Genomic DNA, 43,126 nt, shown 5'->3' with positions numbered 1-43,126 from the left:
CCACTGGACGGCTGTCAGCTCATAACGCTTCGGCTTGGCCATGGGTCAGGCACCAGATCAGCAAATCCAGGGCCCCAGGAATCACAAATCACCCTCAAAGTGAATCCTGAATGTCGATTGGACCTAGGGCCGCCAAGGGTTTTCCCGCCGCCTACGGTTGCGCCGCAAATGCGCAGCCGTGGACAGAAACCTGAACATGCACAGCGGGAACAATGCATTCGGCGCGAGGACGACCTGAGTTATCAGACGTTTAGGCGGTTCGTAGAGATCGGGTGAGTGTTCGCGTATGGCGCACTACGAATGCGATATACATGACCTGCTGACGTGCCGATTGAATCTACACTTGTCTAATGCCTGTAACAGGGCTGCCCTCTCAGCCCGCCTGGAGCTTTGAACCACAGCAAGGAGCCTTGAAGATAATGTATAGCCTTACAACATTCTACATACGAGCTACCCACCCATTTTCATGTGTAACGCGTGACCGCCTTGGTCTTGGCGGAACCTTGGATTGGCTTAATATACATTGAGCTCAGAACCGACGCTGCATCGCTCCACGGCAGCTATGGTGAACTCTGACCCTCCTGACGTAGTGGGACATGGTCATTATGACGCGTTCGTCTAACTACAGCGACCCCATAGACCCGCGCCATGCATCAAACGCTGGCGAAGAGGCTGCTGGCGAGCGCCGAAATATAACTTCTCTATTCTACGATATTGTGAATTCAACAGCCCTCTTGAATTTAGTTGATCCGGAGGATTTTCATCAGGCTCTACTTGTCGTTCACAAACAAATTCAGTCTTCTATCGAAGAGCAGGGCGGCTACTTAGGTCAGGTCCAAGGTGATGGCGGACTCGCGTTCTTCGGATACCCAGCCCCTACCGAGGATGCTGCATACTGCGCGGTGACAGCTGCCCTTATCGCTCTCCGACGTTGCCAAGATTCAAAAACGGTAATCCGGGGACAATACATTGGCGTCCGGTTTGGGATAGCTACTGGCGTCGTTCTGCTAAATCCAGCAAATACGGAGAACTCAACTGATAGACAATTCGTTGGTTTGGCTCTGAATTTAGCCTCTCGAATACAATCGGAGGTCGAAGCCAACAGCATTGCAGTTGCAGAGTCTACCTATCAGCTAACAAAATCTGCTTTCGAATACGAGTTGATTGGTATGAAAATCCTAAAAGGGTTTGCTAGTCCTCAACGACTCTGGCGCCCTTTAAGGCATCGCGAGGTTATTGATCGGTTTTCGACTTATCGCAGTCAGGCCACACCATTTGTGTCGCGAACCGATGAGATGCAGGAATGTAGGCGCCTTTGGCGCCAAGCAACCCACGGAGTCGGGCAAGCTATCATCATCGTTGGCGAGCCAGGTGTGGGTAAGTCGCGGCTTCTGGCGGAGTTAAGTAGGGATCTTGAGCCCCATTTATCAATAGTTCGCCTTTATCAGTGCCAACCGAGAGGCAACTCCCGCCCACTACATCCTTTCATTGATCGATTGCAACGCGAAGTGCGAAACCGCACCAATCGAAGCTCGTCCGTTGCAGGGCGAGATCTTGAAGGTTATTTCGATACGATCTCACCCGGTCACAAGCGCGAAAGTGTAGAAACAATTGAGTTTCTGCTCAACCACCCACTTGGCGAGCGGCCTAGTTCTGAAAAATGCTTGGATCCGCAGCCTGACCCGGATTTTGCGGCAAGAGCGGTCGACGCGATCTTAGACTTGTTGTCTGCTGCCTGTAAGGTCCGCCCACAAGTAATCGCCATTGAGGACTTTCAATGGGCTGATACGCTCACCCGGTATGTTGTCGACGACCTAATTGGGAAATTGAAAAAGCTACCTTTGCTTTTGATCATAACGTCGAGAGATGAAGCCGATCTTTCACGCTTTGCGGCGGAACATGTTCAGAAAGTGGCCTTAGCTCCACTTGACAGGGCCTCTGTTAAGGAGATGGTTCTGCGGCTTGGAGTCCCTGTAGGGAGCGAACCGCTAATATCTCTTATCTTTCAGCGCAGCGACGGCATTCCGTTGTTCGTCGAAGAGTTCGTTCGGCTGCTACAAGATCAACTTGGGAATGGTTCTTCGATTAATCTAAGTGCAGCTGAGAGGATCCTGCGTGGCAGTCAAATTATGTCCCTTAGCGATCTTTTGGCTGCGCGTCTCTCAGCAGCAGGTCCTGCGCGGCGCATTGCGCAAGTCGCAAGCGTATTTGGTCGTGACTTCACATTGCAGAATCTCGTGCCGATTTGCCGTGAAACGATAGGGGACACTCAACTTACTAGTGGACTGGAGCAGCTGCGGAGACTTGGCATAATCGAAGTGCGAGTCCCTGATCTCAGCAACCCCGTCTTCTCGTTTCGCCATTTGCTTCTACAAGAAGCAGCATACGACAGTATGTTGAAGGCTGATCGAGTGACTCAGCACGACCGGATTGTTCGAGCATGTCTTGCCGGGCAACTAGCATCTATGCCTGATGAAATAATGGCTTGGCATTGCGAAAAATCAGGCCGGCATTATGAGGCGGCGCGGTTCGCTTTGAATGCGGCCGAAGCCTGTGCCACACGGTCTGCCCTTCGTGAGGCTGAACAATTGCTTATACTCGCAGAAGCGCAGCTTGATGCTTGTAGTGCAGAAGAAGCGGTCCGTGACGTCTTGCTCAAAGTTCTTACTCTGAGAGGAACAATTGCGACAGCGATCTATGGCACAGGCTCTAGCGAAGCTCGCAGCATATATGAGAGAGGCATCGCAATTTGTCGTGAAGGGGAGATGGGTAATCCTGAGAAGTGGTTCCCGCTATATTGGGGGTGGTGGTTCACGTCACCAGATTTTGATACACGCCGAGGCCGATCAAAAATCATCGTCAGTGATTTAGAAAACTCGCAAGATCCCGAGATAAGACTGCAGAGCTTCCACTGCGCCTGGGCCGCCAACTTTCATTCAGGCGCTCACTATGCATGCCTCAAGTGCATAGAGCACGGTCTCAAACTTTACGATCCTGACCGAGCGATTGTCAGCCGAGGCCGATACGGTGGACACGATGCGAAGGTCTGCGCATTGGGAGAGCGTGCTCAATCCCTTTGGTTCACTGGGGAGATCGATGCTTCAACGGAAAGTTCACTAGCTGCAGTAAGGTGGGCGGATGAGATTGCCCACGTTGGGAGTATATGCCATGCGCTTGATATGGCTATGCTTCACGGGTTCTATCGCCGTGATCGGTTGATGGTAAGCTCATTGTCCGAACGTCTCCGCGATATTGGTAACGAGCATGGATTGGCGGGCGCAATCGCAAAAAGTAGCATCTTCGCAGGCTGGTGTAGAGCGGACACTGCACCTGATGACGGACTTCATCTGATCCACGAGGGATTACGTGTTCAAAAGGAGGTCGGGACCGAGGAGGATTTGCCAATCTATCTCGATATGCTGGCGGAACTGACTGAGATATCCGGGAGCCTCGGGGAAGCACTTACGATCCTTGATAAAGCCATCGAGCACTCGCTAGCAACTGTTGACGCCTTCTGGTTAGCAGAGCTTTATAGGCGGAGGGCTGTGCTCAAATGGACGGCTTGCTACCAACCTGGTGAGATATCGTCAGACCTAAATTCTTCAGTCCGAACGGCTAATGCGCAGCACGCCCGTGCTATCCTAAAGAAAATTCAGGATTCAAAAGCCTTGATAGCATTGAGTTCTGAGGGGCTTTGAACTTGGATTGTAGCTGGCCATCAGTTTGTTCCGTTCCCGATGCGCTAGATAGCGATTTGCCGCCCGTGCAGCCAATCGTTCTAGTTAAAGATCTGATACGTCGGCGTCGTGATTTTGGAATATCTCGGATTGGTTCAATAAGTCGGTTGGATCGGGTTCGCATCCCCGTAATCCAGGTCACAAGGCCTCTTGCCTTATCAAATGCAGTCACGCAAGGTAAGGGTATCAACTACCTTCAAGCAACAATTTCCGCTTTAATGGAGGCGCTGGAGCTTTGGGCGGGGGAGGTTCCATGCCCCAACAGGATAAACACAACTGCCGCAGAGCTTGGCGCTAAGATCGGTGATCTCTATGACGCGTCCACTTTGGCTGGAGCTCAGCCCAGTTGGAGAGCCGTGCAGATCAGCTGGTCGCAGGGTTGGGATCTGTTTAGAAACGAGGCTATGTGGGTTCCGCTTGCCCTTGTGGATACAGTATACACTGTTCCAGCACCTCATCCGGACTTCTTCCCTCGTTCAACTACTGGGCTAGGTGCTGGCCAAAGCCTTTACCAAGCACTCTGCAAAGCTGCCCTTGAATTACTCGAGAGAGACGCCGTCGCAAACGCCCAGAGGACGCATCAGTTCTTCGATAAAACTCAAGTCAGTCCAGCAAGCGTGACGAATGGACTTTCAGCAAAGTTGATTAAAAAAATCCAGGAAGCGGGTTTATTAGTAGGGATATGGCGCGTTCCAGCACCTCATGATCTCCCAATCTATTGTTGTCATGTAATGGAAGGCCAGGGCTTCAATGAGCTTGCTCCACTACCCGGAGCCGGTTACGCATGTCACTTCACCCATGATGAAGCGCTGGCAGGCGCTCTTTTGGAGGCGTGTCAGGGACGCCTTACAGCCATTGCAGGAGCTCGGGAGGATATCACTCGGAACCTCTATCCAATTGAGCACTATAGAGGTCAACTTGCAGAATGGCGGGACTTTCTCAAGGCGCCAACGAACGTGATTGCGGTTCCTGAGTTGACCAACGAGAAAGGTGTCGACTGCGATCGAAGCACTCAGCGGCTGGTTCGTGCCTTGCGTAACGCAGGGGCGAAGCGGGCGATCGTTGTTCCCCTCTACGTCGAGCCCCCTAGCAGGATACATGTGATCAGAATGGTAGCACCGGGTATGCGACTCGCTCCATAAGGATTTACGGTTTTTATGAAGCTCAGAAGAGGGGCCAGCATGACTTTTGCTCAACATGATACCGTCGTATTCCTGGGGCCTTCTTTAGAGAGAGATACAGCAATAGGAATTCTCGGTGGCTGTTACTTGCCGCCCGCTGAGCAAGGATCGGTTGTAAATGCAGTTCAAATGTATGACCCACGCACTATCGTTCTGATTGATGGCTCGTTCGCCAGTGTGCCTGCTGTAAGGCACAAGGAGCTACTTTGGGCGATCAGCAAGGGAGTGCAGGTTATTGGAGCTGCAAGCATTGGAGCGCTTCGAGCCGCGGAGTTGCACGAGTTCGGCATGACCGGGTATGGCTTCATCTATCGTTGGTATCGAGCAACTATCGGGGCTGACGATGATGAGGTCGCTGTCGCAATGAGCCCGATTGAGATTGGCGCACAGCCTCTGACGGAGGCGCTAATCGACATCCGTTTGACCCTACGATTTGCTGCTCGGATGGGAGTAATTTGCGAGGATACCCATAAATCCTTGATTAGGATTGCGAGAGCAATGGACTTCCGTGATCGAACGTATTCGACAATATTAGAAGCTGCGAAGACGGAGCTGCCAGCTAACAGTCGCGAATCGCTGTCAAGGCTCGCCGAATGGATTGTAGATCACGCTATCAACCAAAAAGCCTCTGATGCGAAGGGGTTGTTGTCTGCTCTAAGTAACAAAGATACGAAGATTGTGCTTAAATCTACATCACAACCCTTTCGGATGACGGATGCATGGCTCGCAGACCTGGAAATCGCAGGTCTGCGGCTTGGCAATTAGTGGTGAGTGATAGTAATTGTGACTGAGCTGGAGTGACAGACTTCAAAGGGTGTGAAATACTAAATACCTATCTCGCGCAGGACTGTTGAAGATGCTCCGGGAGTCTAATCTTTCAGGGGACGCAAGTTCGCAGCGCCTTGGAACTCGATTCCTTATCTTTCCGCAGCCGCGATTTATCCCTGGCTACGAGAAGCCGGAGCCAGTTTGGATATCTACTCCGCGTGGTAGCGTGGGCGTTGGGCCATCCGACCATCGTCTCTACGTTGTGGACCCGCTTCAGCCCAAGGAGCCATATTCTGCTCCCTATCTGCCCCCGTTCATCGGCGATGTTTTCCCCCCTGCCGAGGCTGGGTCTGACGGGCATTTTGACGGAATCCTTCCCGGGACCCGTCAATTTCTCGCTGCGCACACTTTCGCAAGCGTGCGTCGAGTGTTGGATATCTGCGAAAGTTACATGGGATACCAAGTCCCATGGTTCTTTAGTGATACCTACGAGCGGCTCGAAGTCATACCATTGTTAGATTGGGACAATGCTCAGTCTGGATACGGCTACCTTGAACTCGGTGAGGACAGCACACGCCACGAGCCCTTTCCTTTCGCGCTCAACTTTGACGCCATTGCGCATGAGACAGGTCACCTATTATTGTTGGGCGCAATAGGAGCGCCTCGTTATAGCCCTCCCTCGATCGACTTCCTTGCTTATCACGAGGCGGCTGCAGACTTCACTTCGCTTCTCGGATTGTTGAATTTCGATACTGCCCTTGATCACATCCTGCGACGAACTCGCGGCAATCTCCTCATTTCTAATGAGTTGGATCGCCTTGCCGAGTTGTCAGATGAGAAGCAAGTTCGGATGCTTAGCCATTCCCTTAGGATTAGTGATGTCGGAGACGAGGTTCATGACCGATCTCGACCATTTAGTGGTGCGTTGTTCGACACACTCGTCGAGATATTTCAGTTGATTCTTGTAGAACGGGGGCTTGCTTCCTTAGACACCCGGGCGCTCCGAGAAGTCCGGTTAGATCTTGGGCAGGAGGATTTGGATCGAGAGGGTATACAGCTTCGCGAGGCCTATAACACGAGCCACTTCGCATTAAAGTCTGCTTTGGAGGAGGCACGGGATATCGTAGGCGAGATCTTTGTTGGATCTTGGCTCTACCTTGACCCAGATAACTTCTCATTTCCGTTGGCTTCTGAAGCGTTGATCGAGGCTGCCTCAAAACGTCGAGCTAGGCGTTTTGCAGACCAGGTATATCTGAATTTTGTGTGGCGGGGGCTGCTGTAGACTATGGCGATAGATCAATCAAAGCTGCGGCCGCCAACCGTTTCGACCGATGGATCGCGACCAATTTCAGGAGGAGTAAAAATGTCTTCGTCTTCGGATTTGCCTGCCCCCGGGAATTTCTGGGAGTTCGCAGCAGAAGAAGTCGTATTATATGGTGTAAAGCTGAACGCGATTGCGGGGGAGAATTTCGCGCTGCTGCCTTTGAGTCCGGATCTGCGCCTTATTTTGTCCGTCGGGAATATCGATCATGCTGCTGACCGAGATCTCGGTCCCGGGGAAGTTGCGATAGCTGCCATCTATGGCTATGCATACGAGGGTCACTGCTATCGGTTTGATAAAACTCGCCTTTTTGTGTTTACAAGCGACCCATATAGAGGTGGTGCAGGTGGTCTAGGAATGGAGGCAGTTGGGTGTGGCTTCGATACTGTTCCAGGCTATACGATGTGGCGGATCCGCTCGCTCGATACTCTCATTGAACTAAATCCGAACTTTGGCTCTGTTGAAAAGCTTATACTCGAAGCTAATTCCCCTGGTAGACGCGCTCCTAATACTTATAATTCGACGATGCAGATGGCGCATCGAAGTGGCCGCCTGCAGACTCCGTCGGGTAATTGAAGTTTGTGATGCCGTGAAGCATCCTGAACTCTCATCAACTCGTTTGTAGTGGGTAGGAACTCTCTCCGATGATTGAAGCGGCTGAGTATCGAAGCTCGGGATGTTCGGGGTAATCAGTTACACTCAAGGCCAGCGCACGTTAGCTGTTGGCCTTTAGGACGTTTGATTAGTCGTCTCTGCCGGAAACTACAGTACGTGCTCGTGTGCGACGACGAGCGACCTCAGTTCTTGTATCTGCAGGTCTGCTTGCAGACGCAGGCACCCGCTTATGCCCATTACTAGCACTGCCCGTCCGGACAGCAGGAAGCCGGCCTTTGGGAGTGACAGTCCGGTTCTTTTCGTTAGGACGCTGTGCTTTTGATGAGTGTTCGTCGAGAAAAGTTCGACAAGCGGCAAAGTCAGCTAACACTGCTGGTGGACACTCACTCCCCTGCTGCTCGGCAAGCGACCGAGCATAGCGCACCATTGCTTCACTGGGAGGACGTGGCCCCCTCTGCGGTGCGTCCTTTGCAGGCCCAGATGATCGTTGCGGGGCATGCTGATCAAGGAAGGCTCGGCAGATTGCGCTATTGCTTTTAAGCCCGCGGGGCAGCTTCAAGCCACGCTGGGCGGCAATCGATGTTGCGAAAGCGATCATCGCCTTTGTCGGAGGCTTCCCATCCCCTGCGAAGGGTGTTGGGAGACACGCTGGATCCAGAGCAACAGTGCCCGATTGTCCAATCGTCGTGATCAGCTCTCTGACACGGCTGCGGGTTCGCTCCTGATAGGCCGTGGCTCTGCCCAACGCCTCAGTTCGCGTGGATGCACGCCCGATCTCAGCTAAATCCGCCTCGAACATCGCCCGGCCAACCGGGTCACCATAGGCGGGAAAAACATGCCGGACGGCTGCAATGAACGCGAGACCAACTTCCGTCACCTGGATCGGCGGGTCCTTACCCTTCAGCAACTCAATATACTGGCTCTTCTGGAGCTTGGGCAGGATCGTGTCGCGAGTCGCGGCAGTCCCGAGGCCCTTGGGCTCATTTGGGTTGGCCGGGTTCTCGAGAGCAGCTTTGAGTGTTGGGTCTTCCACCTGATCGACGAGGCGGCCCATCACGACCGGCAACTCACCGCGCGTGATCCGCCGTGGTGGCTCGGTCTTGGCCGTCTCAATTCGAGCGTCAGTTGCCTTTCCAGGCTCCTTGTCGCGGACGGGCGGGAGGCGTCCGGTGGTGGGCTCCTCGTCCGGCTTGGCCTTGCCCGGAACAGCCTCATTCGCCTCGTCAGCCTCGGCTCCATACACTGCCCGCCAGCCCGGAGACTTGATCACGCTGCCGCTGACTGAGAAGCGCTTCAGACCAGGTGGTGTTGGGACCTGAACAGCGACCGCAGTGCGAGCGTCGATGCCGTCCGGCAGGTGCGCTGCTAGAAAGCTCTTGGCGACCAGCTCCCAGAGGCGGAGATGCTCTCCACTAATACTGCCTAGCTGCGGCACCTTGCGCAGCGGCACGATGGCATGGTGCTCGCCCGGATCTTTGACGTAATGACCCTTGTTGCCCTTGCGGAACACGAGGTTGCTCGCGGCTGGCACTAGGCTGGCAAGATCAGTCAGTACCCCGACAACACTCCCGATCACAGCACTGGCATCGCCTGTCTGACTCTCGGGCAGGTGCTCGGATTCAGTGCGGGGATAGGTCAGGTAGCCCTGATCGTAGAGCTCCTGTGCCAGCTTCGCCGTGTGCTGAGGATCCCAGCCGAAGCGCTTGGCGCAGCGACGGGCGAGGGTATCTTTTGAGAATAGACGAGGGGGCACCCGGCGCACGTCCTTCTGCTCGACGCCAAGCGGGCCTGACCAGGAAATGGCGGCCTGCTGAATCGCCTCGGCCACCTGCTTGTCGAGGATTTTGTCCTTTGGTGCGTGCCAGAGGGTGATCTCAGCTCCGCCATCTGTCGCGACAGTCAGAGCAATCTTGAAATAATCCTGCGGGACGAAATCACGGATGCGCTTCTCGAGGTCAGCCAGGATCGCGAGCGTCGGAGTCTGCACACCACCGAAGCGCCAGGGCTGTCTGAAAGCTGGCGGCCGGAGCCTTAAGGAGATTGCACGCGTGCCGTTGAGCCCCAGGTGGTAGTCCTCATATTGGCGGCACAGGGCTTCAAGATAGGCGGCATAGTCGCGCTCACCCGAGTCGGGCTCCTTGGCCATCGCTGCAAAGGCACGTCGGATTGAGACTTCATCGAGAGCACCCAGCTTGAGGCGATCTACCCGACCGCGATAGCCAAGATGCTCTAGCACCTCCCAAGCAATCATCGAGCCCTCGCGGCCTGGGTCGGTGGCGATGATGACGCGCTCCACGCCCTGAAGAGCTTGCTTGATCGCCTCGATCTTTGGCTTGTGCGACTGACCGGAGCGGTTGGTGCCATATGTAACAGGGATACGCTCGAGCACGATTGGCAGGGTATCAAGGCGCCAAGACTTCCATTCGTCCCGCACATTGCCGGGCTCCTCGGCAGCTAGGAGGTGGCCCTCGGCTGAGACACAGATTGTCGTAGGCGATTTGAAGAATCGCTGCAGCTGGCGCATGGCCGAGGGCTTCTCAAAGAAGAACAGCGTGCGCGATGCTGATTGAGCAGTCATAGCCTACAGTCATGCAGTCCAATTGCGATACGCAGCCCAAAGCTGGGTTACTAAGCCCGCCGTGAACGAATAGAGAACGTTACCCGCAGGGACGTTGCTGGTCAATGGAGGATAGGGCGACAGCTGAGCGGCCCTTAACGGCACTGTCACTCAATTGCAGACATGCCTTTTCTGCCGTGCGTCAGAACCCGCGCCCACAGATGCAATATTATTGGAAGGACCGGTCTTACCTAAACGGCAACAAATGTCAGGAAGAGTGCCGCGATTGTGGCCGCTACTGATCAGGCGAGAAATTGCCGCTCAAGCTTCAGTTCTATGGCGGAGGTAGCCTAGACTAACCTGCTGACTTAACTGAATTAAATGGCGGAGAGGGGGAGATTCGAACTCCCGATACGGTTGCCCGTATGCCGCATTTCGAGTGCGGTGCATTCAACCACTCTGCCACCTCTCCGGGGTGCGAAGGCGTCTAAGCCCGCTGGTTGAGGCCGGGTGGATATCATGGGCTTGGCGGGTCTTCAAGCACCAAAAATCAGGTTTTTGATTGACAAAGGAGAGGGCAGCCCGTAGGTAGGCGTCATCTATGAGCGGGCCCGCGTGCCTGCTCGTATCCATGCGGCGGCTCAAGCCCGCCGTGAACCGAAGCCGGAAACTGCCAAAAAGCCAATCCGGTGGGGCTTCCCCCGCTGAGAATTGGGTTTGAACACGAGGATCAGATGTTCGCAGTGATCAAGACCGGCGGCAAGCAGTATCGCGTTGCCGCCAACGACGTCATCACCGTCGCCACGCTCGCAGGCGAGCCTGGCACCGCCGTCACCTTCGACCACGTTCTCATGGTCACGAACGACGGTTCGACCCAGGTGGGCGCTCCCCTCGTCGAGGGCGTGACCGTGGCGGGCGAGGTGGTGGAACACACCCGCGGCGAGAAGGTCATCTCCTTCAAGAAGCGCCGCCGTCAGAATTCGCGCCGCAAGCGCGGGCATCGCCAGGACTACACCGTGGTGCGGATCACCGAGATCCTCGCCGGTGGCGAAACGCCCAAGAAGGCTGCGGCGAAGAAGACCACCAAGGCTGCGGCTGACGAGGCTGCGCCGGCCACCGCTGAATAAGCGCAAGGCAACACAGGAACACGGGAGTAACCCATGGCTCACAAAAAAGCAGGCGGTTCGTCTCGCAACGGTCGCGACTCGGCAGGCCGTCGTCTGGGCGTCAAGAGGTTCGGCGATCAGCAGGTCGTCGCCGGCAACATCATTATTCGTCAGCGCGGCACCAAATGGCATGCCGGCGCCAATGTCGGCATGGGCAAAGACCATACCCTCTTTGCCACGGCCAATGGCCGAGTCCGATTCCTGACGCGTCAAGGCCGAGCCTTTGTATCGGTCGTACCGGCCCAAGAGGCCGCAGAGTAAACGGCGAGAGCGAAACGAAGGAGCTCCCGCCGGCATCACACCGACCCGGCGGGTGAAGAGCTCCAGACAGGCCCAAAAGGCCAAGCTCCAATCCGAAACTGACAGGGGAGGTGGGATGTCCACCTCCCCTTCGTCATTTCTTGGGCCCAGGGAGGGCCCACCGGATCGGAGCAAGACGATGTTTCCCGACCTCACCCGTGACGATGTTTTCCGCCTCGAGACCCGCGGCCTCTGGCTCCGCTGGGCCCGTCTCGCGGATGCCCAAGCCATCGTACGCCTTGCCGGTGAGAAATCGGTCGCGGAGATGACGGCGCGCATTCCGCATCCGTATCACCCGGACGACGCCGAGCGATTTATCTTCATGTCCCGGCGGTCCAATGCGGACGGCCATGGCCTGCAGCTCGCCATCACGCCCAAGGGCAAGCCCAACAGCCTGATCGGCATGGTGGGCATCGGACCGGACCCGGAGACGGGCAAGCCCAGCCTCGGCTACTGGCTCGGCACCCCCTACTGGGGAAAGGGCTACGCCACCGAGGCGGCGAGAGCGCTGATCGACGCCTTCTTCGCCTATGGCGAGGGGGATGAGCTCACCGCGTCGACCCGGGTCATCAACCCGGCCTCCCGGCGGGTCCTGGAGAAGTGCGGCTTCGCCTATCAGGGCGCCGGCCTGGTCGAGCTGCCCGCCCGGGGAGGGCTCTACCCGGCCGACCATTTCCGCCTCGACCGGCGGGCCTGGGAGAGCCTGAAGAGCTGGAGCCATACCGGCCTCGTGCGGGAGCCTCTGTCCGTCGAGATCGAGGTGGACCGGGGGCTGTCCCTCGCGAGCTGAAACCAAGGGAGCGCTCCCGTGATCACGGGAGCGCTTCGCTTTTATCCGCGTTGCTCCCGCAGACCATCGCGGACGGGAGCCTTGTCTGAACCACAGGGCCTGATCGGCTCTTTGCGAAAAATGCTCCAGTCCCGTAAAGGATGCGGGTTATGAAATTTCTCGACCAAGCCAAGATCTATATCCGTTCCGGCAACGGCGGCGGCGGCGCCGTGTCGTTCCGCCGTGAAAAGTTCATCGAGTTCGGCGGGCCGGACGGCGGCGACGGCGGCCGCGGCGGCGACGTCTGGGCGGAATGCGTCGAGGGTCTGAACACCCTCATCGACTACCGCTACCAGCAGCACTTCAAGGCCAAGACCGGTGGCCACGGCATGGGCAAGAACCGGCACGGGGCCAAGGGGGCCGACGCGATTCTCAAGGTGCCGGCCGGCACCGAGATCCTGGAGGAGGACGGCGAGACCGTCATCGCCGACATGACCCATGTGGGCCAGAGGGTCCTGCTGGCGAAGGGCGGCAACGGCGGCTTCGGCAACGCCTATTTCACTACCTCGACGAACCGCGCTCCCCGCCGGGCCAATCCCGGCCAGGAAGGCCAGGAGCGCACGCTCATCCTGCGTCTCAAGCTGATCGCCGATGCCGGGCTGGTCGGACTTCCCAATGCGGGCAAGTCCACCTTTCTCGCCACCGTGACGGCGGCCAAGCCCAAGATCGCCGATTACCCCTTCACCACCCTCCACCCGGGGCTCGGCGTCGTGCGCGCCTACGGGCGCGAGTTCGTGCTGGCGGATATTCCCGGCCTGATCGAGGGAGCCTCCGAGGGCGTCGGCCTGGGCGACCGCTTCCTGAGCCATGTGGAGCGCTGCCGGGTTCTGCTGCACCTGGTCGAGGGGACGAGCGAGGATGCCGGGGAGGCCTACAGGACCGTCCGGCATGAGATCGAGGCCTATGGCCACGGCCTGTCGGAGAAGCCCGAGATCGTTGCCCTGTCCAAGGCCGACGCCCTGGACGAGGAGACGCTCAAGGAGCAGCTGAAGAAGCTCAAGAAGGCCTCGAAACAGACCCCTTACGTCGTCTCCTCGGCGTCCGGGCAGGGTGTGCAGGAGGTGCTCCAGGCGCTGCTCACCGTGATCGATCAGGCCAGGGCCGAAGAGGAGCCCGCCGCCCCGCAGGCGGAGTGGCATCCGTGACCCCGGAGCTCGGCCAATTCCGCCGCGTCGTCCTGAAGGTCGGATCCGCCCTGCTGGTCGACCGGGCCCGCGGACGGCTGAACCACGCCTGGCTTGCGGCGCTCGCCGAGGACATCGCGGATCTTCACGCGAGAGGCGCCGACGTTCTCGTGGTCTCCTCCGGGGCCATCGCCATGGGGCGCACCGTTCTGGGGCTGCCCGCCGGCCCCCTGCGCCTGGAGGAGAGCCAGGCTGCCGCGGCCGTCGGGCAGATCGCGCTCGCCCGCACCTGGTCGGAGGTGCTGGCGCATCACGGCATCACGGCCGGCCAGATCCTCGTGACGCTCGCCGACACCGAGCAGCGGCGGCGTTACCTCAATGCCCGGGCCACGACCCTGAAGCTCCTCGAGATGCGGGCCGTGCCGGTGATCAACGAGAACGACACGGTTGCGACCTCGGAGATCCGCTACGGCGACAACGACCGCCTGGCGGCGCGCGTCGCCACCATGATCGGGGCCGATCTCCTGGTGCTGTTCTCCGATATCGACGGACTCTATACGGCGCCGCCCGCATCCAATCCCGATGCCGAGCACATTCCGGTGGTCGAGCGGATCACGCCTTCCATCGAGGCCATGGCCGGCGGGGCAGCCTCCGAGCTGTCGCGCGGGGGCATGCGCACGAAGGTCGAGGCGGGCAAGATCGCGACAGCCGGCGGCACCCATATGATCATCGCGGACGGCCGCACGAAGAACCCGCTGAAGCGCATCGCCGAGGGCGGGCGCTGCAGCTGGTTCCTGACGCCGTCCAATCCGGCGACGGCGCGCAAGACCTGGATCGCCGGCGCGCTCGAACCCCGCGGGACGCTCTACGTGGACGAGGGCGCCGCCCGCGCGCTCCAGGCCGGCGCGAGCCTGCTGCCGGTGGGGGTGCGTCGGATCGAGGGCAGCTTCCATCGCGGCGATGCGGTGACGATCCGCAGCGAGACCCGGGTGCTCGGCCGGGGCCTCGTGGCCTACGATGTCGAGGATGCGGCGCGCATCATCGGCCGCCCCAGCCGCGAGATCGAAGGAATCCTTGGCTATCCCGGCAGGGCCGAGATGATTCACCGGGACGACATGGCGCTGAGCGACTGATCGGACGACAGAAGCTGCAGCAGAGCCTGGGCGTCCCCGGGAGCGGCACTCTTGATGTCGTTGTCGAAATAGACATAGACGCTGCGGCCGCCGCGCTGCCATTCGCCGGCCCGTCGCGACCAATCCTGCAGGGTCTCGGTCGAATAGCTGCCCGCATAGCGTCCGTTGGTTCCATGCGCCCGCACATAGACGAAATCCGCCGTCGCCACCCAGGGCGCCGGCGCATCCGCGTGGTCGGAGATGCAGAGCGCCGCGTTATGGTCCCGCAGGATGCGGAACACGGATTCCTCGTACCAGCTCGGGTGGCGGAACTCGAAGGCGCAGCGGCGGCCCCCGGGGACCAGCGACAGGCAGCGCGCCACCCGCTCCCGCGTCTCGTCGTCGGCCCTGAACGTGGGCGGCAGCTGGAACAGGACCGGGCCGAACGTGTCGCCCAGGCCGTTCATGCGGCCGAAGACGAGATCGATGCTCTCCTCGATCCCCTTCAGCCGCTTCATGTGCGTGATGAAGCGCGACGCCTTCCAGGCGAACAGGAAGCCTTCCGGCGTGGCGTCGTGCCAGGCCCTGACGGCCTGCTCGGTCGGGAGACGGTAGAAGGAGTTGTTGATCTCGGCGCTATCGAAGCGCTGGACGTAATAGGAGAGGAAATCCTTGATCTTCAGGCGCGCCGGGTAGAAAGGTCCGTGCCAGGACCTGTAGTGCCAGCCCGATGTCCCGATCCGGATCTCCGTCTTCGTCATGGCCGATGAGACCGTGCGGCTTGGCTGTGAAGCCGCCGGACGTGCTATGGGTGCTGAGTGGCGTATTTCCCCTGCAACCGTCAGGGGCCGGGACTTGGACATGGATGAGATTCGCGCCTTGATTGCAGAAGTGCTTGCTGACCACCTCAACGCGCCAGGTGCGCCATTGGTTGGAGATCCGGACGTTCCGGCCCTCATGGCCGAACTCGGCCGGCGCGCGCGCGCCGCGGCCAGGCAGGTCGCGCTGGCAAAGGCCGACGACAAGAACGCGGCGCTTCGGGCGATGGCGGCCTGCATCCGCGCCCGGGCGGATGCCATCCTGGCCGCCAACGCCGAGGATCTCGCCGACGCGACGGCCAAGGGCCAGAGCGGCGCCTTCATCGACCGGCTCGTTCTCGACCCGAACCGTCTCGAAGCCATCGCGGGGGCCGTCGAGAGCATCGCGGCGCTCCCGGATCCGATCGGGCGCGTGCTTGCGCGATTCGAGCGGCCGAACGGGCTTGTCATCGAGCGGGTGGCGACCCCGCTCGGCGTGATCGGCGTGATCTTCGAGAGCCGTCCCAACGTGACGGCGGACGCGGGCGCCCTTTGCCTCAAGGCCGGCAATGCCGCGATCCTGCGCGCCGGCTCCGAGAGCTTCCGCACGTCGCTCGCCATCGCCGAGGCGATGGGCGAGGGGCTGGAACGGGCCGGCCTGCCGCGGGACGCGATCCGTCTCGTGCCGACCCGCGACCGGGCGGCGGTCGGCGCCATGCTGTCGGGGCTCGGCGGCCATCTCGACGTGATCGTGCCCCGGGGGGGAAAAAGCCTCGTGGCCAGGGTCCAGGAGGAGGCGCGGGTGCCGGTCTTCGCGCATCTGGAGGGCCTCAACCACGTCTATGTGCATGCCGGGGCCGATCTCGAGATGGCCAAGGCCGTCGTGCTGAACGCCAAGATGCGCCGCACGGGCGTGTGCGGCGCGGCCGAGACGCTGCTGGTGGATCGGGCTTGCGCCGAGACCCATCTGGGGCCCCTGATCTCCATGCTGCTCGATGCGGGCTGCGCCGTGCGCGGCGACGAGGCCGTGCAGGCGGTCGACCCGCGCGTGACGCCGGCCACGGAGGACGACTGGCGCACCGAATATCTCGACGCGATCATCGCGGCCCGGGTTGTGGACGGCCTGGAGGCGGCAACCGCCCATATCGAGGCTTACGGCTCCCACCATACGGATTCCATCGTGACCGACGATGACGCGGCGGCCGAGCGCTTCCTGGCCGAGGTCGATTCCGCCATCGTGCTCCACAATGCCTCGACCCAGTTCGCGGACGGCGGCGAATTCGGGTTCGGCGCCGAGATCGGCATCGCCACGGGGCGCATGCATGCCCGGGGGCCGGTCGGCGTCGAGCAGCTGACCTCTTTCAAGTATCGCATCCGCGGCGCGGGCCAGACGCGCCCGTGAAGCCGGCCTCGTCCCGCTTCCGCCTCAGGCCCTCGGGCCTGACCCGTCTGCCGCGGGCCGCCGCCGGCATGCGGATCGGCCTCTACGGCGGATCGTTCAACCCGGCCCATGCCGGGCATCGCCACGTGAGCCTCATGGCCCTGAAGCGGCTGGGTCTCGACCGGGTCTGGTGGATCGTCACCCCGGGCAATCCCCTGAAGGATACGGGCGAGCTGGCCACGACCGAAATGCGCGTCGAGGAGGCCAGGCGGGTCTCCGACGACCCGCGCATCGACGTGACCGCCTTCGAGGAGGAAATCGGAGCCCGCTATACGGTCGACACCCTGGCCTATCTCAAGCGCCGGTATCCGGGGGTTCGGTTCGTCTGGATCATGGGCGCCGACAATCTGGCGAGCTTCCACCGGTGGCGGGGCTGGCGGCGCATCGCCGGGATGATGCCCATGGCCGTGATCGACCGGCCCGGCTGGACCCTGAAGGCGGCCCGCTCCCGCAGCGCCACCGCCCTGTCCTCCAGCCGGATCGGCGAGAACGAAGCCCTTGCCCTGCCAGGGCTCGAGCCGCCGGCCTGGGTGTTCCTGCACGGCCCCCGATCCCACCTGTCATCCACGAAGCTGCGCCAGATGAGACGAACTTCTCCTGTCGGAAGGCGTTGAAAATTGGGGCCTTCCCGCATTATCTTAAGGGTCGGCACCCTCCGAGTGCCGTTGAGAAAGGGTCTGAACCTGAACCGACTATCTTCCGTCGAAGCGGACAAGAACCCGCTTCCGCCTCTCTCCGGAGCGGACGCTCCGCACGATGAGGACATCCGGGCCGTCGCCCTGGCCTCCCTCGAGGACATGAAGGCCGAAAACACGGTCGAGATCGACCTGGCCGGAAAGACCTCCCTTGCCGACACCATGATCGTGACATCGGGCCGTTCCGATCGCCATGTGGGCGCCATCGCCGACCGCGTGATCAAGGACCTGAAGGACAAGGGGTTCGGGAATGCGCGCGTGGAGGGGCTGCCCGCCTGCGACTGGGTGCTGATCGATGCCGGCGACGTGCTCATCCACGTTTTCCGTCCCGAGGTGCGTGGCTTCTACAACCTCGAGAAGATGTGGGGCGCCGACCGTCCGCAGGACCGCGTCAGCTAACACAAGGCAAGATTCGTGCGACTGAGCTTGCTGGCCGTGGGCCGACTCAAGAGCGGCCCCGAACGTGAGCTCGTCGAACGTTACAAGCAGCGGGTCGAGGGCATGGGTCGTGCCCTGGGCCTGGGCGGGTTCGACATCGTGGAATTGCCCGAGAGCCGGGCACGCCGCGAGGACGACCGGCGCGCGGAAGAGGCCGAGGCCCTTCTCGACAAGGCAGGCTCGTCCGTGCTGATCGTCTTCGACGAGCGCGGCAAGAGCCCTTCGAGCGAAGCCTTCGCCGAGCGCATCAGGCAATGGCGCGACGAGGGCCGCTCCGGCGTCGCCTGCGTGATCGGCGGCCCCGACGGGCTCGATCCCCGGCTGAGACAGCGGGCCGACCTGGTCGTGTCCTTCGGGGCGCTCACTATGCCGCACCAGATCGTGCGGGCGCTCGTGGCCGAGCAGCTCTATAGAGCCCTGACAATCCTGGCCGGACACCCTTATCATCGCGCCGGCCACGACGATTCCTGACGGATGAAACGCTTCGACTCCTTCTTTTCCCGCAAGGCCTATGCCCCCATGGCGCTCGGCCTTGCCGCTTGGATGGTTGCCGCCAGCCTGAGCCCCGCCGGGGCCCAGCAGCCTGCGCCTGCGCCGGCGCCTCAGCCCGCTCCCGGCGGACCGGCCGAGGAGAAGGCCCAGCGGGAGAAGGACCTGAAGGTTCTGGAAGACGCGATCGCGGCCAATGCGGAGTCGCGCAAGCGTCTCGAAGCCGAGATCGACGACATCAAGGCGGACCGGGCGAAGCTCAATGCCGCCCTGATCGAGACCGCAGACCGGGTCCGCGGCACCGAGGACCGGATCCGCGGACTGGAGCAGAGGCTTCAGACGCTCGGATCCAGCGAGGCGGCCATTCGCCGCTCCCTTCAGAGCCGGCGCGGCGTCATCATCGAGGTTTTCGCAGCCCTCCAGCGCATGGGCCGCCGGCCGCCGCCCGCCGTGCTGGTGCGGCCTGAGGACATGCTCGAGGCGGTCCGCGCCTCGATCATGCTGGGGGCGGTTTTGCCGGAACTGCGCCAGGAGGCCGAGATTCTGGCCGGCGACCTCGCCGAGCTCGTGCGCCTCAAGGATGCCATCACGGCCGACCGCGCGACGCTCAACGGGGAGCTGACCGCCCTCAACCGGGAGCAGGAGCGCCTCGCCGCCCTCATGGACGCCCGGCAGAGCCGCATCGCCGAGGTCGAGCGCAATGCGGGCGCCGAGCGGCAGAAGGCCGAGGAGCTTGCCCGCCGGGCCGGCACCCTGAAGGAACTGGTCGACCGGATGGAGGCGGAGATCGCCGGGGCCAGGCGCGCCGCCGAGGAGGCTCGCAAGGCCGCCGAGGCCCAGGAGCGGGAAACCCGGGAAAAATTCGCCCAGCTGGCCTTCCGGGATCCGGCCCGACTCGCCCCGAAAATCCCGTTCTCCGAGGCGCGGGGCCTGCTGCCCCGTCCCGTCAGCGGCGAGACGGCCCTGGAATTCGGGGCCGCCGACGGCTATGGCGGAACGACGCGTGGCATTTCGATCACGACGCGACCCAAGGCGAGTGTGGTATCACCCGCCGACGGGTGGGTGTCCTTTGCCGGCCCCTTCCGGTCCTATGGTCGACTCTTGATCATCAATGCCGGTGGGGGATACTATGTTCTTCTGGCAGGGATGGACCATATCAATGTCGATGTGGGGCAGTTCGTGCTCGCAGGCGAACCCGTTGCGACCATGGGGGAGGCTCCTCTCATGAGTTTGATCGGTGCCGCCATAGAAAAGAACAATCCCGTCCTCTATGTTGAGTTCAGGAAAGACGGCGGTTCAATTGACCCAGGTCCCTGGTGGGCAAAATCGCAAAGCGAAAAGGTTCGCGGATAATGCGCAAACTATCCCTTTTGATTCTCGGTGCGGCCATCGGCGCCGGCGGCGCGACCATGGTGTCGCAGACCAGCCTCCTGTCGGGCATGAGCGCGGTTGCCGCCTCGGCTGACACGTACCGCCAGCTGAGCCTTTTTGGAGACGTCTTCGAGAAGGTGCGGACGGATTACGTGGAGAAGCCCGAAGAGTCGAAGCTGGTCGAGGCCGCCATCAACGGCATGCTGACCTCGCTCGACCCGCATTCGAGCTACATGGACGCCAAGAGCTTCCGTGACATGCAGGTGCAGACCCGCGGCGAGTTCGGCGGCCTGGGCATCGAGGTCACCATGGAGGACGGCCTCGTGAAGGTCGTGACTCCGATCGACGAGACGCCCGCCTCCCGCGCCGGAATCCTGGCCAACGACGTCATTACCCACATCAACGACGAACCCGTTCAGGGCCTCAACCTGAACCAGGCCGTCGACAAGATGCGCGGCCCGGTCAATTCCTCGGTCACCCTCAAGATCCAGCGCAAGGAAGCCAAGGATCCGGTGGTGGTGAAGCTGACCCGCGAGACCATCAAGGTCCGCCCGGTTCGCGCCCGCGTGGAGGGCGACATCGGCGTCCTGCGCGTCACCCAGTTCAACGAGCAGACCTTCGACGGCCTGCGCTCCGGCATCGAGAAGCTCACCTCCGATATCGGCGCCGACAAGGTGGCGGGCTTCGTCGTCGACCTGCGCAACAATCCGGGCGGCCTGCTCGACCAGGCGATCATGGTGTCCGACGCCTTCCTCGACCGCGGCGAGATCGTCTCGACCCGCAGCCGCAATGCCGAGGATACCCAGCGCTTCAGCGCCAAGGTCGGCGATCTGGCCAAGGGCAAGCCCCTGGTGGTGCTCGTCAACGGAGGCTCGGCTTCGGCCTCGGAGATCGTGGCCGGCGCCCTGCAGGACCACAAGCGCGCGACGGTTCTCGGAACCCGCTCGTTCGGCAAGGGCTCCGTGCAGACCATCATTCCGCTCGGCGGCAACGGGGCCGTGCGCCTGACGACGGCGCGCTACTACACCCCGTCCGGCCGCTCGATCCAGGCCAAGGGCATCGATCCGGACATCGAGGTGCTGCAGGACGTGCCCGACGAGCTGAAGGGCAAGGACGAGACCAAGGGCGAGGCCGGTCTGCGCGGCCACCTGCAGAACGGCGGCGAGAAGGAAGAGCGTGGCGGTTCCTCCGCCTACGTTCCGCCGGATCCGGCCAAGGACAAGCAGCTCCTGGCGGCCTACGACCTGCTGCACGGCGTTCGCAAGGGCGCTGCCAACACCACGACGACGCCCAACTGATCGGCGACGTCAGCAAACGCTTCATGGATGCATCTGGGCCTGGCGGAACCATCCCGCCGGGCCCATTTCTCATTCAGGCGCCTACAACCGTTCCGGGAGGCTTGTGCAAGGCTCGGTGAAGCGGCACTCTCTTTGCCTGCTTCGGAACCATGCGTCAGCGTCGGCAGTCTTCAAGAACCGGCCGCAGCGGGTTTCGTCATCGAGGGAGTGAGTGTCGGATGAGGAGCGCAAAAGGATCACAGGCCAGAAAGGATCTGCCCTACCGCTCCTGTGTCGGCGTCATGCTGATCAACAAAGACGGCTTGGTTTTCATCGGCCGCCGCCGGTCCGAGGCCGATGCAGCCTCCGACGGCTATTCCTGGCAGATGCCCCAGGGGGGCATCGATCCCGGCGAGGAGCCCTACGAGGCCGCTCTGCGCGAACTCTACGAGGAAACCAGCGTCCGCTCCGTGAGACTGCTGGCCGAAGCTCCGGACTGGTATGCCTACGACCTCCCGTCCATGGTGGCGGGTCGGGCCTGGCGCGGGCGCTATCGCGGGCAGAACCAGAAATGGTTCGCGTTCCGGTTCGAGGGCGAGGAGAGCGAGATCAACATCCATCAGCCCGGAGGCGGCGGACACCGGCCCGAGTTCGACGAATGGCGCTGGGAGGAGATGCACCGGCTGCCCGAGTTGATCATTCCGTTCAAGCGGCCCGTCTACGAGAAGGTCGTGGCCGCGTTCTCGCCGCTCTCCTCCCACAGCCTCCAGACGTCCAACCCTGTCTGATCGGGCTGAGCTTAACCTGCCGATGGCGCAGGTTAAGCTTGGACCCGCGACGTCTATACAGTTGATCAGCAAGGCAGCTTGGCGGCGCAGAATGTTCATGAAGATGAACGGGAGCTGTACGTCTTCTCACCCGAACGGGAGTGACGGAACCCTGCCGAAAACGTCTCGTTGATACGCATCGCAGAGCGCTCATGCGAGCGCTCTATTCATGGGAAATTTTGGGAGATCTTGCGATGCGTACGACCTTGATGGCAACGATGACAGCGGCTGCTCTGTGCCTGAGCGTGGCAGCGATGGCTCAGACGAGCGGCGGTTCAGGCGGGAGTTCCGGTGGCGCTGCAGGCGGCGCTTCGGGCGGATCTTCGGGTGGTTCTTCGGGTGGATCGACGATCATGACTCCCGGCGGCTCGTCGGGCTCCGGCGGCGCCGGCGGGGCCGCGTCCGGGTCGTCGAGCGGAACCTCTTCGGGCTCCGCGTCGAGCGGCACGAGCGCACCCTCGGGCGGCCCGGGCGGCTCGAACGACAGCGCCTCGTCCGGCGCGCCCGGCGGAACGCGCGGCTCTGCGTCCGGAACGGCCTCCGGCGGAACGAGCGGAACCACGAGCACGACCGGCAATACCGCGGGTCAGAAGGGTGGAACCGCCAATACGACCGGCAGCACCACGTCCTCCGGCAGCACGAGCGTGAACGTGACGTCCGAGCAGCGCACTCAGATCACCGAGTCGTTCCGCAGCGTGCACGTTCAGCCGCTCAACAACATCACCTTCAGCGTCAGCGTCGGCTCGACCATTCCGACATCCGTGACAACCCTCTACGATTGCCCCGACAACGTCGAACGGATTCTAACCGGCCTGCCGGAATGCAAGTACGTGGTCGTGCGCGACCAGATCGTGATCGTGGAGCCGAGCTCCCGCCGGATCGTCACGGTGATCGAGCACCGAGGCTGATCGGCGTCATCCTTCGCGGACATGCATCGAACAAGCCGCGTCCGCAACCCATCGGCTGCGGACGTTCGCATCCGGAATCGTGACCCGCGTGCTTGCGACGGCAACCTCGCGGCCGTCGCGCGGCGGGATGCGAACCCTATCGTGACCTGTCGGAATCCGTGAGTTTCCGCGAGGATGCCTCACGCGGCATAGGGAAAGATGCAGATCTCGGCGTCAGGTATCTGTCGCTTGCGGTGGTCCGCGAGCAATTCCAAGGCGATCTGCGCGTAGAGGCGGAACTCGTCCTTGACGCTGTCGCGTTCCTGCTCCCAGGCATGATGATCGTCTTCGGCAGTGTAGAGCGCACGGGCAACGAATTCGATTTCAGCTTCCATCACAAGCCCCTCCTTGGCTCTGAAGGCAATTGATGATGTATGCCGAAAATTCCCCATGGCGCAGGTTCGCGCCGCCCCGATCACAATCCGCATCTCTCTTCGGCGGCGCCATTTGTTCCAAAGAGAATGCCGCCTGCAAGATGGCAGATGGGGTAGCCCGAAAGCGCTAGCGCATCGGACGGACCCAGAGGTCCGCCTCATCCGATGCGCCGGTCAAGAGAGGGAGCCTCGGATGAATCCCAAAAGGGGTGTCCGCTTTTCACTGGCGTGGCCCTTCGGGTCGCTGACGCGGCCCTCTGGGTCACGTCCGAGGCTCTAGCACCGGGTGTGGAGATCAGGACCGGGCCGTGGGCCGGCTGGCGGGCCGCCGCCACACCGGCGCGAGTCCATGCTGCTCTGCACGGCTTCAGACCACCTGCGCCCGAACGCGCGAGGCGGACGAGGTTTTGTCAGGGTTCGAAGCCTGCCTGGTTGGCCCATCATCCACGCCTCCCCGGGAAGGAGCAGCGGCGAAGCGATCCTCCTAGGGAAGCCTTCGCAGCGCCGCGGCGATATCGGCCTCAATCGCCTTGGCAATGGGCTGCCGATAATGCGACGTATCGAAAAACAGGTCCGACACATGGATTTCGGGTCTGTCGACCAGCCAGTCAACCACAGCTGTCCTGGTGTGGTCTCGTTGGACCGCCTGCGCCGCCGCCTTGCAGGCGTGCAGCAGGAATGCCTGCTCAGTTCCAGGCGGCGGGAGGGCATTGCCGTAGACGGGCGGCATCACCAGGAGCAGAGCGGTTTCCTCGGGCAGTGTGACGGCGAGTTCCCTGAGCCTCGCAACTGCGGGGAACCGCCTCTCGGCGTTCTTGGGGTCATGGTCATAACGGACGGCGTCGGCATAAGGCTTCTGATCCAAGCGCCGGCGAATGCCCGGATCCGTCGTATAGCCCAGCCCAATGTATTCAGGCTCATAGTCCCAGTAACCGTCCGGCCGGGCTCGCTCGGATGCGGCTCTGAAGAGATAGTCGATACGCTGCGACACCTCTTCCAGCACGTCGAAACGCACAAGCCCTCGGACATAGTCCAGAGGATTGGCGCTGTAGAGCCAGAAAGGAAAAGGTTTGTCGTTTGGCAACTCCGGATCGGACCTGCACCAGAAATCGTCGATGCTCACGACGACGGCCTTGGGTGCCTCCTTTCGATGGCGCAGAAACCAGTCGATCAGCTTCAGATGCTCCTTCGCCCCTGACGCCGGTGTCGCCAATTGAACGAAGTTCAGCCCGGTGAGATGCTTCAGGCGATCGGGAGCAATGAGCTGGATGTGAGAATTTCCGACGATCACGGCATTGAAGGCTTGGTCCCGGCCACGGCTGGCATTGGCCGTTCGGGGCCCTTGAGGGCGTACGCCCGGCTTCGTGAAGAGAGACGACCGGCCGGTGTCGTAGGGATCAATGACATAGGCGAGAGCGACGAACCCCGTCAGGAGGATTGCAGCTGTGCCCAGGAGCGTGATTGCGAACTGTCGCCAAGGAGCCATTTCAGAGCGGAATGGAAATGAGTTGATGCTTAGCAATATTGCTGGTCGCGTGGATAAAACCACAAGAGAGCGGCGCGGACCATCCTAATCGGTCGCATCGGCATTGACATGTTGAATTTGGCGCGGGCGCAGAAGCATCTGAAACGGCCTGCCTGAGGCGGCGGGATCGCATTGCGAGACCTGCCAAGACAGTGCTGATCGAGCCGCTCGCGCCAGGCGGCGGCTGTCCCCGGCCAAGAGGGCCTCGCCATTCTGCCCGGTGACGGCGTGAACAAGCCGCGGGGTCTGGGGACCGACACGAACACAGTCACGCCAATCCATCCGGGCGGTGCTCGCACGGTTGTGCAGATTCCGGACTTGGGCGTGTCTGCCATCACCGATGGACTGATCGATTTCGTGTATGGGCTGCTCGCGCCGTATCGTCAGAACGCCCGCTGGCTGATGAACTCTATGGCGGCAGCCTTCCTCGCGAAGCTGAAGGATAGCACCGGCGATTATCTCTGGCGTGAGACCTCTATCGCTGGGCAGCCCGCCGCTCTCCTCGGCGATCCAATGGAGGCGGCGCGAGCTGAGACTTTCTGAACTCAATGCAGAAACAGGAGCCAGTCCTCGCCAACGTTCTCCGACATGATGCGCTCCGACGTGACATCATGGATGGCGCCATCGGAACCTAGGTACTTCAATGTGCCATGCGTCTCGAGGATCAGGTCCATGAGTGCAGCAGCACCTTCACGGACAGCATTGAACTCAAGGACGATCATGGGGCGGTCACGTCGGATGATCTTCTTCATACCTTGATAGATTTGGTACTCACCGCCTTCAGCGTCGACCTTGATGAAGTCAACTTTGCGCTCGTTGCAACAAATCTCATCGATTGCAACCGTGGGGACCTGGATGATCTCTGCATCAGGCGAGATGTAGCCTGCGGGTACCATCCTTGCATTCTTTGGCTCGTTGTAAGGGGTGCTGAAAGTCGCTGTGCCGGAAGTATTCGACACCGCCGAGCGCAATACTCGGCCCCGTGCGCGAACCTCACCAAACGCTAAAGCATCGGACCCAAAAGTGGACTTGCACTTTTGGGATCCATCCGATGCTTTCTTCTTGGATGAGAGCATCGGTCAGAACGGACCCAGCGGGCCGCGCCAGCGACCCGAAGGGCCACGTCAGTGAAAACCGGATCCACTTTTCCGTCCGATGCTCTAGAGTCGACGCTCTGACGTCGTCGGGCTCGTCCGGCAACACGTGCGAGATGGTCGATTGAAGCTTCGCGTCTTCAAGAACCGCCTGCGTAAGCATGTTGAGGGTGAGATCCCTGTGCTGCCCGAGTTGCAGGAGGTCATCGACACCACCCCTGACTAGCGCATCGGACGGACCCAGAGGGCCGCGTCAGCGGAAAGTGGACCCGGTATTCGCTGACGCGGCCCTTCGGGTCAATCGCGTGGCCCTTCGGGTCGCTTGCGCGGCCCGCTGGGTCCGCCTTATCCGATGCGCCGGTCAAGAGAAGGAGCCTCGGATGAATCCCAAAAGTGGTGTCCACTTTTCACGTCCGAGGCTCTAGGGTGATCTGACGTTCATGATCTCGAACCACGGCCGCGCCTGGTCGAGTGGCGACAGCTTCGGCAACCGATTTCGCGATTGGTGTACTGAACCCAGTCAGCCTCATTGTTCGCCGCACGGCCTGCGGAAGGCAGGGGCAACCATCGCCGCGGAGAACGGCGCATCCGAGTCTCAGATCATGGCGATCTAGGGCTGGTCCGACATGAAGATGGTTTCGCACTAAACCCGTAAAGAAAACCGAAAGCGGCTCGCTGGAGATGCCGCGCACCTCATGGTGCCGCGCCAAACCGCAACCAAAACTGTCCCACTTTCGGGCTCGATTGAAGATAGTGGGACAAAAACCCCGAAAAAGACGAGGAAAAGCAATGCGATCTAAAGGCTATGGTGCCCCTGGCCGGGATCGAACCAGCACTCCTTGCGGAACTCGATTTTGAGTTTTGTGCGAGAACTTTCCGGCACTTTCCCGATGTTTCCTCTTGTATCCAGAACCCTTTGAAAGCATTTTGTTTATATTGCGCCACCATTCCTGGCGTATCCTCATGTTTGAAGTTCGGTGCCGACATGGTGCCGACACGGAGCGGTCAAGGCATATGCCGAGGATTACAAAACGCCTTGTAGATGGGCTGGGCCCTGACGACGTGGGGCGCATTGTCCGTGACGACGAACTGACCGGGTTCGGGGTGCGCCTAAACGCCGATGGATCAAGAACCTACCTGGTTGAGTATCGAGCCGGGCGGGGGAGGGGCTTTCCCACGCGAAGACTTTCGATTGGCCGTCATGGGGTGCTGACGCCGGAGCAGGCTCGCCAGGAGGCTAAGAAGCTTCTCGGCCAAGTCGCACATGGTGAAGATCCGGCTGGCAACAGGGCTGCACGGGCAAAGGATCGGACTGTTAAGGACATTCTATTGACGGCGCTCAAAGAGCATTGGAAGCCGAAGCGGAAGGCCAGTACGGCTAAAGCCTTCGAGGAGATGATCAACCGGACGCTCATACCGGAATTTGGGTCAACCCGGCTTCCTGACCTGACGCGGGCCCAAATCAGGGCTTGGCATTCGAAGCAGACTCATCGCCCCCGACAGGCAAATTTGGATCTCGCAATCCTGAGGAAGGCGCTCAATCTTGCCGTTGCCGATGACCTCTTGAGAGATAATCCGGCTCGCGGGATAGCCCCCCATCCTGAAAAGAGCCGCGACAGGGTGCCGACTGATAAAGAGTTGCGGGCCGTCTGGAAGGCCATAGACGAAGCTCCGATCCGAACGAGCGCGAAACTAATATTTAAGCTCCTCCCTCTGACTGGCTGTCGGCGCGGGGAGTGGCAGTCTGCTCATTGGAACGACGTAGACCTGGAAGCGGGTGTTCTCCGGCTCCGTGCCGAGAATGCAAAGGCGGGGGCGAGAACAGTTCCACTGCCGGGGCCTGTCGTTGCGCTTTTGAAGATGGCCCTAAGGGATAGCCAGTGGGTGGCCCCCAATGACGAGGGGGACGGCCCCCTTAGTAATTCCAACCTTCGAGATGCCTGGGCGGCTGTGCTCACCGAAGCGAACGTGAAAGATTTGCATCTGCATGACCTTCGCCATGCGTTTGCCACGCGAGGCGCGGCGCTTGGGGCGAATGCGCTTATTCTTCGCGATGCACTCGGCCATAAAACACTCGCCATGACGGGCCGATATGTCTCTCGGCAAACCGATCCTGTGCGCGAACTATCGGAGCGTATCGCGGCCTCGATCCTTGGGGCGGCCGAGGTGTCTTCAGCCAATGAAGATGCAGTCAAGGCTACTGATCCAATGTCCATTCGGGGGGCGCAGGGCACGTAGTCTGAGACGGCACACGGCTAGGGCGGCCACCCGAAAGCCCCGACCGCACCGGGGCTGCCGTGTGTCACCTTTCATGGTGCGGGCAATGCATGTGCGGTGCTGAATGCCGAAAGCCAAAGCGAAGTTGCCGGGGGCAACGGTTACTAACGCGCTCGATTTTTGTCCAACGGACGAGTTTTGGGCCGTAGCTGACAAACACATGGGGCAGCTGTCCGAGGACAACCGAAACCAGCTCGTCAGGATTGTGTATTCGTATTACTCCTCTGTCCAATTCGAGCTAAATGCCGCCGATCTTAATATGGCACTGAAGCGCCTTCAGGACATCGAGAAGGCTGCGAACGCTTTCTGGCAGGCATTAATGCCTGGTTGGGAGAGTGACCCGGCAAGGGAGGCGAACCATCACGTTGAGCACTTAATCAATCAGGCTCTCGCAAGGGGGGGGCGCAGCTTCTTTCTCGGCCCCCCTTTGATCCCGGATGAGGAACGATATGTGGTTCCCCACTCAGACTCCGATCCTGAGTCTGAAAACCCGGACGATATTCAGGAGTGGGTCAGGCGGGACTGGTGCGAACAGCGACTCCGTGATTTTTCGGTTGATCAGATGGTCCATACTATGACCGCGTTCGTCATAGCGTGTGATCAGGCTGCTCGAGAAATGGGATCGTACAGCGATGGGCGCTATTATCGACCCGGGGAGAGCTGGGAGAGATTAATCAAGAACCTGACGTTCTTCTGGCTTGATCTTGGCATGGTAGTCACGGCCGCGAAGCGCAGCGACCCCGATAAGCCGCCTTCGCCGTTTGTAGCCTTTGCTTCCGACTTGCAGGCGCAATTCCCGCCCGACTTTCGGCGGTCTACGCAAAGCCTTGAGGCGCTGGAGAGCAATCTATCGAAAATTGTACCGAGAGCCAAAGAAGAATGGCAGGACGCGAAACGAAAGGAGCGAACATCTTAAACGCCCTACGTATCCCTTGATGTGCAGCCGCCAGCCCCAAAACAAAGCCTATGACCTTGGCCTGATGGGTGCTTATTAGTCTTAGCCGTGCCCGACGTTAGCGGGTGTTTCCTTAGGGGTAAGAACGGCAATGACTACAAACGAATACGTCGATACGCGCAGGCTGGCAGAGATTACCGGAATTAGCGCATCCACCTGGAACAAGCGCCGCCTCACTGGCGATACTCCCCCCTTCTCAAAAATCGGCAAGTCCGTCCGCTATCACGTCCCGACCGTCAAGGAATGGATGACTGAACGAGCCCGGCGCTCGACTTCGGAGCTGGCGGCAAGCGCCTAAATATTCCCCAAAAAGAAATCCCCCAACACGCAACCGGCAAAGTCCGTGCAAGGGGAAAATAGGAATTTTCAAAGATGATTACTCATAACACACCCCATAAACGGGGCAACCCTTTTTCATGCCGTAACCATGAGGTAACTGGCCTCAGGGCTCGCACAGATGATGGACGCGAGTTGAAGTTGTCCAAGCGGCTTGCATGGATGGCTTACATCCTGCACGAAGCCGGCCTTCGTGGTGTAACGACTCTTGAATGGCCTGGCCGCCGCCTTTCACATTACGTGATGTGCCTGCGGCGCGATTATGGCCTTAGCATCGAGACCGAGCGTGAGCGCCATAGCGGACCCTTCGAGGGAACGCACGGGCGCTACAAGTTGCATACTCCGCTTGTCGTGATGGAAGTCATCCGTGCGGGGGATCGTGCTCATGGCTAATCCTGTTCGCACCTATCCCGAACAGGCCGGGCAGCCTGGCACTGCCCTTTATAGTGCCTGGGTTTCTGGCCTCATTGATCGCGGCCAGTATGAAGCCGGGCGCCGACTGGTTGACCTGTGGCAGAAGTCCGACAGCGAAGCCGCCAAGGCCCGGCTCTCCGCAGCCCGTACCATCATGCCCCTTGGCGATGGAGTGGCCTACGTTCTGTCATCCGTATGCCGCGACAATGGCGGCCTTGGATGCGCTGAACGCGCCAATCTTCTGCGCCTCGGGCTCTCTGCTCTCTCCTCTCATTTTGCCAACGGAATGGAGGTGGGCAATGCTTAGTCCGTCCAGTCCGGCTCGTACTGCTGGCACCTTCAACGCTATCAGCAACTTGCTTCCGCGCGAAGTGACAGAGATGGAGCGCCTGGGCATTCCGGCTGACGCTCTTGCGGGCCCAACTCCGGTCAAAGCCTCCTATATCGTTTTCGACAACGGAGGCTTTGAATTCGAGCACCATCATAAACACGGAGTGGAGGGCGTTCGCGCCTTCCTCTTCCTCGTATCAGACAGTCTGGGGCTTGCTCGTGATGTTGTGGCCTGGGCTCCACAGATGAACAGGCTAGCAACCTGGCTCGGGCTGGCATGGGCGCTCGGCGAGGAATTGGCCTACCGGCCGCGCCTCTCCGATGGCCTGCCGGTGTGGCGCTCCCCGGTCGAATGGCTGAGGGCAAGGCGAGATGGCCTTTGCCTCGTCCGCTCTCATGTCGCGGCGCATTATCTCGATTGCGCTGGGCCCCTCTTAGCCGAGGATGCCGCCCATGGTGCCGAGTTGAGGCAACTCCTCACGCGCCCGGCTCCCCGCATCCTTATTCCCTCCTCTTCCAGGAAAACAGCGTGACGCATGGATTACGTTGAACTTGACGACACGATGATTGCCGCGTTGCCCGATCCGATTAATGCGGGCGACGCGGTCGAGTGGCCTAGGGGCTATACGCTCAACAGTCGCGGCCTTTGGTTCGACTCTGGCAAGGACGATGCAACGCCTATGCAACTCTCTGGGCCGTTCAGGGTCCTTGGACTCGCTCGCGACCAAGGGGGTGACGGTTGGGCTATCGCTCTTGAATGGCGGGACCGCGACGGGCTCTTGCACCGTCATTTTGTCCCGTTGGCGGATCTGATCGGAGATGGCACCGACGTGGTGAAGCCCCTCGTTTCGGGTGGGCTGGAAATCTCGCCGCAGTCCGACCGGCTCAAGAAGCTCAAGGCCGGGTTCGTCGGCCTCGACTGCCGCAACCGGGTCCGTCTCGTGAAGCGGAGCGGGTGGCACGGGAGTGCATTCGTTCTGCCTCATGTGACCCTTGGCAATGCCGAAGGTGAGAGCGTCGTCTATGACGGCAAAGCCGATGCCGCCCGTTATGCGCAGAAAGGCACCCTTGATGAATGGATCAAACACGTTGCTCAACCTGCGGCCGGCAACTCGCGGCTTATCATGGCGCTCTCCCTCGCCTTCGCCGGGCCACTCGCGGATCTTCTCAACGACGAGGGCGGCGGGGTGCATCTTGTCGGCGGCTCCTCCCTCGGCAAGAGCACAGCGCTTGTCGTTGCCGGCAGCGTGTGGGGAGGCGGCGGACGAGGCGGCTTCACCCAGACGTGGCGGGCGACCGGCAACGCCTTGGAGGCTATCGCGCGGGCTCATTCCGGCACCCTCTTGGCATTGGACGAGCTGGGCGAGTTGGACGCTCGGGAGGCAGGTTCAACCGCCTACCTGCTGGTCAACGGGCAGGGCAAGGCTCGCGGTACCCGTGACGGCGATGCGCGGGTGCGTTCCGAATGGCGCATCATGCTTTTGTCATCCGGGGAAATCGGTCTAGGCGACAAGATTGCTGAGACGGGCAAGCGGGCTAAGGCAGGGCAGTTGATCCGCCTTGTGGACGTGCCGGCCGATGCCGGTAAGCGCCTTGGGCTCTTTGAGGACACGAAGGGCCATGAACCGGCGAACTTCTCCAAGTCCATCAAGGCGGCTTCGCTTCAATACTACGGCACGGCGGGGCAGGCGTTCGCCGCGATCCTTGCTGATAACCCCGACCTTGTGGCCGAGGCCGCGAGGGACCGCATTGAGACAATTCAGCGGAAGATCCTTGAGACAGCAGGCACGAACGGAGGGCAGGCCTTTCGTGTGGCGCAACGGTTCGCCTTGATCGCCGCTGCTGGGGAGCTGGCGCGGGATGCCCTCAATCTTCCTTGGGGGGAGAACGAGCCGGAACGGGCGGCGGCAATCTGCTTCGATGCGTGGCGCTCGACGCTTGGCGGGGAGGGGCCCGGCGAGTTGCTGGCGGCAGTTGAGGCCCTGCGCGCCGCTGTTGAGAAACACGGGGAAAGCAGGTTCCGTCCGCTGCATGAGCTTGCAGCCGATATGCCGGTCAACGGACAGGGCTTCCGCGATTTGATCGGATACCGCTTTCACAGGAACAAGCAACTTTATTGGGGCTTCACAGCCACCGGATGGAAGGAGGTTCTTGCGGGCGTGGCAGAACCCAAGAGCGTTGCGGCGATGCTGGCGGATCGTGGCGAACTCCTCGTGTCGAACTCTGACCGGGCTACCCATCGCTACCATGTGAAGGTCGAAGGCACATCAAAGGCCGTCTATGCGGTCAAGGCCTCGGCTCTTGAACACTAAGGGGAGGCGCATGAACACTGCAACAACCCCTCACCGGGACACCTTTTGGGCGGACCTGCGGGCTCGGGTTGACCAGAAAAAGCGTGTAACCGGTGTAACCCGTACAACCGCTGCAAATTCAAGCGCTTACGAGTTACAGGGCTTTGTAACCCGTGTAACCGGTGTGTCCGTACCTGTCCCTGTTCGTCCTGATGTAGAGGAGCGGCAAGCCATGATGGAGATTGACGGGCATGTTCCGCCCGTTTTCTCCCTCGCCTTTGCGGCCTTCCAGACTGGTTGCCCATCGGATCGCGCGGCAGAGGAATGGCGCCGTGCGATAGACGATGCAGGCCGATTTCTCGACAGCCACGGGCAGCAGGCGGCCTCTCTGCGTTGGCAATCCAATGACCTGTTTGGGGCCGAGGGCCTCGCTTGGGCGATGCGAGGCGCAGCCGTCTCCATGCTTTCCATGTCAGGCGCCCGGCTATCTGATGGCCGTCTCTTTGAGCGTAATCTGAAGGAGTTTCATTGATGGTCGATATCGACGAAAAACAGATACTCAAGGCGGTCACTGTCTCAACAGAGAAAAAACAGAGGAAGACGGCGGCCACCAAGTCGGTTGTTCCTGTGCCTCCGAAGCCCGAAGCAACGGAACGTGACAAGGGGGAGGCGGCCGACGCCAAGGCTCGCATTAGCTCCCGTCGCAAGCGGGTGCAGGTGAATGCCACTGGAGAGGGTGCCAGTATGCAACTTGATGCCTCTCACTCCGATTACGAGGGGTGGGCGGCCCAGCTCAAGGATGCGTTCGGGACGACCTCTCATGACTTCATGGCGCGGTCTATCTCGCTCCTGGCCACGGCCATGCAGCGGTCAGGACAGGGCAGGGCCGAAGGGATCAATGCCGGCTTGGCGGTCGTGGCTGGCGTCCGTCCGGAGAACGAGACAGAGGCCATGCTGGCGGTGCAGATGGCGGCAACCCATGAGGCAGCCATGTCCATGCTCGACATCGCCCGGGGCAATGGCACGGTCCCCGCGATCCAAGCCGCTGGCGGCCTCGCGGTGAAACTCCTCCGCACCTACACGACACAGGTGGAAACCCTCGCCAAGCTGAGACGAGGCGGCGAACAGACAGTGAGAGTTGAGCATGTCCACGTCCATTCCGGAGGCCAAGCCATCGTTGGAGCCGTCAATCATCCCGGAGGGGGTGGGGTCTCCATCGGAAATGGAAGCCAACCCCATGCACCCATCGATCCGAAGGTTATTGCCTTTGCTCCAGGCTCCCCGGTGTGGAGCGAAGACACGCAGCGGGACGCCGTGCCAGTCCCCGGCGGTGAATGGTAAGAGCCGATGCAGGATGCATGGTGGATCGAAGGGCAGCGGAGCCCCAAAGGGCGACAGGAACGGCAGCTATCGGCATGGCCTGTTTACGTGCGAGGCAATTGAGGAAAGACGAGCCATCAAAGAGATGATAGGATTGGTGAGTGAGTTCCTAGGGAGCCTATAGGAGGTGTTGCAAATGCCTGCTAATGGGGTTGTGGCTCTGCCTCTGAATGAACAAGAATGGAAAAGCCAAGAGGATAGATTGCTCCACAACGTGCGGAGCGATATTGAATATTATGACAAAGCTTCGAAGGTCGCACGGATTTGGCATCGGAGCTGCGGTATCGTCGCTATCTTTGCAGCAGCACTAGCCCCGCTTTTTGTGCTCGGAAGCGGACAGAGCAGCACAGTTTTCGGGATTTCTACATCAGTCGCGGGTCAATATGCGCTCTTTCTGACAGTCATAACGGCTATCGTTGAAGGTCTTCGGCGGTTCTTCCGCTTTGAAAATCGTTGGCGAGCCACTTGCAATGCTAGGGCCGCACTGGAGTGTGCCCTCGACGACTACAATGAAGTACGGTACGGCTTAAATGCCAACGCTCAGGAGCGCGTTGCTGCCTATCGGAAACTGCGAAATGAGAGGCAGCGGATAACCCGCGCTGAGACCGAGGAGTTTTTTGGAACCCTCGTTGCACCTCCCGCACAACAAGCCAGTGGACCATAGTGCCATCCAAGTGGCGGGGGCATAGTCGCATCCCCGCCTGCGTCAGCGGATGGTGGGGTGTGGTGAAGCGGCTAGAGTATCGGGAGTCCAGCCCGCCGGCACCTTCCCTCCGGCCCAATAACAGGCCCTCACGACCCTGCTGGGTCCCGTCCCCCATCTTGGCCGCAACCTTCTCCAACACGTCGCGTTGGGTGTTGACCAATAAGCGTCACTCCAGGGGCACCTGATCGCAAGGAGATCCCCATGCGTCGCATTCTGTTGGGTAGCGTGACCATCGCCACCATCGCTCTGGCCGCCGCCACCGCCATGGCCCAGAATCCTCCGCCGCCAGTTCCGGGTGGAAGCGGATCGCAGACGACAAATCCGTCAACTTACCGGGACACGGCTAGGCGCGACCGCGAGCGCTCGATGCTGCTTCAGCAGAAGCAGCTTGGCATGACCACAGGCAGCGTCAGCAAGCATCATACGACCAAGAAGCATCACGGCACGACCCATCACAGCATGTGACCGGGCAGCCTTTGGAACGTTCAGGCCTGGAGGCTCCGATCGATGACCGGAGCCTCTCTTAAGCGCGTAGCCGAGACCGCTCAGGCGCGATCCACGAGACGTGAAACGACCACATCAGCATCAACCCGATCAGCCGGACGAGCAGGATTAGAACGAGCGTTATCCAGTAGCGAGGGCCATTTCTAGGAAAGTCGCCGAACATCACCGCCTCCTAGGACGGATACATGCCCTTCACGAGATTGGGCAGAACTGTGTCCGGGCTTGGCGGGTACCGCCCTCAAGCACTTGCCTTGCGCATCGTGCGGATTTCGGATCCGCTGCTCCAGGCGTCCCTATTCGCTGTTCTCGACAGCCTCGATAGCAGCGGTCCCAACCGCTTCCAGGATCTGGTTCTGCGTCTCTGGGTCGATATTGGCCCACCACTCACGGAAACCTGGCCGCGTCTCCAACTCGGCAAGGACAGCGTCGGCAACCCTTTGAGTCTTATCCATTGCGTGCCTCCATGTAGGCTCGTTCAGCCACGGTCAGCATTCAAGTGCAACCTCATCGCCGCGATCCGCTGACGCGCGGATGAGGTGAAGCGAACCGAAATAGTCCGAACAGGACCTAAGGGTCAGCATCCGGTGCAGATCCCCCGCGTGATGTTCCTCGTCTTCTGATCCCAAGCTCGTTGCCGAGCCTCATCCCTTTCGCGGGCTGCTTTAGCGAGAGCATCCGTTCCCTCGGCTGTGTAGGCCTTGGATGTCGATGCAGTCGGTGTCTGCTGCGGGGGCTTTCTCTCCTCTTTAGCATGGGTTACCTGAGGCATAGCCAATAAGCCGAGAGTGATGGCAATTGTTAAAGCGCGCATGAATGAACTCCTCTTGGAGCTCAAAGGCTGCCCCATTCTCCAGATAGGGCGAGAACTATAAATAACCCGATTCGAATACCATTCCCGTCAGTGCCCGCCACATGTGATGAAGCGGCTAGAGGGAACCTCGGCCTGCCCATGGGCTTCACTTGGGGTAATCCTGCAAGGAGGGGGACATGGTTGGCAGCCCAGATCCACGGGATCCTAAACCAGACGATCCCATATTGCCCGAGCCGACGCCTTTGCCTGAACTCCCCGAGCTTGATCCCGTTCCGGAAGACGGCACCCCGTCAGAACACGGCGATCCCGAGCCCGATGATGTGCCCTATGTCCCCCCACCAGGCACTCAATAACCGGATGGGTCGCTAGAAGATCATATGTCGGAATGGGCTGCTTGAGCATCGTGAGAACCCAGCAGAAGGTTATTCACGATGGTGGATTTACGACCCCTAGATCAGTCCGAGGCCAGCGTCGGACCAACCCGGGCGGCGTAATTCACAAGAAACCCGCCTGTCGGACAGACGGGCTGAGTTGGTTCTGGGGGTATCCAGCTTAGGCCACAAAGTCGAAATCGCTAGCCCGAAGCTTGGCGATATTGAGAACTGTCACGCTGTTGTTGTCGTCGAAGTGGATGACGCTATCCATAGACCCATCTCCGTTGGCATCGGTCCTCTCGATGGTCGCTCCCGTGTATTTCTCCAAAAGTTTTAGGAAGACGCGCTGAGGCAGGTGATCCAACGCTCTTTCCGGGATCGGCGGGAATCCAAAGCCATCAAGCTCAATGGTGTCTTCGCCGTGATGGAAGTCCCCTATGATGTCATTCCCGTTAGCGCGCTCAAACACGAACGTGTCCGCCCCGCCTATCACGCTCCCATCTGAGGTTTCGAAGTCGCCCCACATGTGGTCTTCGGCATTAGTGCCACTAACAAGACGGTCTGCTCCGGCTCTGGCGCCACCATCCATGCTGCGGGCATCACCGTAGAGGGTGTTGAGGGAATCCGCTCCGCCCGTGAGAGTATCGTTACCTCCTTTGGAAGAGGTCATCTCCTGAGCATCGCCAGCAAGCCAGTTCGATGAAGCGTCTGCCCCGCCCGTGAGATTGTCATCCCCGCCCTTCGTGCCCTTTGCCATGGAAAAGGCATCACCGAGGAGGAAGTTGTCAGAGTTCACTCCGCCCGCGAGAATGTCATCTCCGCCCTTGGCGCGGTCGTCCATGAAGTAGGCGTCGCCGACGAGCTGATTTGATACTGAGTATGCCCCTCCCATGAGAGCGTCGTCTCCGCCCCTGGAGCGGCCATGCATCTCATAAGCGTCGCCATAAAGATTGTTATAGGAGTTCTCTCCACCTGTGAGGATGTCATCCCCGCCTTTTGAACGACCATGTATGGAGGTGGCATCACCGTAGAGGGTGTTGACTGAGTTTGCCCCGCCCGTGAGGGTATCATTTCCACCTCGGGCGGAGATCATGCTGTCGGCATCGCCCCAGAGCACGTTGTCACCGCGGCCGTTGGTATTAGAATCGACGCCGCCTGTGAGGTTATCGTTCCCGCCGATGCTGCCTTTTGCCATCGCAAAAGCATCGCCGTACAGGAGATTGTGCCCCTCGCGCCCGCCCGTGAGAGTGTCGTTCCCACCCTTAGAGCACTCATGCATCTCATAGGCATCGCCATAGAGCAGATTGTAGGCAGCATAGTAGCCAGTCAGAGTATCATCTCCGCCTACGGAGTGGCCATCCATGGCCCAGGCATCACCGACCAATTGGTTCTCGGTATCCGATCCGCCTCTCAGATCATCCTTCCCGCCCTTGGAGTAGTTGTACATCTCAAACGCATCGCCATAGAGCAGATTGAGGGAGTCTACGCCTCCCTGGAGAGTATCGTCTCCACCTGCGGAGCGGCTCATACGATAGGCATCACCGTAGAGTGTGTTGTTGGGGGACGAAAAACCGCCCCTGAGACTGTCGTCTCCACCCTGAGAAGAGGTCATTTCATAGGCGTCGCCATAGAGGAAATTGGTAGTGCTACCTCCAGCGGCCGCTTCGCCGCGCCCCACGAGAATGTCGTCCCCGCCCATAGATGACGACATCCGATAGGCATCGCCATAAAGGACATTGAGAACACTACCCCCTCCTGGAGTGAAAAATCCGTCGATGGTCCCGCCCGTAAGGCTGTCATCGCCGCCTTGGGCGCCGTTTTCCATGGCCGTGGCGTCGCCATAGAGTTCGTTTTCAATCGAACTCGCACCGTCGCTGATGAGGTTCCCGCCCGTCAGGGTATCGTTCCCGCCCGTGTCAGGGGTGCCGGGCGGAGAGATTGCCCCATCGGTGTCGCCATAGATTTGGTTCGTCTCACCGTCGGTGCCAGTTAGGATGTTGTTCCCGAACGTTCCAACCAGGTACGCCATAGGATGCTCCTCATGATGCGAGAGCCTCAGCAACGAGTCTGAAGCGCCGTACCGGGCCCCGGTATGCCCTCTGCCGCTTCTGTGTTTGGATGGGCGGCTGTTCAACGAGCATGGCGGAAGATTTGGGCTGCTTTAAAGGTGCAAAAGCACTCTTTAGGAGTAAACATGGCTCTGGAGTAGGGACGAAGTGGGTCGGTGAGCAGGATTGCGGGAGAAGATTGGAAAGGACTTCTTTCGATTCCAAACAATGGCCAAGCAGCCATCAGCGCCAATTGTAGACGTTTACCATTAGCTTACTGGGGATGATGAACCTGGAGGCATCCCACCGACTACGCCCGAGGAAGTCCCGAGCCCTGGAGAGCCGTTAGGTGTGCCTCCCACGACACCCCAGGAGGTGCCAACTAGGACGCCGTCTTTCCTGAGCCGCGGCATTGAGCGCAGCCTCATCCCCGCCCGTGTAAGGCAGAGTGTGGTGAGGCGATTTGTCGATGGTGCGGGCGGAGGGACTCGAAACCCCACAGCTTGCGCCGCTGGAGCCTAAATCCAGTGCGTCTACCAATTCCGCCACGCCCGCACGTGGTGGGCCCAGAGGGACTTCAACCAGACGGTTATGAGCGGCCGGCTCTAACCATTGAGCTACGGGCACCACGACGTCGTGATACTTGGTCTTCGCTATATTGAAAATGGTGCGGACGACGGGAATCGAACCCGTTCGGGCAAGCCCGAGGGATTTTAAGGAAGACGACATGGTTGGCAGCCCCGATCTAAAGGATCCGAGACCGGGCGACCTAGTATTGCCGGAGCCGGCTCACTCAGTTTTAACCTCTATCACTACCTCCGCTCTGCGCGTCGCTTTATCTGACGCACTTGAGCCAATTGGCCCCGCAGAATGTCGATTGCGTCCTCTTCAGCGGGGGTGAGATTTTCCAGCTTCACATGGCTGAGAAGCACCTCCAGTGCGTCTCCAATCCGTCCGAGTTGCCGGCCATAACTCCCGACTTCATCAAGAACCTTTTGCTCAATGTCAGGGCGCGGCGTCTGTCCGAGGCTGATGTTGAAGAGCCCAAACTGCATACCTTGCTGGTTGAACGTCCAGGGGAGAATGTCTTGCCAGAGGTTCTGGGGAGCCAACGATGCTTGAACTGTAAGAGGGGCAGTCTTTGTCATGGGTGCTCCTTCGAGACATTGACTACATCTACTCAGGCCATTGTCTATCAAGCCACATTACATACACCGTCTGAATACCGGAGGCTTCTCAGTCGCAACACTACCAACGATTGACCGGTCGACGAGGCGCCCATCTACAAGCTGAAAATGGACACGCACGGCGACGGCAGTACCGGCTCGCAAACATGTTCCATCAGTGCGCCACCCATCGCGAGAGCGCTGTAGTGGGGGATCTACCTGGCAGGTGCTGTCACCTGCAATGACGTCTTTCGAGGAGATAACAAGTCGCCGCTGGTTGTTGGGATCGCCACAGGTAGTTCCCTGCTGCACCCACTCCCCGAAAGGCGTGTCCGTCGCTGGGATGGCAGACACTCCCTTGATGGCTTCCTCGACCGTCCTGTCCCAAGTGTCATTGGCGGGTAGGCCATTGGCGACTTTGAAATCGGTGAGGGCTGATCTTGAAGCCATACCCCAGACGCCGTCACCAACCTTCCGGTAATAACTAAGTTGAGCCAGACGCTGTTGGATCGCCAGAGCATCTCCAGGGTTCAAGGGATGTAAGGATGCGCCTTCACGCGCTGCAAAAGGCACATAGAGCCCAGCAACATTCGCGTCGGTGAGATTGGCTACATAGGTAGAAGGAGCGGCCGTATATCGATCGTCAAAGACCGCGAGCTGGGTTTTCATGTCCCATCTATCATCCGAGCCTAGGCCATTGCGGGTCTTGAAATCCCGGAGGGCTACACGGGATCTCTGCCCCCATACACCATCGATCAGGCCTTGAAAGAAACCACGCTCTTGAAGCCGACGCTGAACCTGCGCAGCGGCTTCCAGGTTTGCTAGGTCTAGGACCTGTGGCTCAAGGACAGGCTCCTCCGGACGCCGTACTGCGTATGCTGGTCTTTGGGCAGGAGGAAGCGCTACCGTCTTGGTTTCAGTTGGTGGCACTGGGCCGCCAGGTTCGGGATAAAGCGTCCGAGCGTTCGGGTCATAGTAACTTGCGTCTGGATCTCGAATGGCTGGAGCCTGCGGGGGCTCCTGTCGCGTGGCGACCTGGGTGTCCGGTGAAGGTTCAAATTTCTTCACGTGTAAGCCGAGTGCTTCCGCTTTTCGGAAGCTCAGCATTTCCGCGCCATCGGGTGGCGCGCTTGTGAAGAAGACGATTGCGTCTTGGCTCAGTCCAAGGGATTGAAGATAGGCTCCGACCAACGCATTCCCTGGTCCGGTCTCAACCTTCCTACCGTTTTCCAACTTCCAAGCGGCATGGAAGGCTATCCGTGCCTCGGGTCCAGCCCATTTCGTTTTTCCCCCGAGCCAAGCGAGGGCACAGGCAGATGCGCAGAGTGCGTCATCAGGAACAAGGGTACTGAAACCTTTGAGACGGATTGCTTTGCCGATTTCTATCCCTGCAATGAGATTGCCACCGATACTGTCAAACATCACGACAGCGTCTTTGAGGCGCAAGACCTTATCTGTGAACGCATCCTCGTCTCGAAGGTTGAGTTCGCCCTCGACCGATACAATTGTGATGTCTTTTTCCGGGAAGACTTTGATTTCAGCGCCTTTACTGCTTGGGCACGCAGCAAGAAGCAAAGAGATACCAACGACCCCTCTAAGCTTCTTCATCGTTAGTGCCCCGCAGCAAGTTTCCAGAAAACTGTATGAGCAATTCGGTCCAGGCGCCATCCGACATTTAGTAGATCTAAGTTATTCTTTTTGGTTGCTCGACCCGATTGGCTGCCAGACGGCAAATGCGGTTACAAAGGTCACAAAGCGCTGTAACCGATAAGTTATTGATATCACTGCGGTTACGAGGGTTACATCGGTTACACGCAAAATCAGGTTAGCCGAATCACGGACAATCTACGGCGCGACACGCGTCCTAGTCTTTGCTGCCGGCCTGCGGCTTCGCCAGTTCCGCCATAGGCTTCTTTAGGTCCTCAATGAGAACCTAAATGGTAGCGTCGACAAAGGGGCACCCGGCTTCGAGTGCTACGGGGCCTGCTTTAGCGAACTTGTCGAGCATTTCGGGGCGCATTCTGAGGAAATGGTCCCGGATCCCGTCTAGGGTTAGCTCCTCCCGAGTTGCCGCTTCTAGTCGTATGTGTCAGTTGGCATGAATAATGAGCTTTTCCAGAATGTGGAGACGCGTAAGCACGACCTCTTGAAGGTTATGCGAACGCTCCTGCGGGAGGGCTAACCCCACTCACGCGGCTGCCCTCTATGCGATGGCGCCCTAGAATGACGGCAATGGAACCCCGCGCCGCCTTGATCCTCCTCCTATCCATTTTCCTCGGCCTTCTGCTTCTGGCCCGAGCACATGCCGAAACCTTCGACGGCCGCCGCGTCGTCATCATTGACGGGGACACGATAGCGATAGGGTCGGAACGGGTGCGGATCCTGAACGTGGACACGCCTGAAACCTTCCGCCCTCGATGCGAGGCCGAGCTAGTGGCTGGCCTCAAGGCCAAGGAGCGACTTGCCGAGCTGCTACGGGCTGGGCCTGTTGGGATCGACCGCCACGGGGAAGACCGATACAGGCGCACCCTCGCTCGGCTGTCGGTCGGCGGCCGTGATGTTGGCTCAGTCCTGATTGCCGAAGGACTTGCCCTGCCTTGGAAGGATGGCCGAGCGGCCTGGGAAGTGCGTCGGCGCCATTGGTGCGGATAGAGCCAAGGCTATGCCCTCAATCAACCACTTCCCATCTCGCGGATCTGCGGGCCGGTCACTCTTCAGCAGGCCAACGCCTTCCTTCCACCCTCGTCCTCAGTCGGGCTATCCTTCCTCCTCGGGGGAAGCGCCTATGCTCAATACGTTCCTAAATGTGTGCCTTGCTATCTTGGCACTAGTCTATGCCTGTATCGGCTGGGTATACGTTTCACCGCATATCGAGAAGCACCGGGCTTCTCGCCCTCCCAAGGGGCGCGTTCGCGTGCTTGTGGAGCATTCCGGCTTGTTCCTCCTCAAGCTGCTGGGCGGGGCAATTCTTGGGGTGCTGGTCCTGATGCTGCTCTCGTACCTTATGCGGTTCATCGCGTGAGACTCTATTGGATGAAAACCTCTGAGGCCTGGCTTGACGATAGCTTGCTGGAGACGAGCTGGACCTGCTTTGACGAGGACAAGCCGGATCGCGACGGCAACAGCCATTGACCGACGGCGCTGTCCACAACGGAGTATCCGGGTCCGTAGCCTCGTTCAACCCTATTGGGTTTGGCGGCGGCCTATTGGCGCTCCTCGCTCGCCGCCAGCTCCTCGAGGTGCTCGGCCGCCTCAAACAGATGAAACTTGGCTTCGAGCAGCGAGACCTGCTCGGCAAGGGCGCGGATCCTCTCGGCCTGGTGACGATACTCGGCCGCCTTGCTAGGGCGGACCACATCCATGACGCTTGCCTCCGATGGCGCTTCTCGCCTACCAACGTCCACAGCCTATCGTGTAGTTCCGCCCCTTGGTTCAGATGATGAAGAAGTCCTTGTAGGTCAGCTTCAGGTTCTTGCTGAGTTGCGCAAACTCCACGGCGGCCTTGCTGCCTGAGCCATCGGCATCATACGAGAGAATGCCGGTCTTCTT

At 60.0% G+C, this 43,126-nt stretch carries 41 protein-coding genes, 2 tRNA genes and 2 pseudogenes; 32 read left to right on the top strand and 13 right to left on the bottom strand.

What is annotated here, in order from left to right:
- The first annotated feature begins 605 nt into the window (after nucleotides 1-605).
- The 5 genes from OCW50_RS26725 (at nucleotide 606) to OCW50_RS26705 (ending at nucleotide 7,583) form a co-directional block, all read left to right on the top strand.
- Entirely contained in the window at nucleotides 606-3,698 is a 3,093-nt protein-coding gene (locus OCW50_RS26725; RefSeq protein WP_262299667.1) for an ATP-binding protein, read from the top strand.
- Between the two features lie 65 nt (nucleotides 3,699-3,763).
- Nucleotides 3,764-4,879 (top strand): YcaO-like family protein, encoded by a 1,116-nt coding sequence (locus tag OCW50_RS26720; RefSeq protein ID WP_262299666.1) that lies wholly within the window; start codon nucleotides 3,764-3,766, stop codon nucleotides 4,877-4,879.
- A gap of 39 nt (nucleotides 4,880-4,918) precedes the next feature.
- Nucleotides 4,919-5,683, top strand: a complete 765-nt coding sequence (locus OCW50_RS26715; RefSeq protein ID WP_262299665.1) for a TfuA-like protein — start codon at nucleotides 4,919-4,921, stop codon at nucleotides 5,681-5,683.
- Between the two features lie 454 nt (nucleotides 5,684-6,137).
- The gene (locus OCW50_RS26710; protein ID WP_262299664.1) at nucleotides 6,138-6,968 is read left to right on the top strand and encodes a gluzincin family metallopeptidase; all 831 of its coding nucleotides are present in this window, start codon (nucleotides 6,138-6,140) and stop codon (nucleotides 6,966-6,968) included.
- Between the two features lie 81 nt (nucleotides 6,969-7,049).
- Nucleotides 7,050-7,583 (top strand): hypothetical protein, encoded by a 534-nt coding sequence (locus OCW50_RS26705; protein WP_262299663.1) that lies wholly within the window; start codon nucleotides 7,050-7,052, stop codon nucleotides 7,581-7,583.
- 166 nt (nucleotides 7,584-7,749) lie between these two features.
- Here the strand turns inward: OCW50_RS26705 and OCW50_RS26700 are convergent, their stop codons facing one another.
- Both OCW50_RS26700 and OCW50_RS26695 read right to left on the bottom strand, forming a co-directional pair.
- Nucleotides 7,750-10,200: a type IA DNA topoisomerase gene (locus OCW50_RS26700; protein ID WP_262299662.1), complete on the bottom strand. Its 2,451-nt coding sequence runs from the start codon at nucleotides 10,198-10,200 to the stop codon at nucleotides 7,750-7,752.
- Between the two features lie 361 nt (nucleotides 10,201-10,561).
- Nucleotides 10,562-10,651: transfer RNA gene (locus OCW50_RS26695), tRNA-Ser, on the bottom strand.
- 262 nt (nucleotides 10,652-10,913) lie between these two features.
- On the opposite strand from OCW50_RS26695, the gene rplU reads away from it, so the two are divergent.
- The 5 genes from rplU to proB all read left to right on the top strand — a co-directional run bounded on the left by rplU (nucleotide 10,914) and on the right by proB (nucleotide 14,731).
- Nucleotides 10,914-11,306 (top strand): 50S ribosomal protein L21, encoded by a 393-nt coding sequence (gene rplU / locus OCW50_RS26690; protein WP_262299661.1) that lies wholly within the window; start codon nucleotides 10,914-10,916, stop codon nucleotides 11,304-11,306.
- A gap of 33 nt (nucleotides 11,307-11,339) precedes the next feature.
- Nucleotides 11,340-11,606: a 50S ribosomal protein L27 gene (gene rpmA, locus OCW50_RS26685; RefSeq protein ID WP_036355650.1), complete on the top strand. Its 267-nt coding sequence runs from the start codon at nucleotides 11,340-11,342 to the stop codon at nucleotides 11,604-11,606.
- 178 nt (nucleotides 11,607-11,784) lie between these two features.
- Entirely contained in the window at nucleotides 11,785-12,435 is a 651-nt protein-coding gene (locus OCW50_RS26680; protein ID WP_262271423.1) for a GNAT family N-acetyltransferase, read from the top strand.
- Nucleotides 12,436-12,584: 149 nt separating this feature from the next.
- Nucleotides 12,585-13,619 (top strand): GTPase ObgE, encoded by a 1,035-nt coding sequence (obgE, locus tag OCW50_RS26675; protein WP_262271424.1) that lies wholly within the window; start codon nucleotides 12,585-12,587, stop codon nucleotides 13,617-13,619.
- Nucleotides 13,616-14,731, top strand: a complete 1,116-nt coding sequence (gene proB, locus OCW50_RS26670; protein ID WP_262299660.1) for a glutamate 5-kinase — start codon at nucleotides 13,616-13,618, stop codon at nucleotides 14,729-14,731. Before obgE ends, proB begins: the two co-directional genes overlap by 4 nt.
- Here the strand turns inward: proB and OCW50_RS26665 are convergent.
- Nucleotides 14,701-15,471 carry a DUF72 domain-containing protein gene (locus OCW50_RS26665; RefSeq protein WP_262271426.1) on the bottom strand — a complete coding sequence of 257 codons (771 nt, stop codon included), beginning with the start codon at nucleotides 15,469-15,471 and terminating at the stop codon, nucleotides 14,701-14,703. The genes proB and OCW50_RS26665 overlap by 31 nt on opposite strands.
- 196 nt (nucleotides 15,472-15,667) lie before the next feature.
- Here OCW50_RS26665 and OCW50_RS26660 point away from each other — a divergent pair, with 196 nt between their 5' ends.
- The 8 genes from OCW50_RS26660 to OCW50_RS26625 all read left to right on the top strand — a co-directional run bounded on the left by OCW50_RS26660 (nucleotide 15,668) and on the right by OCW50_RS26625 (nucleotide 22,953).
- Nucleotides 15,668-16,909, top strand: coding sequence for a glutamate-5-semialdehyde dehydrogenase (locus OCW50_RS26660; RefSeq protein WP_262299669.1), 1,242 nt, complete (start codon nucleotides 15,668-15,670; stop codon nucleotides 16,907-16,909).
- Nucleotides 16,906-17,562 (top strand): nicotinate-nucleotide adenylyltransferase, encoded by a 657-nt coding sequence (locus OCW50_RS26655; protein WP_262271427.1) that lies wholly within the window; start codon nucleotides 16,906-16,908, stop codon nucleotides 17,560-17,562. The genes OCW50_RS26660 and OCW50_RS26655 overlap by 4 nt, the downstream gene beginning before the upstream one ends.
- Before the next feature lie 150 nt (nucleotides 17,563-17,712).
- The gene (gene rsfS / locus OCW50_RS26650; protein ID WP_262271441.1) at nucleotides 17,713-18,042 is read left to right on the top strand and encodes a ribosome silencing factor; all 330 of its coding nucleotides are present in this window, start codon (nucleotides 17,713-17,715) and stop codon (nucleotides 18,040-18,042) included.
- 15 nt (nucleotides 18,043-18,057) lie between these two features.
- Nucleotides 18,058-18,552 carry a 23S rRNA (pseudouridine(1915)-N(3))-methyltransferase RlmH gene (gene rlmH, locus OCW50_RS26645; protein ID WP_262299659.1) on the top strand — a complete coding sequence of 165 codons (495 nt, stop codon included), beginning with the start codon at nucleotides 18,058-18,060 and terminating at the stop codon, nucleotides 18,550-18,552.
- Between the two features lie 3 nt (nucleotides 18,553-18,555).
- Nucleotides 18,556-19,923 (top strand): murein hydrolase activator EnvC family protein, encoded by a 1,368-nt coding sequence (locus OCW50_RS26640; RefSeq protein WP_262299658.1) that lies wholly within the window; start codon nucleotides 18,556-18,558, stop codon nucleotides 19,921-19,923.
- On the top strand, nucleotides 19,923-21,239 hold the full coding sequence (locus OCW50_RS26635) for a S41 family peptidase (RefSeq protein WP_262271430.1): 1,317 nt from the start codon (nucleotides 19,923-19,925) through the stop codon (nucleotides 21,237-21,239). Before OCW50_RS26640 ends, OCW50_RS26635 begins: the two co-directional genes overlap by 1 nt.
- Nucleotides 21,240-21,457: 218 nt before the next feature.
- Nucleotides 21,458-22,006: an RNA pyrophosphohydrolase gene (locus tag OCW50_RS26630; RefSeq protein WP_262299657.1), complete on the top strand. Its 549-nt coding sequence runs from the start codon at nucleotides 21,458-21,460 to the stop codon at nucleotides 22,004-22,006.
- Nucleotides 22,007-22,398: 392 nt separating this feature from the next.
- A complete protein-coding gene (locus OCW50_RS26625; protein WP_262299656.1) occupies nucleotides 22,399-22,953 on the top strand; it encodes a DUF1236 domain-containing protein in 555 nt (184 codons plus the stop codon).
- Between the two features lie 179 nt (nucleotides 22,954-23,132).
- Here OCW50_RS26625 and OCW50_RS26620 read toward each other — a convergent pair whose 3' ends face one another.
- Complete coding sequence (locus OCW50_RS26620; RefSeq protein WP_262271433.1) at nucleotides 23,133-23,327, bottom strand: hypothetical protein; 195 nt, start codon at nucleotides 23,325-23,327, stop codon at nucleotides 23,133-23,135.
- Between the two features lie 523 nt (nucleotides 23,328-23,850).
- A complete protein-coding gene (locus tag OCW50_RS26615; protein WP_262299655.1) occupies nucleotides 23,851-24,657 on the bottom strand; it encodes a hypothetical protein in 807 nt (268 codons plus the stop codon).
- 417 nt (nucleotides 24,658-25,074) lie between these two features.
- On the opposite strand from OCW50_RS26615, the pseudogene OCW50_RS26610 reads away from it, so the two are divergent.
- Nucleotides 25,075-25,434: pseudogene (locus OCW50_RS26610) on the top strand (phage major capsid protein); the annotation flags it as partial.
- Between the two features lie 2 nt (nucleotides 25,435-25,436).
- Here OCW50_RS26610 and OCW50_RS26605 read toward each other — a convergent pair.
- Nucleotides 25,437-25,967, bottom strand: coding sequence for an FkbM family methyltransferase (locus tag OCW50_RS26605; protein ID WP_262299654.1), 531 nt, complete (start codon nucleotides 25,965-25,967; stop codon nucleotides 25,437-25,439).
- A 1,032-nt stretch (nucleotides 25,968-26,999) separates the two neighbouring features.
- On the opposite strand from OCW50_RS26605, the gene OCW50_RS26600 reads away from it, so the two are divergent.
- The 11 genes from OCW50_RS26600 (at nucleotide 27,000) to OCW50_RS26565 (ending at nucleotide 35,139) form a co-directional block, all read left to right on the top strand.
- The gene (locus OCW50_RS26600) at nucleotides 27,000-28,223 is read left to right on the top strand and encodes a tyrosine-type recombinase/integrase (RefSeq protein WP_262299653.1); all 1,224 of its coding nucleotides are present in this window, start codon (nucleotides 27,000-27,002) and stop codon (nucleotides 28,221-28,223) included.
- Between the two features lie 103 nt (nucleotides 28,224-28,326).
- A complete protein-coding gene (locus tag OCW50_RS26595) occupies nucleotides 28,327-29,178 on the top strand; it encodes a hypothetical protein (protein ID WP_262299652.1) in 852 nt (283 codons plus the stop codon).
- Nucleotides 29,179-29,589: 411 nt separating this feature from the next.
- Complete coding sequence (locus OCW50_RS33495; protein ID WP_373371519.1) at nucleotides 29,590-29,946, top strand: winged helix domain-containing protein; 357 nt, start codon at nucleotides 29,590-29,592, stop codon at nucleotides 29,944-29,946.
- Nucleotides 29,939-30,274 (top strand): hypothetical protein, encoded by a 336-nt coding sequence (locus OCW50_RS26590; RefSeq protein ID WP_262299651.1) that lies wholly within the window; start codon nucleotides 29,939-29,941, stop codon nucleotides 30,272-30,274. The genes OCW50_RS33495 and OCW50_RS26590 overlap by 8 nt, the downstream gene beginning before the upstream one ends.
- On the top strand, nucleotides 30,267-30,830 hold the full coding sequence (locus OCW50_RS26585) for a hypothetical protein (RefSeq protein WP_262299650.1): 564 nt from the start codon (nucleotides 30,267-30,269) through the stop codon (nucleotides 30,828-30,830). The genes OCW50_RS26590 and OCW50_RS26585 overlap by 8 nt, the downstream gene beginning before the upstream one ends.
- A gap of 3 nt (nucleotides 30,831-30,833) precedes the next feature.
- On the top strand, nucleotides 30,834-32,609 hold the full coding sequence (locus tag OCW50_RS26580) for a DUF927 domain-containing protein (RefSeq protein ID WP_262299649.1): 1,776 nt from the start codon (nucleotides 30,834-30,836) through the stop codon (nucleotides 32,607-32,609).
- 211 nt (nucleotides 32,610-32,820) lie between these two features.
- Nucleotides 32,821-33,120 carry a hypothetical protein gene (locus OCW50_RS26575; protein ID WP_262299648.1) on the top strand — a complete coding sequence of 100 codons (300 nt, stop codon included), beginning with the start codon at nucleotides 32,821-32,823 and terminating at the stop codon, nucleotides 33,118-33,120.
- Nucleotides 33,120-33,929, top strand: a complete 810-nt coding sequence (locus tag OCW50_RS26570; RefSeq protein ID WP_262299647.1) for a hypothetical protein — start codon at nucleotides 33,120-33,122, stop codon at nucleotides 33,927-33,929. Before OCW50_RS26575 ends, OCW50_RS26570 begins: the two co-directional genes overlap by 1 nt.
- Nucleotides 33,811-34,092, top strand: a complete 282-nt coding sequence (locus OCW50_RS33265; protein ID WP_315974481.1) for an HGGxSTG domain-containing protein — start codon at nucleotides 33,811-33,813, stop codon at nucleotides 34,090-34,092. Before OCW50_RS26570 ends, OCW50_RS33265 begins: the two co-directional genes overlap by 119 nt.
- Nucleotides 34,093-34,104: 12 nt before the next feature.
- Nucleotides 34,105-34,632 carry a DUF4231 domain-containing protein gene (locus tag OCW50_RS33490; protein ID WP_373371518.1) on the top strand — a complete coding sequence of 176 codons (528 nt, stop codon included), beginning with the start codon at nucleotides 34,105-34,107 and terminating at the stop codon, nucleotides 34,630-34,632.
- A gap of 243 nt (nucleotides 34,633-34,875) precedes the next feature.
- On the top strand, nucleotides 34,876-35,139 hold the full coding sequence (locus OCW50_RS26565; protein ID WP_262299646.1) for a hypothetical protein: 264 nt from the start codon (nucleotides 34,876-34,878) through the stop codon (nucleotides 35,137-35,139).
- 332 nt (nucleotides 35,140-35,471) lie between these two features.
- Here OCW50_RS26565 and OCW50_RS26560 read toward each other — a convergent pair whose 3' ends face one another.
- From OCW50_RS26560 to OCW50_RS26535, 6 genes and pseudogenes are all read right to left on the bottom strand, one after another.
- Complete coding sequence (locus tag OCW50_RS26560; protein WP_262299645.1) at nucleotides 35,472-35,630, bottom strand: hypothetical protein; 159 nt, start codon at nucleotides 35,628-35,630, stop codon at nucleotides 35,472-35,474.
- 911 nt (nucleotides 35,631-36,541) lie between these two features.
- Nucleotides 36,542-38,392 carry an autotransporter outer membrane beta-barrel domain-containing protein gene (locus OCW50_RS26555; protein ID WP_262299644.1) on the bottom strand — a complete coding sequence of 617 codons (1,851 nt, stop codon included), beginning with the start codon at nucleotides 38,390-38,392 and terminating at the stop codon, nucleotides 36,542-36,544.
- Between the two features lie 489 nt (nucleotides 38,393-38,881).
- Nucleotides 38,882-38,966 (bottom strand) — tRNA-Leu (locus OCW50_RS26550).
- A gap of 110 nt (nucleotides 38,967-39,076) precedes the next feature.
- Nucleotides 39,077-39,233: pseudogene (locus OCW50_RS26545) on the bottom strand.
- A complete protein-coding gene (locus tag OCW50_RS26540; protein WP_262299643.1) occupies nucleotides 39,224-39,559 on the bottom strand; it encodes a hypothetical protein in 336 nt (111 codons plus the stop codon). The pseudogene OCW50_RS26545 and the gene OCW50_RS26540 overlap by 10 nt, the downstream one beginning before the upstream one ends.
- A 57-nt stretch (nucleotides 39,560-39,616) precedes the next feature.
- Complete coding sequence (locus OCW50_RS26535; protein ID WP_262299642.1) at nucleotides 39,617-41,185, bottom strand: peptidoglycan-binding protein; 1,569 nt, start codon at nucleotides 41,183-41,185, stop codon at nucleotides 39,617-39,619.
- A 597-nt stretch (nucleotides 41,186-41,782) separates the two neighbouring features.
- On the opposite strand from OCW50_RS26535, the gene OCW50_RS33485 reads away from it, so the two are divergent.
- Together OCW50_RS33485 and OCW50_RS26525 are read left to right on the top strand one after the other, a co-directional pair.
- Nucleotides 41,783-42,229 (top strand): thermonuclease family protein, encoded by a 447-nt coding sequence (locus OCW50_RS33485; protein ID WP_373371517.1) that lies wholly within the window; start codon nucleotides 41,783-41,785, stop codon nucleotides 42,227-42,229.
- A 133-nt stretch (nucleotides 42,230-42,362) separates the two neighbouring features.
- The gene (locus OCW50_RS26525; RefSeq protein ID WP_262299640.1) at nucleotides 42,363-42,599 is read left to right on the top strand and encodes a hypothetical protein; all 237 of its coding nucleotides are present in this window, start codon (nucleotides 42,363-42,365) and stop codon (nucleotides 42,597-42,599) included.
- A gap of 181 nt (nucleotides 42,600-42,780) precedes the next feature.
- Here the strand turns inward: OCW50_RS26525 and OCW50_RS26520 are convergent, their stop codons facing one another.
- The gene (locus OCW50_RS26520) at nucleotides 42,781-42,939 is read right to left on the bottom strand and encodes a hypothetical protein (RefSeq protein WP_262299639.1); all 159 of its coding nucleotides are present in this window, start codon (nucleotides 42,937-42,939) and stop codon (nucleotides 42,781-42,783) included.
- Nucleotides 42,940-43,126: the final 187 nt, after the last annotated feature.

Source organism: Microvirga sesbaniae (genome assembly GCF_025460805.1).
In the GTDB taxonomy this organism is placed as follows: Bacteria; Pseudomonadota; Alphaproteobacteria; order Rhizobiales; family Beijerinckiaceae; genus Microvirga; species Microvirga sesbaniae.
This window is presented reverse-complemented; position numbering and strand designations above follow the sequence as displayed.

Excerpts from the sequence above, each read along its gene's own strand:
- OCW50_RS26725 (WP_262299667.1), top strand. The coding sequence starts at position 606 with ATGACGCGTTCGTCTAACTACAGCGACCCCATAGACCCGCGCCATGCA.
- OCW50_RS26715 (WP_262299665.1), top strand. The coding sequence starts at position 4,919 with ATGACTTTTGCTCAACATGATACCGTCGTATTCCTGGGGCCTTCTTTA.
- OCW50_RS26710 (WP_262299664.1), top strand. The coding sequence starts at position 6,138 with ATGGGATACCAAGTCCCATGGTTCTTTAGTGATACCTACGAGCGGCTC.
- OCW50_RS26705 (WP_262299663.1), top strand. The coding sequence starts at position 7,050 with ATGTCTTCGTCTTCGGATTTGCCTGCCCCCGGGAATTTCTGGGAGTTC.
- OCW50_RS26700 (WP_262299662.1), bottom strand. The coding sequence starts at position 10,200 with ATGACTGCTCAATCAGCATCGCGCACGCTGTTCTTCTTTGAGAAGCCC.
- rplU (WP_262299661.1), top strand. The coding sequence starts at position 10,914 with ATGTTCGCAGTGATCAAGACCGGCGGCAAGCAGTATCGCGTTGCCGCC.
- rpmA (WP_036355650.1), top strand. The coding sequence starts at position 11,340 with ATGGCTCACAAAAAAGCAGGCGGTTCGTCTCGCAACGGTCGCGACTCG.
- OCW50_RS26680 (WP_262271423.1), top strand. The coding sequence starts at position 11,785 with ATGTTTCCCGACCTCACCCGTGACGATGTTTTCCGCCTCGAGACCCGC.
- obgE (WP_262271424.1), top strand. The coding sequence starts at position 12,585 with ATGAAATTTCTCGACCAAGCCAAGATCTATATCCGTTCCGGCAACGGC.
- OCW50_RS26665 (WP_262271426.1), bottom strand. The coding sequence starts at position 15,471 with ATGACGAAGACGGAGATCCGGATCGGGACATCGGGCTGGCACTACAGG.
- OCW50_RS26660 (WP_262299669.1), top strand. The coding sequence starts at position 15,668 with ATGGCCGAACTCGGCCGGCGCGCGCGCGCCGCGGCCAGGCAGGTCGCG.
- OCW50_RS26640 (WP_262299658.1), top strand. The coding sequence starts at position 18,556 with ATGAAACGCTTCGACTCCTTCTTTTCCCGCAAGGCCTATGCCCCCATG.
- OCW50_RS26635 (WP_262271430.1), top strand. The coding sequence starts at position 19,923 with ATGCGCAAACTATCCCTTTTGATTCTCGGTGCGGCCATCGGCGCCGGC.
- OCW50_RS26630 (WP_262299657.1), top strand. The coding sequence starts at position 21,458 with ATGAGGAGCGCAAAAGGATCACAGGCCAGAAAGGATCTGCCCTACCGC.
- OCW50_RS26625 (WP_262299656.1), top strand. The coding sequence starts at position 22,399 with ATGACTCCCGGCGGCTCGTCGGGCTCCGGCGGCGCCGGCGGGGCCGCG.
- OCW50_RS26620 (WP_262271433.1), bottom strand. The coding sequence starts at position 23,327 with ATGGAAGCTGAAATCGAATTCGTTGCCCGTGCGCTCTACACTGCCGAA.
- OCW50_RS26605 (WP_262299654.1), bottom strand. The coding sequence starts at position 25,967 with ATGCTCTCATCCAAGAAGAAAGCATCGGATGGATCCCAAAAGTGCAAG.
- OCW50_RS26600 (WP_262299653.1), top strand. The coding sequence starts at position 27,000 with ATGCCGAGGATTACAAAACGCCTTGTAGATGGGCTGGGCCCTGACGAC.
- OCW50_RS26595 (WP_262299652.1), top strand. The coding sequence starts at position 28,327 with ATGCCGAAAGCCAAAGCGAAGTTGCCGGGGGCAACGGTTACTAACGCG.
- OCW50_RS33495 (WP_373371519.1), top strand. The coding sequence starts at position 29,590 with ATGATTACTCATAACACACCCCATAAACGGGGCAACCCTTTTTCATGC.
- OCW50_RS26590 (WP_262299651.1), top strand. The coding sequence starts at position 29,939 with ATGGCTAATCCTGTTCGCACCTATCCCGAACAGGCCGGGCAGCCTGGC.
- OCW50_RS26585 (WP_262299650.1), top strand. The coding sequence starts at position 30,267 with ATGCTTAGTCCGTCCAGTCCGGCTCGTACTGCTGGCACCTTCAACGCT.
- OCW50_RS26580 (WP_262299649.1), top strand. The coding sequence starts at position 30,834 with ATGGATTACGTTGAACTTGACGACACGATGATTGCCGCGTTGCCCGAT.
- OCW50_RS26575 (WP_262299648.1), top strand. The coding sequence starts at position 32,821 with ATGATGGAGATTGACGGGCATGTTCCGCCCGTTTTCTCCCTCGCCTTT.
- OCW50_RS26570 (WP_262299647.1), top strand. The coding sequence starts at position 33,120 with ATGGTCGATATCGACGAAAAACAGATACTCAAGGCGGTCACTGTCTCA.
- OCW50_RS33265 (WP_315974481.1), top strand. The coding sequence starts at position 33,811 with ATGGAAGCCAACCCCATGCACCCATCGATCCGAAGGTTATTGCCTTTG.
- OCW50_RS33490 (WP_373371518.1), top strand. The coding sequence starts at position 34,105 with ATGCCTGCTAATGGGGTTGTGGCTCTGCCTCTGAATGAACAAGAATGG.
- OCW50_RS26565 (WP_262299646.1), top strand. The coding sequence starts at position 34,876 with ATGCGTCGCATTCTGTTGGGTAGCGTGACCATCGCCACCATCGCTCTG.
- OCW50_RS26560 (WP_262299645.1), bottom strand. The coding sequence starts at position 35,630 with ATGGATAAGACTCAAAGGGTTGCCGACGCTGTCCTTGCCGAGTTGGAG.
- OCW50_RS26555 (WP_262299644.1), bottom strand. The coding sequence starts at position 38,392 with ATGGCGTACCTGGTTGGAACGTTCGGGAACAACATCCTAACTGGCACC.
- OCW50_RS26540 (WP_262299643.1), bottom strand. The coding sequence starts at position 39,559 with ATGACAAAGACTGCCCCTCTTACAGTTCAAGCATCGTTGGCTCCCCAG.
- OCW50_RS26535 (WP_262299642.1), bottom strand. The coding sequence starts at position 41,185 with ATGAAGAAGCTTAGAGGGGTCGTTGGTATCTCTTTGCTTCTTGCTGCG.
- OCW50_RS33485 (WP_373371517.1), top strand. The coding sequence starts at position 41,783 with ATGCGATGGCGCCCTAGAATGACGGCAATGGAACCCCGCGCCGCCTTG.
- OCW50_RS26525 (WP_262299640.1), top strand. The coding sequence starts at position 42,363 with ATGCTCAATACGTTCCTAAATGTGTGCCTTGCTATCTTGGCACTAGTC.
- OCW50_RS26520 (WP_262299639.1), bottom strand. The coding sequence starts at position 42,939 with ATGGATGTGGTCCGCCCTAGCAAGGCGGCCGAGTATCGTCACCAGGCC.